Source organism: Streptomyces viridifaciens (assembly GCF_001888885.2).
Classification (GTDB): Bacteria; Actinomycetota; Actinomycetes; order Streptomycetales; family Streptomycetaceae; genus Kitasatospora; species Kitasatospora aureofaciens.
Genome location: NZ_CP090841.1, coordinates 4,919,271 through 4,976,941 on the forward strand (window position 1 = coordinate 4,919,271; position 57,671 = coordinate 4,976,941).

The following is a 57,671-nucleotide window of genomic DNA, read 5'->3' on the forward strand; positions in this document are numbered from 1 at the left end:
GGGAGACGGTGCGGCGGGGGTTCTCCAGCTCCTCGGACAGGTAGACGGCGGTGGAGAAGCCCTGGGTGGCGAACAGGGCGATGCCGAGCGCGCCGATGATGGCGCCGATGCCGACCGGGCCGGCGGCGCCGCCGTCGGTGGAGACCAGGCCGTGCAGCAGGCTCGGGTGGTGGGCGTTGGTGTGGGCGAAGCCGAGCACCGACACCACGCCGGCCGCGATGACCTCCAGGACCAGGAAGATGCCGGTGATCCAGGCGTTGGCGCGCAGGTCGAGCAGGCCGGCCAGGGTGGCGGCCAGCATCACGGCGGCGCCGGCGATCGGCTTGTCGACGTGCAGGACGGGCGCCAGGTAGTCGGCGGTGCCGAGGGCGATGACCGAGGGGACGATCATCACCACGATGAGCGACTGGATGAAGACCAGCCAGCCCGCGAGCCGCCCGGCCAGGGTGCCGACCATGGCGTACTCGCCGCCGGCGCTGGGGATCAGGGTGCCGAGCTCCGAGTAGCAGAACGCGACCGCGACGCAGAGCACCGAGCCGATGCCGATGGCCAGGGCGGTGGCGCTGCCGATGCTGGAGAACAGCTGCGGCACGATCACGAAGAGCGTCGAGGCCGGGGTGACGCAGGACAGCGTGAGCAGGGTGCCGCCCACGACGCCGATCGAGCGCTTGAGCTGCTGGGGCGCGACCCCGTCCGCCGTGGCGGTGACGTTCTGTGGCGGGCGAAGCGTGTCGGTCATCTGGATTCCGATCGGCTCTGTGCGGTCCTGGGACGGGAGCGGTATCGCCTCCGCTGGCTGTTTGCTCGGGTCTGTTCCGGTCGCTCCCGGGCCGCCATGGAACCGTGGGCGTATTGATTGCGTCAACGCCGGAACTGCTTCGGAATCCGTTGCGTCGAAGGGCATAATCATGCGATCCGATGATCACTTAAAGTCATGGCGCCGTTTGTCCGACTTGTTACTTTGGCTGCATCGGGCATGAATCAAAGGTGAACTCCGCGCTGCATTCCATCTTTCGAAGGCAACAGCCTGGGCTGGAGACGACACGAGAGGTGTCAGCCGGTCGTGCGGCAACTGCCCAGGGGGGTACGAGAACCGCAGCCCTCGCCCGGAAAGAACTAAGTAACGTTTCAGCACCTGGGACGACGAAGGGGTCGGACTCCGACGAGTCCGACCCCTTTGATCACCGTACGTAGCCAAGGCCCGCTCGCGCGGCCGGTCACTGCACCGGCAGCCAGCCCGTCTGGACCATCTGCCCGTTGGTCGCACGGCGTGACACGTAGATCCCGCGGCCCGGTGGCAGCGCCTGCGGCTTGACCGTCCCCAGCAGCGCGCCCTCGTCCCGGTTGCCGGACAGGATGACGCCCTGCCCGCCCAGCTCGCGCATCCGCTGCATCACCGGCTCGTACATCGAGCGCCCGGCGCCGCCCGCGCTGCGGGCCACGATCACCCGCAGGCCGATGTCCCGGGCGAACGGCAGGAACTCGGCCAGCGGCGCCAGCGGGTTGCCCGAACTGGTCGCGACCAGCTCGTAGTCGTCGACGATCACGAACATGTCCTTGCCGCTGTACCAGCTGCGGTTGCGCAGCTGCTCGGCGGTCACGTCCGGGCCGGGCAGGCGGCGGGCGCAGGCCCCGCGCAGCATGTCCACGACGGCGGCCATGGACGGCTGGGCGGCCGCGTACTCCACCAGGTACTCCTGCGGCACGGTGCCCAGCAGCGCGCGCCGGTAGTCGCCGACCACGATGCCCGCCTGGTCCGGGGTGTAGCGCTCGGTGATCTGCTTGATCAGCATGCGCAGCAGCGCCGACTTCCCGGACTCGGTGTCACCGAACACGATGAACAGCGGGTCGGTCTCGAAGTTGACGAACACCGGCGCCAGCTCGGCCTCGTCCACGCCGAAGGACAGGCCGCGCTCCGGGTGCTCGAAGCCCTTCGGCAGCGAGTTCCCGTCCAGGACGGCCGGCAGCATCCGCACCTGCGGGGCGCGGGGGCCGGTCCAGGCTCCGTCGACCGCGGTGACCAGCCCGGCCACGCCGTCCTGGAGGTCCTCCACCGAGGAGGAGCCGTCCAGCCGGGGGAGGCCGCCCAGGAAGTGCAGCCGCTCCGCGGTGATGCCGCGCCCGGCCAGCGGCGGGACGTTCTGCGCCACCCGGCGGTCCACCTCGGACTCCATCGCGTCACCGAGCTTCAGCTCGACCCGGTTCTGCAGCAGGTCCTTCAGCGCCGGGCGCACCTCGGCGTACCGGGCCGCGGTGATCACCAGGTGGACGCCGTAGCCGAGGCCGCGCTGGGCGATGTCGCCGATGACCGGCTCCAGCCCCTCGAACTCCTGCTTGAAGGTGTTCCAGCCGTCGATCATCAGGAAGACGTCCCCGAAGGCCTCGTCCGGCAGCTGGCCGGCCGCCCGGCGGGCCCGGTAGGTCGCGATGGTGTCGATGCCGGTCGCCCGGAACAGCTCCTCGCGCCGGTTCATCACCCCGTGCACCTCGGAGACCATCCGGCGCACCTTGTCCACGTCCAGGCGCCCGGCGACCCCGCCGACGTGCGGCAGGCCGGTCAGCGACTGGAAGCTGCCCGCGCCGAAGTCCAGCAGGTAGAACTGCACCTCGCGCGGGGTGTGGGTGAGGCCGAAGGCGGCCGTCATGGTGCGCAGCACGGTCGACTTGCCCGAGCGGGGGCCGCCCACGATCAGGCCGTGGCCGGCCGCCCCGGAGAAGTCGACCTCCAGGATGTCGGTCTTCTGTTCGCGCGGCTTGTCCACGATGCCGATCGGCGCCCGCAGCCGGCCGCCCGGGTAGCCCGGCGCGGTCAGCCCGCGTTCCGGGACGACCTGCAGCGGCGGCAGCAGGTGGTCGATGCTGGGCGCCTCGTCCAGCGGCGGCAGCCACACCTGGTGCGCGGCCGGGCCCTGGCCGGCCATCCGCTGGACGAAGACGTCCAGCACGGTGTCCACCAGCGCGTCGTCCTGCTCCGGTGCCTGCGGGGCCTCCTCCTCCACCGGCTCCGGGGGCAGGTCGACGAACGCGGAGGTGAACGCGACCGGCTGGGCGTTCACCCGCCGTCCGCCGGTCGACCGCTGCTGGCCCGGCGCCCGGTACGGCCCCGAGACGTAGGCGGCCTTGAACCGGTCCATCACGTCCTCGCCGAACTTCAGGTAGCCGACGCCCGGCACCGGCGGCAGGTGGTAGGCGTCCGGCACGCCGATCGCGGCCCGCGACTCGGCCGCCGAGAAGGTGCGCAGACCGATCCGGTACGAGAGGTAGGTGTCCAGGCCGCGCAGCTTGCCCTCCTCCAGGCGCTGCGAGGCCAGCAGGAGGTGCACGCCCAGGGAGCGGCCGATCCGGCCGATCTGGATGAACATCTCGATGAAGTCGGGCTTGGCGGAGAGGAGTTCGGAGAACTCGTCGATGATCAGCACCAGCGAGGGCAGCGGGTCCAGCGCCGCGCCGGCCGCCCGGGCCCGCTCGTACTCGTGGATGTTGGCGTAGTTGCCGGAGCGGTGCAGCAGCTCCTGGCGCCGGTGCAGCTCGCCCTCGATCGCGTCGCGCATGCGGTCGACCAGGGTGAGCTCGCCCTCCAGGTTGGTGATCACCGCGGAGGTGTGCGGCATGTCCGCCATGCCGAGGAAGGTCGCGCCGCCCTTGAAGTCGGCGAGCACGAAGTTCAGCGTCTCCGAGGAGTGGGTCATCGCCAGCGCGAGCACCAGCGTGCGCAGCAGCTCCGACTTGCCGGAACCGGTCGCGCCCACGCACAGGCCGTGCGGGCCCATGCCCTCCAGCGCGGCCTCCTTGATGTCCAGGTAGACGTGCTCGCCGTTGGCACCGACACCGATCGGCACCCGCATCCGCTCGTGCTGGGCGCGCGGGCGCCAGCTGCGGGCCACGTCGAAGGAGCCCGGGTCGCCCGAGTTCATCATGTCGGTGAAGTCCAGGTTGGACAGCAGCGGCTCGTCGTCCCCGCCGGCCGAGGCCCGGTACGGCGCCAACTGCCGCGCCAGCGCCTCGGACTGCCACAGCGAGAGCAGGTCCGGCTTGCCGGCGTACGTCGCCCCCGAGGCCGAACGCAGCACCAGCTCCTGCGGGCTGACCGTCACCATCAGGTGCCCGCTCGGCTCGTCCACCTCACCCGGGACGACCTCGATGACGGTCACCCCCTGCACGCCCTCGGGGCCGGCCAGCACCGAGTCGTGCGGCACCCCGGCGCCGTCCATGATGACCACCAGGTGCGGCTGGTCCGCCGCGGGCGCCGCGTCCCGGACGAAGCGCTGGCGGCCGGACAGCTCGTCCTGCAGCAGGTACTCCAGCTCGCCCAGGTCGTGGGCGCTCAGCCGGCGCGAGCCCGCGCCGTCCGCCTCCTTGCGGTGCTGGTTGTGCGGCAGCCACTTGGTCCAGTCCCACTCCTCGGCCGCGCCGGGCGCCGCGGCGACCGCGACCAGCAGGTCGTCCGGCGAGTGCAGGGTGGTCAGTTGGGCGATCATCGCGCGCACGTTGCCGTACACCGAGTCCGGGTCCCCGCACACCGTGATGTGGTAGAACGCCCGCAGCGAGACCGCCAACGGCAGGTCCTGGAGGGTGCCGTGGGCCTTCAGGAAGGAGTGCATCGCGGCCGCCGACAGCGGCTCCAGCTCGTCCATCGGCGCCGTTTGCGGCGCCACCAGCGGGGTGGACAGCTGCACCGGCCCGAGGCCCACCCGGATCTGCGCGAAGTCGCCGTCCCCCGTCCGCCGCTCCCACAGCCGCCGGCCGTCCTCGACGATCGACCACAACTGGTCCGGCGCCGGGTTCAGGAACAGCAGCGCGCCGCGCTGGCTCTCCGCCGTGCGGCGCACCTGGCGCCGGGTCTGCTGAAGGTACTTGAGGTAGTCGCGCCGCTCGTCCGCCATCGCGGTCGAACCGCCCTTACGGGCCCGCACGATCTGGGCCAGGACCATGCCGACCGTGGAGACGATCATCAGACCGCCCATGATCTTCATCGGGGCGGCCGCGCCCGGCGAGAAGAAGAACACCGCCGAACCGCCCATGCCGAGCATCGGCAGGATGCTCATCAGCCAGTCCTCGCCGCCCTGCCGGGGCAGTTCGGGCGGGCTGACCAGCTCCACCGGCTCGTCCGGCACCGTCGGCGGGTACGCCCTGGCCGGTCGCTTGACCATGATCACACCCATGCGTCATCCACCCCGCGGCGTCGATCGATCACTTCGGCATCAGCCCTCACGCGACTGCGCCCGCTCCGGTACGGGTTCGCGAGACTGAGGACGCCCCACACAGCGCAGCCCCCGTACCACCGTGCGCAGGCGCCGATACTAACGGTCGGTCCTCGTACCGCCCGCCGGGCCCCGCCCCGCAGCGGAGCCGGGCACGGACCGAGCGGGTAGGGTAACGCCGCGCCAACTCGCGGCCCGGCCGGGCCGGTTCCACAGCCAGACCGCGCGCCGCGTGCCGCGGCACCGTCAACCACAGGGGGAGCGCCAAAGTGCGTCGAAGGATCGAGGTGCGGCCGTGACTTCTGCCGCCGCCACGGGCTACTGCCGGGTGACCGTCGTCGCCCCGGACCGCCGGATCGACGTCGCCCTGCCCGAGGACGTCGCACTCGCCGACGTCTATCCCGAGGTGCTGCGCCTGGCCAACCAGAGCCAGCCCGACGGCACCCCCACCGGCTTCCACCTGGTCCGCCGCGACGGCACCGTGCTCGACAGCAGCCTCTCGCTGGCCGCCCAGCAGGTCCGCGACGGTGACCTGCTGGCGCTGCGCCCCTTCGCCGAGTCCCTGCCGCCCGCCGTCTACGACGACGTCGCCGACGCCATCGCCAGCGCCGTCGAGGCCGACCGCCGGTTCTGGACCGTCGATCTCATGCGCGGCTTCGGCCTGATCGGCACCGGGGTGCTGCTCACCCTGCTCGGCTTCGCGCTCTGGTTCTCCGACCTGCGCCACGACATGCACAGCCTGCCCGGCGTGCTGGCCGGCGTCACCGCCGTCGTGCTCACCGCGCTCGCCGGGGTCCGCGCCCGGGTCTACGGGGACGCCCCCGCCGCCGTCGCGCTCGGCCTCGGCGCCCTGCCGCACGCCCTGATCGCCGGCAGCGGCATCATCGCCGTCGCCCACAAGTGGGACGGCCCAGGCCGGCTGCAGTTCCTGACCGGCTGCGTCACCGTCCTGGTGATCGCCGTGCTGCTCGCCGGACTGCTGCCCACGATGGACGCGGTGTTCGTCGCCGCCGCCTTCGTCGCCACCGCCGGCGCCCTCGCCACCTTCGCGGCCGTGCTGATGCCGGACACCCCGGCCGGGAACATCGCCGCCGTCACCGGCGTCGCCGCCGTCGCCGCGGTCGGCTTCCTGCCCAGCCTCTCCGCCCGCTTCGCCCGGCTGCCGGTCGGCTTCAGCGCCCCCGGCCAGACCCGCACCCGCAGTCGCGACTACGACGAGGAGGCCGAGCGCGCCGAGGCCGTCCAGTACGAGCGCATCGCCCACCAGGCCCGCCGCGGCCACGAGGTGCTGGTGGGGCTGGTCGGCGGCTGCGCCGCGGTCGTGGTCGGCGCCTGCGCCGTCCTCTCCTTCACCGACCGCACCTTCCCCGAGCTGCTGGCGCTCGCCCTGGGCATCGCCACCATGCTGCGTGCCCGGCTGTTCCGCTACACCGCGCAGGTCCTCAGCCTCACCGCGGCCGGGCTGCTCGGCCTGTGCCTGCTGATCGTCGGGCTGTCCCTGCACACCCCGCAGTTCATCCTGCGCACCGCCGGCGCCGGCACCGACCTGGACCTGCGCACCATCTGGCTGGCCGCCTCCATCGCCTTCGGCGCCGCGCTGCTCACCGCCATCGCCCTGGTGGTGCCCCGGCTCGGTGTCTCCCCGTTCTGGGGGCGCATCCTGGACCTGGTCGACAGCCTCACCCTGATCTCGCTGGTCCCGCTGGCGCTCGCCGTCCTGAACATCTACCGGCTGGTCCGCGGCGCCACCGGCTGACCCCCGGGACGCCCGCCGCCCACCCGCCGCCCACCCGCCGACCGGCGTGGTGGGCGGCACTGGTACGCTTGGCCTCCGAGCGCAGCCGTGTGTCCGCCCCCAGGGGCAGCCGACCACCGGCCGCGCTCACCGACACCGAGTTCTCGCAGAGTCCTGTGCTGTCGACCAGGACCGCTCGGTAGACCCCGAAGGAGTTGCAGTGGCTCTCGCCTCTGACGTCAAGAAGCAGATCATCGCCGAGTTCGGCCAGAAGGAGGGCGACACCGGCTCCCCCGAGGTCCAGGTCGCCATGCTCTCCCGCCGCATCTCGGACCTGACCGAGCACCTCAAGTTCCACAAGCACGACCACCACTCGCGTCGTGGCCTGCTGATCCTGGTCGGCCAGCGCCGCCGCCTCCTGCAGTACCTGGCCAAGAAGGACATCGAGCGCTTCCGTACGCTCGTCGACCGCCTGGGCATCCGCCGCGGTGCCGCCGGCGGCGCCCGCTAAGACCGCCGCTCGGGGCGGCTCCCCACACCGGGGAGCCGCCCCTCGCGCGTATGCCGCGGCGGTTCGGCCGCGGCACCCGGACATAACAACTCGCGCGCACCTCCCCAGGTGGCCGAGGATTGCACCGTAGGGTTGTGGGCATGCCGGGTGATGGCGCAGCAGCGCGCCACCCGGGCAGCAAGCCCGGACCCCCGCGGGACGAAGGCTTCAAACGGAAGCCGCCCGCATCCGAGAGAGCGTCCAGACGCGGACCGCCCGTCCCGGCCCGGCAGCCGTGAGGCGCCGGTCCTCGGTAGTGGCCCCCGGAACCCCCGCCGCAGAGCGGGGCGCCCCGGAGGCTTCGATCGAAGACCGGCCCGACTGCCGCCCTCCCTGGTTGGAGGGCTCCAGGGCCACCACGAGGCAGCGCGCGGGGACGCTCTCCCGGAGACGTACGAAAGAGGAGATCTTCCAGGTGGAAGAGAACGTGTTCTACGCCGAGGCCGTTATCGACAACGGTTCCTTCGGCACCCGTACCATCCGCTTCGAGACCGGCCGTCTGGCCCGTCAGGCCGCCGGCTCCGCCGTGGCCTACCTGGACGACGACACCATGGTGCTGTCGGCCACCAGCGCGTCCAAGCAGCCGAAGGAGCACTTCGACTTCTTCCCGCTGACCGTGGACGTCGAGGAGCGGATGTACGCCGCCGGCCGCATCCCCGGCTCGTTCTTCCGTCGTGAGGGCCGGCCCTCCGAGGACGCGATCCTCACCTGCCGCCTGATCGACCGCCCGCTGCGCCCGTCCTTCGTCAAGGGCCTGCGCAACGAGGTCCAGGTCGTCTGCACCGTGATGGCGCTCAACCCCGACCACCTGTACGACGTGGTCGCCATCAACGCCGCCTCCGCCTCCACCCAGCTGGCGGGCCTGCCGTTCTCCGGCCCGATCGGCGGCGTGCGCGTCGCGCTGATCAAGGGCCAGTGGGTCGCCTTCCCGACCCACAGCGAGCTGGAGTCGGCCGTCTTCGACATGGTCGTCGCCGGTCGTGTCCTGCCGGACGGCGACGTCGCGATCATGATGGTCGAGGCCGAGGCCACCGACAAGACCATCAAGCTGGTCGAGGGCGGCGCCGAGGCGCCGACCGAAGAGGTCGTCGCCTCCGGCCTGGAGGCCGCCAAGCCGTTCATCAAGGTGCTGTGCGCCGCGCAGTCGCAGCTGGCCGCCCAGGCCGCCAAGCCGACCGCCGAGTTCCCGGTCTTCCTGGACTACCAGGACGACGTCCTCGCCGCGCTGACCGCCGCCGTCAAGGACGAGCTGGCCCAGGCCCTGACCATCCCGGGCAAGCAGGAGCGCAACAACGAGCTGGACCGCGTCAAGGCCGTCGCGGCCGAGAAGCTGCTCCCCGAGTTCGAGGGCCGCGAGAAGGAGATCAGCGCCGCCTACAACGCGCTGACCAAGAAGATCGTCCGCGAGCGCGTCATCAAGGACAAGGTCCGCATCGACGGCCGCGGCGTCACCGACATCCGCACCCTGGCCGCCGAGGTCGAGGCCATCCCGCGCGTCCACGGCTCGGCGCTGTTCGAGCGCGGCGAGACCCAGATCCTGGGCGTCACCACGCTGAACATGCTCCGGATGGAGCAGCAGCTCGACACGCTCTCCCCGGAGACGCGTCGCCGCTACATGCACAACTACAACTTCCCGCCGTACTCGGTCGGCGAGACCGGCCGCGTGGGCTCGCCCAAGCGCCGCGAGATCGGCCACGGCGCCCTGGCCGAGCGCGCCATCCTGCCGGTCCTGCCGACCCGCGAGGAGTTCCCGTACGCCATCCGCCAGGTCTCCGAGGCGCTCGGCTCCAACGGCTCCACCTCGATGGGCTCGGTCTGCGCCTCGACCATGTCGCTGCTGAACGCCGGTGTGCCGCTGAAGGCCGCCGTCGCCGGCATCGCCATGGGCCTGATCTCCCAGGAGATCGACGGTGAGACCCACTACGTCGCGCTGACCGACATCCTGGGCGCCGAGGACGCGTACGGCGACATGGACTTCAAGGTCGCCGGTACCCGCAACTTCATCACCGCGCTGCAGCTGGACACCAAGCTGAACGGCATCCCGGCCTCCGTGCTGGCCGCCGCGCTGAAGCAGGCCCGCGACGCCCGCCTGCACATCCTCGACGTGATGAACGAGGCCATCGACTCTCCCGACGAGATGTCCCCGAACGCGCCGCGCATCATCACCATCAAGATCCCGGTGGACAAGATCGGCGAGGTCATCGGCCCCAAGGGCAAGATGATCAACCAGATCCAGGAGGACACCGGCGCCGAGATCACGATCGAGGACGACGGCACCATCTACATCGGTGCCGCCGACGGCCCGGCCGCCGAGGCCGCCCGCACCACGATCAACCAGATCGCCAACCCGACCATGCCGGAGGTCGGCGAGCGCTACCTGGGCACCGTGGTCAAGACCACGACGTTCGGCGCGTTCGTCTCGCTCATGCCGGGCAAGGACGGCCTGCTGCACATCTCGCAGATCCGCAAGCTGGCCGGCGGCAAGCGCGTGGAGAACGTCGAGGACGTCCTCGGCGTCGGCGCCAAGGTGCAGGTCGAGATCGCCGAGATCGACCCGCGCGGCAAGCTCTCCCTGATCCCGGTCATCGAGGGCGAGGAAGCCGGCGAGGCCGCTTCCGAGTGAAGCGCCGCTAGCTGACCCTTGCGGCCCGTACGCCTCCCGGCGTGCGGGCCGCACCCCGTTGTCCACGCGTTCGTCCGCACGTGCCATCCACGTGCGTTTCCTCTGGAGGTACCCACCGTGGCCCAGGCCCCGGCGGTAAAGCAGCGTCCCGGCAGCACCCGGACCCTGCTCAAGGGCGTCGACGGCGCCGGCACGGTGCGCCGCTCCGTCCTGCCCGGCGGCCTGCGGGTCGTCACCGAGACCCTGCCGACGGTGCGCTCCGCGACCTTCGGCATCTGGGTCGGCGTCGGCTCGCGGGACGAGACCCCGCAGCTCAACGGCGCGACCCACTACCTGGAGCACCTGCTCTTCAAGGGCACCGAGCGGCGCAGCGCGCTGGACATCTCGGCGGCCCTGGACGCGGTCGGCGGCGAGATGAACGCCTTCACCGCGAAGGAGAACACCTGTTACTACGCCCGGGTCCTGGACACCGACCTGCCGCTGGCCATCGACGTGGTCTGCGACATGCTCACCGGCTCGCTGATCCGCCCCGAGGACGTCGACGCCGAACGCGGCGTCATCCTCGAGGAGATGGCGATGGCCGAGGACGACCCGGGCGACGTGGTCCACGACCTGTTCGCCAAGGTGATCTACGGCAGCGGCCCGCTCGGCCGCCCGATCCTCGGCACCCAGGAGACCATCAAGGCCCTCACCCGGGACCAGATCGCCGGCTTCTACCACCGCCGCTACCGCCCAGAGAACCTGGTCGTCGCCGCGGCCGGCAACCTCGACCACCGCAAGGTGGTCAAGCAGGTCGAACGGGCCTTCGCCCCGGTGCTGGCCCGCTCCACCGCGGCGCCCGCCGAGGCCCGCCGCGGAATCAAGGCGCTGCGTACGGCCGGCAAGGTGGAGGTGCTCAACCGCTCCACCGAGCAGGCCCATCTGGTGCTGGGCGTGCCCGGGGTGCCCCGGCACGACGAGCGCCGCTGGGCGATGGGCGTGCTCAACGCGGCCCTGGGCGGCGGGATGAGCTCCCGGCTGTTCCAGGAGGTCCGGGAGAAGCGCGGCCTGGCGTACTCGGTCTACTCGTACTCCTCCTCCTACGCGGACAGCGGCCTGTTCGGCATATACGCCGGCTGCCAGCCCAAGCGGGTCGAGGAGGTGCTGCGGATCTGCCGCGAGGAGCTGGCCAAGGTGGTCGCCGACGGCATCACCGAGGAGGAGCTGCAACGCGCGATCGGGCAGATCTCCGGATCCACCGTGCTCGGCATGGAGGACACCGGCTCGCTGATGAACCGGATCGGCAAGGCCGAACTCAGCTACGGGCACCACCTGTCGGTGGACGACATGCTGGAGCGGATCGCGGCGGTGACCCTGGAGGACGTCCACGCGGTGGCCCGTGATGTGCTGGGCGCGTACCGGCCGTCGCTGGCGCTGATCGGTCCGGTCAACGACAAGCGGGCCGCCAAGCTCGCCGATCTGCTGGTCTGAGACCGGCCGGTGTTGAGAGGAACTTCGCTATGACGCTGCGTGTCGCCGTGATCGGCGCCAAGGGACGGATCGGCTCCGAGGCCGTCAAGGCCGTCGAGGCCGCGCCGGACCTGGAGCTGGCGGCCGCCCTCGGCCGCGGGTCGAAGCTGGAGGAGCTGACCGAGTCCGGGGCCCAGGTCGCCGTCGAACTGACCCACCCGGACTCGGTGATGGGCAACCTCGACTACTGCGTCCACAACGGCATCCACGTGGTCACCGGCACCACCGGCTGGACGGACGAGCGGCTCGCCACCGTCCGCGGCTGGCTGGCGGACGCCCCGGACCTCGGGCTGCTGATCGCCCCGAACTTCTCCATCGGCGCGATCCTCGGCATGAAGTTCTCCCAGATCGCCGCCCGGTACTTCGAGTCGGTCGAGGTGGTCGAACTGCACCACGACCGCAAGGCCGACGCCCCCAGCGGCACCGCCACCCGCACCGCCCAGCTGATCGCCGCCGCCCGCGCCGAGGCCGGGCGCCCGAAGCAGCAGGACCCGACCACCCACAGCCTGCCCGGCGCGCGCGGCGCCGACGTGGACGGGGTGCCCGTGCACGCCGTACGGCTGCGCGGCCTGCTCGCCCACCAGCAGGTGATGTTCGGCGACACCGGCGAGACGCTCACCATCCGGCACGACTCGCTGCACCACAGCAGCTTCATGCCGGGCATCCTGCTGGGCGTGCGCAAGGTCGTCGAGACCCCGGGGCTGACCTTCGGCCTCGAACACTTCCTGGACCTGTGAGTCACTCATGACCTCCCGTACCGGTTTCTTCGTCCTGTCCGGCGTGCTGTTGCTGGTCGCCCTGCTCTGCGTGGGGGAGGGCGTCCAGCTGATCGCCACTGGCAAGCCGCTCGGCATCGGCATCGGCCTGTGCGCCTTCGTGATCCCGCTGATCGGCGTCTGGTTCCTGCGCCAGACCGTCCGCTTCGGCCGGGCCAGCGAGCAGCTCGCCCGGGAGCTGGAGGCCGAGGGCGGCCTGCCGGTGGACGAGCTGAAGCGCACCACCGGCGGGCGGATCGACCGGGCCTCGGCCGACGCGGTGTTCGCCCGCCGCCGGACCGAGGCGGAGGCCGCGCCCGGCGACTGGCGGGTCTGGTTCCGCCTCGCCGTGGCCTACGCCGACGCCGGCGACACCCCGCGCGCCCGCAAGACCATGCAGCACGCCATCAAGCTGCACAGCACCGAACCCGCAAGGAGTAACGCGTGAGCGACGAACCGACGGCCCCCAGCTTCCGCAGCGACGTGACGGTGGAGCTGGTCCGCAGCGCCGCCGCGGACTCGGACGTCATCTGGTCGGCCCGGGTGTCGACCGCGGGGGAGCAGTCCCTGGAGGCGCTCCAGCAGGACCCGGAGAAGTCCAGGGGCCTGATCAACTTCCTGATGCGCGACCGTCACGGCACGCCCTTCGAGCACAACTCGATGACCTTCTTCATCAGCGCGCCGATCTTCGTGTTCCGCGAGTTCCACCGGCACCGCAGCGGCTGGTCGTACAACGAGGAGTCCGGCCGCTACCGCGAGCTCGAGCCGGTCTTCTACGTGCCGTCCGAGGACCGCAAGCTGGTCCAGCAGGGCCGCCCGGGCAAGTACGAGTTCCACGAGGGCACCCCCGAGCAGCACAGGACCACCACGGGGGCGATGGAGGCCGCCTACCGCGAGTCCTACGCCCGCTACCAGGAGATGCTGGCGGCCGGCGTGGCCCGAGAGGTGGCCCGCGCGGTGCTGCCCGTCGGCCTGTTCTCCTCGATGTACGCGACCTGCAACGCCCGCTCGCTGATGCACTTCCTCTCGCTGCGCACCCGGAGGGAGAACTCGGCGGTTCCGTCCTTCCCGCAGCGCGAGATCGAGATGGTCGCCGAGCAGATGGAGGAGCAGTGGGCTCAGCTCATGCCGCTCACCCATGCGGCCTTCGAGAAGCACGGCCGAGTCGCCCCCTGACCTGGGGCGACAGGCATATGGGCAGGGTGTCGGGCATGTCTGGATTGCGGCTTTTCTAGCCGCTCCCTACATTCGTGACCACGGATCCCGGTGCTGCCTGAACCCCCGAGCGGGCAGCACCGGGGTCCCACCTCCCCGCCCTCGGCCTGCTCCACCTGTCCGAACCATGGACCGGCATGGGTACCGTCCCACCGCCTACGAGTAGCTTTGGACGCATGGCTCCGACCTCCACCCCCCAGACGCCGTTCGGCCGGGTGCTGACCGCGATGGTCACTCCGTTCACCGCCGACGGCGCACTCGACCTCGACGGCGCCCAGCGCCTCGCCACGCACCTCGTCGACTCCGGGAACGACGGCCTCGTCGTCAACGGCACCACCGGTGAGTCCCCGACCACCAGCGACGCCGAGAAGGCCCAGCTCGTCCGCGCCGTGGTGGAGGCGGTCGGGGATCGCGCCCACGTGGTGGCCGGGGCCGGCACCAACGACACCCACCACAGCGTCGAGCTGGCCCGGCAGGCGGAGGCCGCCGGGGCGCACGGGCTGCTGGTCGTCACGCCGTACTACAACAAGCCCCCGCAGGAGGGCCTGTACCGGCACTTCACGCAGGTCGCCGACGCGACCGGCCTGCCGGTCATGGCGTACGACATCCCGGGCCGCAGCGGGGTCGCGCTGAGCCACGAGACCCTGGTCCGGCTGGGCGAGCACCCGCGGATCGTCGCCAACAAGGACGCCAAGGGCGACCTGGGCGCCGCGGCCTGGGCGATCGCCCGCTCCGACCTCGCCTGGTACTCCGGCGACGACATCCTCAACCTGCCGCTGCTGTCCGTCGGAGCCGTCGGCGTGGTCAGCGTCGTCGGGCACGTGGTGGCCGGTGAGCTGAAGTCGATGATCGAGGCCTACCTGGGCGGCGATGTGGCCAAGGCCACCGCGATCCACCAGGGCCTGCTGCCGGTGTTCACCGGTATGTTCCGCACCCAGGGCGTGATCCTCAGCAAGGCCGCGCTGGACCTCCAGGGCCTGCCGGCCGGGCCGCTGCGGCTGCCGCTGGTCGGCGCGACGCCCGAGGAGATCGACCGATTGAAGCAGGATCTCGCCGCCGGCGGGGTACACCTGTAGCAGACACAGACGTGCGCGCCCCGGCTCGCCGGACCCGCCCGGGTCCGCCGCTGGACCGGACCGAAGGCGCGAGAGCACCGACCCAGTAGGAAAACGACACTGAGTACGCACGCCATATGTCTCCAGGGGGAGGACCCCGGGCATATGGCGTGCGTCGTGAGGAGAGTCTTTTGAGCCACCCGCATCCCGAACTCGGCGCGCCCCCGGCCCTGAAGGAGGGCGCCCTCCGCATCACTCCGCTCGGCGGCCTCGGCGAGATCGGCCGCAACATGACGGTCTTCGAGTACGGCGGCCGCATCCTGATCGTCGACTGCGGCGTCCTCTTCCCCGAGGACGAGCAGCCCGGCGTGGACCTGATCCTCCCGGACTTCACCTACATCCGGGACCGCCTCGACAAGATCGACGGCATCGTCCTCACCCACGGGCACGAGGACCACATCGGGGCCGTCCCGTTCCTCCTCCGGGAGAACCCGGACATCCCGCTGATCGGTTCGAAGCTGACCCTCGCCCTGATCGAGGCCAAGCTCGCCGAGCACCGCATCCGGCCGTACGTGCTGGAGGTGAAGGAGGGCGAGCGCGAGCGCATCGGCCCCTTCGACTGCGAGTTCATCGCGGTCAACCACTCCATCCCGGACGCCCTCGCCGTGGCCGTCCGCACCCCCGCCGGCATGGTCGTGGCCACCGGCGACTTCAAGATGGACCAGCTGCCGCTGGACGGCCGCCTCACCGACCTGCCGACCTTCGCCAAGCTGGCCGAGGAGGGCATGGACCTGCTGCTGGTGGACTCCACCAACGCCGAGGTCCCCGGCTTCATCCCGCACGAGCGGGACATCTCGGCGGCGCTGCGGAACGTCTTCGCCAACGCCGACAAGCGCATCATCGTCGCCTCCTTCGCCAGCCACGTGCACCGCATCCAGCAGGTGCTGGACGCCGCCCACGAGTACAAGCGCAAGGTCGCCTTCGTCGGCCGCTCCATGGTCCGCAACATGGGCATCGCCCGTGACCTCGGCTATCTGAAGGTCCCCGGCAACATGGTCGTGGACGTCAAGCAGCTGGACGACCTCCCGGACAAGGAGGTCGTGCTCATCTGCACCGGCTCGCAGGGCGAGCCGATGGCGGCACTGTCCCGGATGGCCAACCGCGACCACCAGATCCGCATCGTCGAGGGCGACACCGTCGTCCTGGCGTCCTCGCTCATCCCGGGCAACGAGAACGCCGTCTACCGCGTGATCAACGGCCTGACCCGCTGGGGCGCCAAGGTCGTGCACAAGGGCAACGCCAAGGTGCACGTCTCCGGCCACGCCTCGGCCGGTGAGCTGCTGTACTTCTTCAACATCTGCAAGCCGCGCAACCTGATGCCGGTCCACGGCGAATGGCGCCACCTGCGGGCCGCCGCCGACCTGGGCATCGCGACCGGCGTGCCGCGCAACCGCGTGGTCATCGCCGAGGACGGCGTCTGCGTCGACCTGGAGAAGGGCGTCGCCCGGATCGTCGGCAAGGTGCAGGCCGGCTACGTCTACGTGGACGGCTCCTCGGTCGGCGACATCACCGAGGCCTCGCTCAAGGACCGCAGGATCCTCGGCGAGGAGGGCTTCATCTCGGTCTTCGTCGCGGTCGACTCGACCAACGGCAAGATCGTCGGCGGCCCGACCATCCAGGCCCGCGGTTCCGGCATCGACGACAACGCCTTCGCGCCGGTCGTCGCCAAGCTCCAGGAGGCCCTGGACCGCTCGGCGAGCGACGGCGTGCTGGAGCCCCGCCAGGTGCAGCAGCTCGTCCGCCGGACCATCGGCAAGTGGGTCGCGGACAACTACCGCCGCCGGCCGATGATCCTGCCGGTCGTCGTCGAGGTCTGACCGGCGCCGCTGGTTTGACGTGGGGCGACCCGGTGCGTAATGTTCTCCGGGTTGCCCCACGGGACGAGCCCCAAGGAAGTCCTCGAATGCGAATTCGAGAACGGCCGGGAAAACGGACCGAGAAACTCTGATAGAGTTCGGGAGCGCCGAAAGGCGAGAGCCAAATCGGATGAATGAAACTCCGGAAAACGGAGCGGAAAACATCTGATAAGCTGGAAACACGAAAGAACGAAGCGCCCGGAGGGCCCGCTGGAAGGCGGTCCGAAGGAAGCGTCCGTTCCTTGAGAACTCAACAGCGTGCCAAAAGTCAACGCCAGATATGTTGACATCCCCGGCCTCGGTCATTGCGATCGGGGTTGGAGATTCCTTTTGAAACAAACACTAGCGAGGACGCAGTGCGCGGGATCACCCTATTCCGGTGGTTGCCGTGCCGCTCAACGCGGGTGTGGACCCGATTACGGGTAAACATTCACGGAGAGTTTGATCCTGGCTCAGGACGAACGCTGGCGGCGTGCTTAACACATGCAAGTCGAACGGTGAAGCCCTTCGGGGTGGATCAGTGGCGAACGGGTGAGTAACACGTGGGCAATCTGCCCTGCACTCTGGGACAAGCCCTGGAAACGGGGTCTAATACCGGATACGACCTTCCTCCGCATGGGGGTTGGTGGAAAGCTCCGGCGGTGCAGGATGAGCCCGCGGCCTATCAGCTTGTTGGTGGGGTAATGGCCTACCAAGGCGACGACGGGTAGCCGGCCTGAGAGGGCGACCGGCCACACTGGGACTGAGACACGGCCCAGACTCCTACGGGAGGCAGCAGTGGGGAATATTGCACAATGGGCGAAAGCCTGATGCAGCGACGCCGCGTGAGGGATGACGGCCTTCGGGTTGTAAACCTCTTTCAGCAGGGAAGAAGCGCAAGTGACGGTACCTGCAGAAGAAGCACCGGCTAACTACGTGCCAGCAGCCGCGGTAATACGTAGGGTGCGAGCGTTGTCCGGAATTATTGGGCGTAAAGAGCTCGTAGGCGGCCTGTCGCGTCGGATGTGAAAGCCCGGGGCTTAACCCCGGGTCTGCATTCGATACGGGCAGGCTAGAGTGTGGTAGGGGAGATCGGAATTCCTGGTGTAGCGGTGAAATGCGCAGATATCAGGAGGAACACCGGTGGCGAAGGCGGATCTCTGGGCCATTACTGACGCTGAGGAGCGAAAGCGTGGGGAGCGAACAGGATTAGATACCCTGGTAGTCCACGCCGTAAACGTTGGGAACTAGGTGTTGGCGACATTCCACGTCGTCGGTGCCGCAGCTAACGCATTAAGTTCCCCGCCTGGGGAGTACGGCCGCAAGGCTAAAACTCAAAGGAATTGACGGGGGCCCGCACAAGCAGCGGAGCATGTGGCTTAATTCGACGCAACGCGAAGAACCTTACCAAGGCTTGACATATGCCGGAAACACCTGGAGACAGGTGCCCCCTTGTGGTCGGTATACAGGTGGTGCATGGTTGTCGTCAGCTCGTGTCGTGAGATGTTGGGTTAAGTCCCGCAACGAGCGCAACCCTTGTTCTGTGTTGCCAGCGAGTAATGTCGGGGACTCACAGGAGACTGCCGGGGTCAACTCGGAGGAAGGTGGGGACGACGTCAAATCATCATGCCCCTTATGTCTTGGGCTGCACACGTGCTACAATGGTCGGTACAAAGGGCTGCGATGCCGTGAGGCGGAGCGAATCCCAAAAAGCCGGCCTCAGTTCGGATTGGGGTCTGCAACTCGACCCCATGAAGTTGGAGTTGCTAGTAATCGCAGATCAGCATGCTGCGGTGAATACGTTCCCGGGCCTTGTACACACCGCCCGTCACGTCACGAAAGTCGGTAACACCCGAAGCCGGTGGCCTAACCCGTAAGGGATGGAGCCGTCGAAGGTGGGACCAGCGATTGGGACGAAGTCGTAACAAGGTAGCCGTACCGGAAGGTGCGGCTGGATCACCTCCTTTCTAAGGAGCACATGGCCGCTTGCAGGCGAATGTTCTGCACGGTTGCTCATGGGTGGAACGTTGACTATTCGGCACAGCGAGGGCTTGGTCTCCTAGTACTGCTTCGGCGTGGAAGAGAGAGTCTGGTTCTGGTTGTGTCGGGCACGTTGTTGGGTCCTGAGGGAACGGAAGTTGCCTCAAGGATGCCGGCCTCACTTGAGATGGTCCTTCGGGATCGTTGAGGGTGTGTGACTGGTCGTTGTTTGAGAACTGCACAGTGGACGCGAGCATCTGTGGCCAAGTTTTTAAGGGCGCACGGTGGATGCCTTGGCACCAGGAACCGATGAAGGACGTGGGAGGCCGCGATAGGCCCCGGGGAGCTGTCAACCGAGCTTTGATCCGGGGGTGTCCGAATGGGGAAACCCGGCAGTCGTCATGGGCTGTCACCCGCTGCTGAACACATAGGCAGTGTGGAGGGAACGCGGGGAAGTGAAACATCTCAGTACCCGCAGGAAGAGAAAACAACCGTGATTCCGGGAGTAGTGGCGAGCGAAACTGGATGAGGCTAAACCGTATTGGTGTGAGACCCGGCAGGGGTTGCCAATACGGGGTTGTGGGAATGAGCTTCAGTCGTCTGCCGGCGGCTGGGCGAGTCAGAAACCGTATGGGTAGTCGAAGGACATGCGAAAGGTCCGGCGTAGAGGGTAAGACCCCCGTAGACGAAATCTGTACGGCTTGCTTGCTCATCTCCCAAGTAGCACGGGGCCCGAGAAATCCCGTGTGAATCTGGCGGGACCACCCGCTAAGCCTAAATATTCCCTGGTGACCGATAGCGGATAGTACCGTGAGGGAATGGTGAAAAGTACCGCGGGAGCGGAGTGAAATAGTACCTGAAACCGTGTGCCTACAAGCCGTGGGAGCGTCGTTCGCCAGCTTGCTGGTGGGCCGTGACTGCGTGCCTTTTGAAGAATGAGCCTGCGAGTTTGCGGTGTGTAGCGAGGTTAACCCGTGTGGGGTAGCCGTAGCGAAAGCGAGTCCGAATAGGGCGTTTGAGTTGCATGCCCAAGACCCGAAGCGGAGTGATCTAGCCATGGGCAGGTTGAAGCGCGGGTAAGACCGTGTGGAGGACCGAACCCACCAGGGTTGAAAACCTGGGGGATGACCTGTGGTTAGGGGTGAAAGGCCAATCAAACTCCGTGATAGCTGGTTCTCCCCGAAATGCATTTAGGTGCAGCGTCACGTGTTTCTTGCCGGAGGTAGAGCACTGGATAGGCGATGGGCCTTACCGGGTTACTGACCTTAGCCAAACTCCGAATGCCGGTAAGTGAGAGCGTGGCAGTGAGACTGTGGGGGATAAGCTCCATGGTCGAGAGGGAAACAGCCCAGAACACCGACTAAGGTCCCTAAGCGTGTGCTAAGTGGGAAAGGATGTGGAGTCGCAGAGACAACCAGGAGGTTGGCTTAGAAGCAGCCACCCTTGAAAGAGTGCGTAATAGCTCACTGGTCAAGTGATTCCGCGCCGACAATGTAGCGGGGCTCAAGCACACCACCGAAGTCGTGTCATTGCAGCGAATAGGGCCAACGCCTGCTGTGATGGGTAGGGGAGCGTCGTGTGCCGGGTGAAGCGGCCGAGGAATCGAGTCGTGGACGGTATACGAGTGAGAATGCAGGCATGAGTAGCGATACAAGAGTGGGAAACTCTTGCGCCGATTGACCAAGGGTTCCTGGGTCAAGCTGATCTGCCCAGGGTAAGTCGGGACCTAAGGCGAGGCCGACAGGCGTAGTCGATGGACAACGGGTTGATATTCCCGTACCCGCTTTGAAGCGCCAACGCTGAACCTTCTGATGCTAAGCCCGTGAAGCCGTCCCGGAGCCTTCGGGCAAAGGGAAGTGGTGGAGCCGGTGGCCCAACGGGGTAGTAGGTGAGCGATGGGGTGACGCAGGAAGGTAGTCCAGCCCGGGCGGTGGTTGTCCCGGGGTAAGGGTGTAGGACGTGGGGTAGGCAAATCCGCCTCACATATAGTCTGAGACCTGATGCCGAGCCGATTGTGGTGAAGTGGATGATCCTATGCTGTCGAGAAAAGCCTCTAGCGAGTTTCATGGCGGCCCGTACCCCAAACCGACTCAGGTGGTCAGGTAGAGAATACCGAGGCGTTCGGGTGAACTATGGTTAAGGAACTCGGCAAAATGCCCCCGTAACTTCGGGAGAAGGGGGGCCATTCCTGGTGACGGGCCTTGCGCCTTGAGCTGGGGGTGGCCGCAGAGACCAGCGAGAAGCGACTGTTTACTAAAAACACAGGTCCGTGCGAAGCCGTAAGGCGATGTATACGGACTGACGCCTGCCCGGTGCTGGAACGTTAAGGGGACCGGTTAGCTCAGATTCGTCTGGGCGAAGCTGAGAACTTAAGCGCCAGTAAACGGCGGTGGTAACTATAACCATCCTAAGGTAGCGAAATTCCTTGTCGGGTAAGTTCCGACCTGCACGAATGGCGTAACGACTTCTCGACTGTCTCAACCATAGGCCCGGTGAAATTGCATTACGAGTAAAGATGCTCGTTTCGCGCAGCAGGACGGAAAGACCCCGGGACCTTTACTATAGCTTGATATTGGTGTTCGGTTCGGCTTGTGTAGGATAGGTGGGAGACTGTGAAGCAGCAACGCCAGTTGTTGTGGAGTCGCCGTTGAAATACCACTCTGGTCGTGCTGGATGTCTAACCTGGGTCCGTGATCCGGATCAGGGACAGTGTCTGGTGGGTAGTTTAACTGGGGCGGTTGCCTCCTAAAGGGTAACGGAGGCGCCCAAAGGTTCCCTCAGCCTGGTTGGCAATCAGGTGTTGAGTGTAAGTGCACAAGGGAGCTTGACTGTGAGACTGACGGGTCGAGCAGGTACGAAAGTAGGGACTAGTGATCCGGCGGTGGCTTGTGGAAGCGCCGTCGCTCAACGGATAAAAGGTACCCCGGGGATAACAGGCTGATCTTCCCCAAGAGTCCATATCGACGGGATGGTTTGGCACCTCGATGTCGGCTCGTCGCATCCTGGGGCTGGAGTAGGTCCCAAGGGTTGGGCTGTTCGCCCATTAAAGCGGTACGCGAGCTGGGTTTAGAACGTCGTGAGACAGTTCGGTCCCTATCCGCTGTGCGCGTAGGAGTGTTGAGAAGGGCTGTCCCTAGTACGAGAGGACCGGGACGGACGAACCTCTGGTGTGCCAGTTGTTCTGCCAAGGGCATGGCTGGTTGGCTACGTTCGGGAGGGATAACCGCTGAAAGCATCTAAGCGGGAAGCCTGCTTCGAGATGAGCACTCCCACCTCCTTGAGAGGGTAAGGCTCCCAGTAGACGACTGGGTTGATAGGCCGGATATGGAAGCCCTGTGAGGGGTGGAGTTGACCGGTACTAATAGGCCGAGGGCTTGTCCTCAGTTGCTCGCGTCCACTGTGTTGTTCTGAAACAACGACCCCGACCCCGTAAGACGTGGGTTGGTGCGGTTGACAGTTTCATAGTGTTTCGGTGGTCATAGCGTGAGGGAAACGCCCGGTTACATTCCGAACCCGGAAGCTAAGCCTCACAGCGCCGATGGTACTGCAGGGGGGACCCTGTGGGAGAGTAGGACGCCGCCGAACAATCATTCAGAAGAACCCCCATCCGGATTCCGGATGGGGGTTCTTCGCGTTCACCCGCAATTCGGAGAGAAGCCGGCCGGTCGCTTGCGGTGACCCCCGCCGAGTGGCTGCTCCTCCGTCAATATGCCGCTAAAACCGCGTGATCACCGCACTGATCAGCGGAATTTCGCTGGTCACGCCGTAGTCTCGAGGTCGGGGGGAACAGGTGTCCGGGATGGCTCCCGGGCGGGGCCGGATCAAGAATGGTGCTCATGGGACGAGGCAGGCTGCGCATCTACCTCGGGGCGGCCCCCGGGGTCGGCAAGACGTACGCCATGCTCGCCGAGGCGCACCGGCGGCAGGAGCGTGGGACGGACGTCGTGGTGGCGTTCGTCGAGGACCACGGCCGGCGGCGGACCGCGGACCTGGTGGCCGGGCTGGAGGTCGTGCTCCGGCAGCAGGTGGTGCACCGGGGCGCGCGGTTCTCCGAGATGGATCTGGACGCCGTCCTGGCCCGCCGCCCCGAGGTGGCGCTGGTGGACGAGCTGGCCCACACCAATGTGCCCGGCTGCCGCAACGAGAAGCGCTGGCAGGACGTCGAGGAACTGCTCGCGGCCGGGATCGACGTGATCTCCACCGTGAACGTCCAGCACCTGGAGTCACTCGGCGACGCCGTCGAGGGCATCACCGGGGTGCGCCAGCGGGAGACCGTCCCGGACGAGGTGGTCCGCCGGGCGGACCAGATCGAGCTGGTGGACATGTCCCCGCAGGCGCTGCGGCGGCGGCTGGCGCACGGCAACGTGTACACGCCGGAGAAGATCGACGCCGCGCTCGCCAACTACTTCCGCCCGGGCAACCTGACCGCGCTGCGCGAGCTGGCGCTGCTGTGGACCGCGGACCGGGTGGACGAGTACCTGCAGAAGTACCGTGCGGAGCAGGGGATCGAGGGCACCTGGCAGGCCCGGGAGCGGATCGTGGTCGGCCTTACCGGCGGCCCCGAGGGGGCGACGCTGATCCGCCGGGCGGCCCGGATCGCGGCCCGGGTGTCCGGCGGGGAGCTGTTGGCCGTGCACATTTCCCGCTCGGACGGGCTCGCGGGCTCCGGCTCGCCGCAGACGCTGATCGAGCAGCGCGCGCTGGTGGAGAGCCTCGGCGGCTCCTTCCACAACGTCCTGGGCGACGACCCGGCCGGCGGGCTGCTGGACTTCGCCCGGGGGGTGAACGCCACCCAGATCGTGCTGGGCACCAGCCGCCGGCCCCGCTGGCAGTACCTGTACGGGCCGGGCGTGGGCACCGTGGTCACGCAGAAGGCCGGCGACATCGACGTCCACATGGTCACCCACGAGCACGCCGGGCACGGGCGCCGCGGCAAGATACCCGTGCGCCGGATCACCGACCTGGGCCGGACGCGGACCGTCGCGGGCTGGCTGATCGGGCTGGCCGGCCCGCCGCTGCTGGCGATCGTGCTGACCGCGATCGGCGGGCTGGGCCTGTCCACCGACATGCTGCTGTTCCTGTCGCTGACGGTGCTCGCGGCGCTGGTCGGCGGGCTGCTGCCGTCCATCGGCTCGGCGCTGGTCGGCTCCTCGGTGCTGAACTTCTACTTCACCCCGCCGCTGCACACGTTCTCCATCAACGAGCCGGAGAACATCATGGCGGTGGCGATATTCACCGTCGTCGGCTGCTCGGTCGCCTCCGTGGTGGACCTGGCGGCCCGGCGCACCCACCAGGCGGCCCGGGCCCAGACCGAGGCACAGACGCTCAGCGCGCTGGCCGGCACGGTGCTGCGCGGTGCGCCGAACGGGGACGGGGTGCTGACCGCGCTGATGGAGCAGGTCCGGGAGACCTTCGGACAGGAGAGCGCGGCCCTGCTGGAGCGCCCCGAGCCGACCGGCGGCTGGTCGCCGGTGGCCACCGCAGGGCCGCGCCCGCCGGAGCGGCCCGAGGAAGCCGATGTGGACGTGCCGGTCGGCGAGAGCCTGGCACTGGTGCTGCGCGGCCGCGTGCTGCCCGGCGCGGACCGGCGGCTGCTGGGGGCGTTCGCGGCCCAGGCCGCCGTAGTGCTGGAGCGCCGCCGGCTGGCCCGGGAGGCCGTCGTGGCCCGCCGGGAGGCCGAGGGCAACCGGATCCGGACTGCCCTGCTGGCCGCCGTCTCGCACGACCTGCGCACTCCGCTGGCGGGGATCAAGGCCTCGGTGAGTTCGCTGCGCTCGGCCGACGTCGAGTGGGACCCGGAGGACGAGGCCGAACTCCTGGCCGGGATCGAGGCCGGCGCCGACCGGCTCGACCACCTGATCAACAACCTGCTCGACATGAGCCGGCTGCAGACCGGCACCGTCACCCCGCTGATCCAGGAGACCGACCTGGACGAGGTGGTGCCCTACGCGCTCGGCGGCGTGCCGCCGGAGGCCGTCCGGCTGGAGGTCCCGGAGACTCTGCCGATGATCCGGGCCGACGCCGGGCTGCTGGAGCGCTCGCTGGCCAACCTGGTCGAGAACGCCGTCAAGTACAGCCCGGACGGTGTCAGGGTGCTGGTCAAGGCCGACGCCCTGGAGCAGCCGGGCCGGCCCGGCCGGGTCGAACTGCGGATCGTGGACCGCGGCCCGGGCGTGCCCGAGGACGCCAAGGAGCGGATCTTCGCGCCGTTCCAGCGCTACGGGGACGCGCCGCGCGGCGCCGGGGTGGGCCTCGGGCTCGCGGTGGCGCGCGGGTTCGTCGAGGCGATGGACGGCACCGTCACCGCAGAGGACACCCCCGGCGGCGGCCTCACCATGGTCGTCAGCCTGCCCGCGGTCGAGCGGCCGCCCGCGCTCGAGCCGCCCGAGCCGCCCGAGCCGGACGAACGGCCCGGGCGGACCGGTGAGGGCCACGACCCGCTCTCACAGCTGATCACGTGAGACCGGCTGATCACGCGGGACCGGCCGACCACCCGGGACCCGACCGGTCCCGGGGAGCCGGCGGCACCCGTCGCACCGAGAGCCGACGCACAGTCCGTAAGAACCGACAGCCCGAAAGGCGGAGCCCGTAAATGACCCGGGTCCTCGTGGTGGACGACGAACCGCAGATCGTCCGCGCACTGGTGATCAACCTCAAGGCCCGCAAGTACGAGGTCGACGCGGCCCATGACGGCGCGAGCGCCCTGGAACTCGCCGCCGCCCGTCATCCGGACGTCGTCGTGCTCGACCTGGGCCTGCCCGACATGGACGGCGTCGAGGTGATCCGCGGCCTGCGCGGCTGGACCCGGGTGCCGATCATCGTGCTGTCCGCCCGGCACGCGTCCGACGAGAAGGTCGATGCACTGGACGCCGGCGCCGACGACTACGTCACCAAGCCCTTCGGGATGGACGAGCTGCTCGCCCGGATGCGGGCCGCCGTGCGCCGGGCCGAGCCGGTGGCCGGGGAGGACGACTCGCTGGTCGTCACCGAGAGCTTCACCGTCGACCTCGCCGCCAAGAAGGTCAACCGGGACGGCACCGACGTACGCCTCACGCCCACCGAATGGCACCTGCTGGAGGTGCTCGTCCGCAACGCCGGACGACTGGTCAGCCAGACCCAGCTGCTCCAGGAGGTGTGGGGCCCGGCGTACCGCACCGAGACCAACTACCTGCGGGTCTACCTCGCCCAGCTGCGCCGAAAGCTGGAACGCGACCCCTCGCACCCGCGTCACTTCATCACCGAACCGGGCATGGGCTACCGCTTCGAGAGCTGACCGGGGCCGCCCCCGGCGGCTGCGACGCCTGCCGCCGGGGGCCCGGAAACCGGTACCCTGCCGACATGAGTGGTGACAACAGCAGCGGCCAGCCGCAGGGGCGGTTCCGCCGCATGCTCAGCCGCCTGACCTCCTCGGCCGAGGAGTTGGACGCTGAGGACCTGCGCCAGGAGAGCGCCGCCGAGTCGGGCTGCACGCCGATCGCCGGCTGCTCCGACCGTCAGCTGGTCACCGTCGCGGGCACGCTGCGCACGGTGACGCTCCGCCCGCGGGCCGGAGTGCCGGCCCTGGAGGCCGAGCTCTTCGACGGCACCGAGGCGCTGGAGGTCGTCTGGCTGGGCCGCCGCTCGATCGCCGGCATAGAGCCGGGCCGCCGGCTCGTCGCCAGCGGCCGGATCAGTCACGCACGCGGGCGCCGCGTGCTGTTCAACCCCCGCTACGAACTGCGTCCGGTCGGACACGGGAGCGAATGAGCGTGAGCAACCACCCCGGCGGCGACGCCGCCGCCCGGACCGACCTGGACGCCACCGACGTGGCCGCCTGGCAGACAGCCGCCGCCGAGGAGGCCGCGGACGGTCTGGCGCGGACGATCCAGGGCACCGCCCCGGCCGTGGACGGCCGACCCACGGACCCTCCCCTGGACCCGGCCGCCGCCGAGGCCGCCCGCCGGGCAGCCTCCAAGGAGGCTGCCGACACCGTTCTGCAGGCCTTCGGCGGCGTGCGCGGCATGATCGACATGACGCTGCCGGGCCTGGTCTTCATCGTCACCTACAACGTGACCCACCAGGTCAGCGCCGCCGCCTGGGCCGCGCTCGGCCTGAGCGCCCTGTTCGTGGTGGCCCGGCTGGCCCGGCGGGAGACCATCCAGCACGCCTTCAGCGGCGTGTTCGGCGTCGCCCTCGGCGCCTGGATCGCGATGAAGAGCGGCAAGGCCGAGGACTTCTACCTGCCCGGCCTGCTCTGGAACGTCGGCTACTGCATCGCCCTGGCGGCCTCCGCCCTGGCCCGCTGGCCGATGATCGGGGTGATGCTCGGCCCGATCACCGGTGAGATGTTCACCTGGCGCAAGGAGAACCCGGGCCGCCTCGCCGCCTACACCAAGGCGACCTGGGCCTGGGTGGTGATCATGGGCCTCAAGCCTGTGATCCTCTTCCCGCTGTACCTCACCCACAACGTCAACCTGCTCGGCTGGCTGAAGGTCGCCCTCGGCATCCCGCCGCTGCTGCTGGCGATGTACGTCACCTGGCAGATCCTGCTGAAGGCGCCGCCGCCGATCAAGGCGCCGGTGGACGACGAGGAGGAGCCGGCCAAGTAGCCGCTCCCGCCGCTCCCGTCGGTACGGCCGGTACGGGGCCGATGGCGCCGGTACGGCCGAGGGCCCGCACCCCCCGAGACGGGGGGACGCGGGCCCTCGGCCGTTGCAGCGGGCGACGGGCGCCTACCGGGCGCCGGAGGTGGCCGACAGCAGCTGCTCCAGCTCCTCCTCGCGCTCCTGCGCGGCGACGAAGAGCAGCTCGTCGCCGCCCTCCAGGGTGTCGTCCTTGCCCGGCACCAGCACCCGGCCCTCGCGGATGATGGTCACCAGCGCGGTGTCCTGCGGCCAGGTGACCCCGCCGACCCGGGTGCCGACCAGCTCGGCCTCGGCGGCCAGGGTCAGCTCGACCAGGTTGGCGTTGCCCTGGCTGAAGCGCATCAGGCGGACCAGGTCGCCGACGCTGACCGCCTCCTCCACCAGCGCGGACATCAGGCGCGGGGTGGACACGGCCACGTCCACGCCCCAGGACTCGTTGAAGAGCCACTCGTTCTTCGGGTTGTTCACCCGGGCGACCACCCGCGGCACCGCGTACTCGGTCTTGGCGAGCAGCGAGACGACCAGGTTGACCTTGTCGTCACCGGTCGCGGCGATCACCACGTGGCAGCGCTGCAGCGCCGCCTCGTCCAGCGAGGTGATCTCGCAGGCGTCGGCCAGCAGCCATTCCGCCATGGGCACCCGCTCCACCGAGATGGAGTTGGGGTTCTTGTCTATCAGCAGGACCTCGTGACCGTTCTCCAGCAGCTCGCCCGCGATCGAGCGGCCCACGGCACCGGCCCCGGCAATGGCGACCCGCATCAGTGACCCTCCTCCTTCGGCCCCTGCGCGAACGCGGCCTCGACCGCCGTCAGGTCGGCCCGGCGCAGCATCACGTGCACCAGGTCGCCTTCCTGCACCACCATCTGCGGCGAGGGCAGCACGCCCTCACCGAGCCGGGTGACGAACGACACCCGGGCGCCGGAGGCCTCCTCCAGGCGGCTGATCCGCTGACCCACCCAGCCCGGGTGGTAGGCGACCTCGGCCAGCTGCACGCTGCCGCTCGGGTCCTGCCACAGCGGCTCGGCGCCGCTGGGCAGCAGCCGGCGCAGCATCTGGTCGGCGGTCCAGCGGACCGTCGCCACGGTCGGGATGCCCAGGCGCTGGTAGACCTCGGCGCGCCGAGGGTCGTAGATGCGGGCCGCGACGTTCTCCACGCCGAAGTTCTCCCGGGCGACCCGGGCGGCGATGATGTTGGAGTTGTCACCGCTGGAGACGGCGGCGAAGGCGCCGGCCTCCTCGATGCCCGCCTCGCGCAGGGTGTCCTGGTCGAAACCGACGCCGGTCACCCGGCGCCCGTTGAACCCGGCACCCAGCCGACGGAACGCGGTCGGGTCCTGGTCGACCACGGCCACCGAGTGGCCCTGTTTCTCCAGCGTTCTCGCGAGGGCCGAGCCCACGCGGCCGCAGCCCATGATGACGATGTGCACCGGCGCTACCTCACCCGTCCCGTAGGGCTATTGACCTGCGCAAACACCGTTCATCTCCCTTTCCCGCCCGGCTTTCCGGGACGAGGGTTCTCGTGGGGGTGTCGGCTGGACACCGCTCGACAACCACAGTGTTGCCCGCCGACTCGTATCCGACACGCTAGCCGGTCCACCGAACGCAGTCGCGACGAAGGGGGGGACAAACGGCGGAGCAATGTCCGGCGAGCGCCTACGATTCCTTAACGTGCCTATGCCGACTGACCTTCCGAAACGCATCCTGATCGGGCGCGCCCTCCGCAGCGACAAGCTCGGGGAGACCCTCCTCCCCAAGCGGATCGCGCTGCCCGTCTTCGCCTCGGACGCGCTCTCCTCGGTCGCGTACGCCCCCGAGGAGATCCTGCTCACGCTCTCCGTCGCGGGAGCCTCGGCGATCCACTTCTCCTGGCAGATCGGCGTCGTCGTGGCGATCGTGATGCTCGCCGTCGTCGCCTCCTACCGCCAGAACGTGCACGCCTACCCCAGCGGGGGCGGCGACTACGAGGTGGCGACCGTCAACCACGGTCCCGCCGCCGGCCTGGTGGTCGCCGCGGCCCTGATGGTCGACTACGTGCTGACCGTCGCCGTGTCCACCACCTCGGGCGTCGCCAACGTGGTCTCCGCCGTCCCCGCGTTGCGCGGACACGAGACGATCGTGTCCGTCGTCGTGGTCGTGCTGCTGATGGGCATGAACCTGCGCGGGGTGCGCGAATCCGGCAGTGCCTTCGCCGTGCCCACCTACGCCTTCATGATCGGCGTGATCGGGATGGTCGGTTACGGCTTCCTCCGGCACTTCGTGCTCGGCCAGGACATGCCCGCCGAGAGCTCCGGCTTCCACCTGGAGGCCACCCCGGGCAACGGATCGCTGGCCGGGTTCGCGATGGTGTTCCTGCTGCTGAAGTCCTTCTCCTCCGGCTGCGCCGCGCTCACCGGCGTGGAGGCGATCTCCAACGGCGTGCCCGCCTTCCGCAAGCCCAAGAGCAAGAACGCGGCGACCACGCTGCTGATGATGGCGAGCGTCGCCGTGGTGATGTTCATGGGCATCATCTGGCTGGCCCGGCTGACCGGCGTGCAGATGGCCGAGAACCCGGCCGAGCAGCTCGTCGGCGCCGGCTCCGGCTACCACCAGAAGACCGCGCTGGCGCAGATCAGCGAGGCCGTCTTCAGCAACTTCACGCCCGGCTTCTACTTCGTCGCCGCCGTCACCGGCCTGATCCTGGTGCTGGCCGCCAACACCGCCTTCAACGGCTTCCCGGTGCTCGGCTCGATCCTCGCCCAGGACCGCTACCTGCCGCGCCAGCTGCACACCCGCGGCGACCGGCTGGCCTTCTCCAACGGCATCATCCTGCTGGCGATCGCCGCGATCCTGCTGATCATCTCGTTCGACGCGGACCCGAACCGGCTGATCCAGCTCTACATCGTCGGCGTCTTCGTGTCCTTCAACATGAGCCAGTCCGGCATGATCCGGCACTGGACCAGGCTGCTGCGCACCGAGACCGACCCGGCCGAGCGGCGCCGCATGCAGCGCAGCCGGGCGATCAACGGCTTCGGCCTGGTGATGACCATGGCGGTGCTGATCGTCGTCCTGGTCACCAAGATCGGCCACGCCTGGATCGCGATCGCCGCGATGGTCGTGCTGTTCGTGATGATGAAGGGCATCCGCCGCCACTACGACCGGATCTCCGACGAGCTCACCGCCGCCGAGGAGCCGGACGACGTGGCGCTGCCGACCCGGGTGCACGCCATCGTGCTGGTCTCCAAGCTGCACAAGCCGGCGCTGCGCGCCCTCGCGTACGCCAGGCTGGCCCGCGCCCACACCCTGGAGGCGGTCACCGTCAACGTCGACCCGGACGACACGGCGGCGCTGCGGCGGGAGTGGGACGAGCGCGGCATCGAGGTGCCGCTCAAGGTGCTGGACTCGCCGTACCGCGAGATCACCGGGCCGGTGCTGGACTACGTGAAGAACCTGCGGCGCAGCAGCCCGCGCGACGTGGTCTCGGTGTACATCCCCGAGTACGTGGTCGGCCACTGGTACGAGCACCTGCTGCACAACCAGAGCGCGCTGCGGCTCAAGGGGCGGCTGCTGTTCAAGCCGGGGGTGATGGTCACCTCGGTGCCCTGGCAGCTGGAGTCCTCGGAGCGGCGCAAGGCGCAGAAGGCCTGGTCGGCGCCGGGATCCGTCCGCCGTGGCGAGCCCCGGGCGCCGAAGGCCGTAAAGTCGAAGGATTCCGTCCGTACCGCTGGGACCGACACCGGTGCCACCGACCGCAGCAAGGACTTCTCCCAGTGACGCGCAACACTCCGCCCCGCTCCTCGGGCTCGTCCGGCGCCTCCGGCAAGGGCAAGGGCGCCCGTCGGGGCGGCTCCCAGCCCGGGCAGGTGGCCCGGCCGCGCTGGGGCCGGCCGAACCGGCCGGAGGCCACGGACCGTGAGGGACTGACGGCGCGCACGGCGCCGGTCGTGCCGGGGGAGGCCCCGGAGGAGAAGTCCGTGCGGGGCGACAAGCCGGGGCGGGGCGACAAGGCGGCTCGGGCTGAGAAGCCGGCTCGGGACTCCAGGGACGCTCGGGACGGGAAGGGCGCTGCGGGCGCCGCGCGGAAGGCGCCGCGCAAGCAGGCGGTGCGGCCGCCGAAGGCGCTGCGCGGCGCGGCCGCGCGGACGTCCCGGCCGGAGGCGCCCTCGGGGGAGCCGCTCGTCGGCGAGCGCTACGAGGTCGAGATCGGCCCGGTCGCGCACGGCGGCGGGCACTGCGTGGCCCGGCACGAGGGGCGGGTGCTGTTCGTCCGGCACGCGCTGCCCGGCGAGAAGGTGATCGCGCTGGTGACCGAGGGCACCACCACCTCGCGGTTCCTGCGTGCGGACGCGGTGGAGGTGCTGGAGCCCGCCAAGGACCGCATCGAGGCGCCGTGCCCGTTCTCCGGGCCCGGCAGGTGCGGCGGCTGCGACTGGCAGCACGTGACACCGGGCGGGCAGCGCAAGCTCAAGGCGGCGGTGCTGACCGAGCAGCTGGCGAAGCTGGCCGGGCTGACCCCGGCCGAGGCGGGCTGGGACGGCAGCGTCGAGCCGGTCGGCGGCAAGCTGCCGGCCGGGCAGGTGCCGGCCTGGCGGACCCGGGTGCAGTACGCGGTGGACGCGCAGACCGGGAAGGTCGGCCTGCGCAAGCACCGCTCGCACGACGTGCAGCCGATCGACCGCTGCCTGATCGCCGCCGAGGGCGTCACCGAACTGGGCATCGAGTCCCGGGACTGGCCGGGCGTGGCCAGCGTCGAGGCGATCGCCGCGACCGGCTCCTCGGACCGCCAGGTGGTGCTGACCCCGCGCGACGGCGCCCAGCTGCCGCTGGTCGAGCTGGACAAGCCGGTGTCGATCGCCCGGATCGACGACCAGGGCGACGTGCACAAGGTGCACGGGCGCAGTTTCGTGCGCGAGCGGGCGGCCGGCCGGACCTGGAGGGTCAGCAACGGCGGCTTCTGGCAGATCCACCCGGAGGCGCCGGACACCCTGGTGGACGCGGTGCTGGACGGCCTGGACCCGCAGTGGGGCGAGAACGCGCTCGACCTGTACTGCGGGGTCGGCCTGTTCGCCGGCGCGCTGGCGGACCGGGTCGGCGAGGACGGCGCGGTGCTCGGCATCGAGTCCGCCAAGCAGGCCGTGGTCGACGCCCGGCACAACCTGGCCGCGCTGGACAACGTGCGGATCGAGTGCGACCGGGTCGAGACGCTGCTGCCGCGCACCGGCATCACCGCCACCGACCTGATCGTGCTGGATCCGCCGCGCTCGGGCGCCGGGCGGGAGACCGTCGCGCACCTGGTCGGCCTGGAGGCACGCCGGATCGCGTACGTGGCCTGCGACCCGGCGGCGCTCGCCCGGGACCTGAAGTTCTTCCGCGAGGGCGGCTACCGGCCGGTCTCGCTGCGGGCCTTCGACCTGTTCCCGATGACCCACCACTTCGAGTGCGTGGCGATCCTGGAGCCCGTCGGGGAGTGACCCGGGCCGTCCGGTGGCGGACGGCCGAGGAGGCGGCACCCCGTGGCGTACGGGGGCCGCCTCCTCGGCGTTGCGCGGGGCGCGGTCGGGCGGTCGCGGCCGGGCGGTCGGGCGGGCGTGATCAGGCGGTCGCGGTCGGGCGGGCGCGGGTCAGATGTTGCGCTCCTCTTCGTCGGCGCTGTGCGGAAGGTCGATGCCGTGCTGGGCGGCGAGCCTGAGGAGCGAGGCGATCCGGCCCTCGTACGCCTGGACGCCGTCGGCGTCCCCTTCGGCCCGGGCCGCCGCGAGGTCCCGCCGGGCCTGGGCGAGCTGCTCACGCAGCTCCTGGTCGAACATGGCTGTCATTGCCGGCCTCCAGAAAAACCGGTCGGTGCCGCTCGGGGAACGCTCGGGAGAGCTCAGAGTCCCGGATGGGGAAGGACTCTTCAAGTCAGATTCGGTCAGGTTAAGGGTAGGTCCGGTCACGGCCGGAGGACGGGGCAGCCGGCCCGGGGGTAGGGACCCGTCGGGCAGGTGAGCTCGAGGTTGCGCGGGGGCGTGCGGGAGGTGTTCGGGCGGTGTACGCGCGCCCTTGTTGTGCTAGCGCTTCGGCGCTAGCTTGAACGGCATGGGCAAGAAGCAGCTGAACGTCCGAGTGGACGCCACGACCGCGGAGATGGCCCGGGAACGGGCGGAGCAGCAGGGGATCAGCATGAACCAGTACATCGAGCGCCTGGTCCAGCAGGACATGGGTGAGTCGGGACGGGCCTTCATCGACGCCGCCGCGCAGTTCATGAAGGAGTACGAGACGGCCTTCCTCGCCGAGTTCGGGGACTCGGGCGAGCTCCAGGACGTGCGCCGTTGAAACTGGAGGTCGACCTCTCGTGGCTGCTCATGACCGCCGAGCAGTACACGCCCGGTGACCCGCAGGTCACCGACTACGGCTCGCTGCTCGCAGCCGTCACCCGCCACCAGGCCGAGATATTCGACATCTCCGTCTACCCCGAACCGCAGGACCGTGCGGCCGCGCTGATGCACCAGCTGATCCGGGTGCCGGCCCTGGAGAAGACCAACGAACTCTTCGCGACCGCCGTCGCCTACGCCTACCTCGTCGCCAGTGGCTGCACCGTCGCCACCACCGCGCGCGAGGTGCGCAGCCTCTCCCGGGCCATCCGGGAAGGGCGGCTGGGGGTCTCCGGGGTCGCCGAGCGGCTGGCGGCCTGGGTGGTCGACGAGGCGGAGGGGGAGGGCGTCAGCGGGGCGGACGACGAGGAGGACGACGACTGAGCGCCGTCCCCGTAACGCCGCGGTGGCCCGTTCAGGAGGAGGCGGGCTCCGCGATGAGGGCGGTCGCGAACGGGCGGAAGCCGGCCCGGCGGTAGATTCGGGCGACGTCCTCGTCCGAGGCGGAAAGGAACACCGTCCGCACGCCGTTGGCGCGGGCGTGCGCCACCAGGGCCGCGGTCACCGCCAGACCCAGCCCGCGCCGCCGGGCGGAGGGGAGGGTGCCGACCCCCACCACCTCGGTGACCTGGCCCACCGGGTTGTGCTGGCCTGCGCAGAGCACGTCGCTGCCCTCCAGCGCGGCGGCCAGCACGGTGACTCCGTCGGTGATCCGCTGCGCGACCCGCGCCACCCCGCCGTCGGCCGTCAGCGTCGCCGCACTCGCGGCCAGCTCGGCCGCCCCGGCGTCGCCGGTGGCGGTGCCCGGGTTGCCGAAGGCCACGTGCGGGACGGCGACCGCGTCGGCCAACTCGGGGGCGTCCGCGGCCAGCACCCGCACCTCCGTCCGCTCCGGTAGGGCCGGAGCCGCGGCCGCCTCGTCCTGCGGGCCGAGCACCAGCAGCGGGTGCTCGTGCACCGTCAGGCCGGCCGCCTCCACCGCCGCGCGCAACTCGGGGTTCTGCTCGGCGACCCACTCGAAGGCCTCCGGCAGGCCCAGCTCCCGCTGCCGCTCCAGCACCCGGCGGACGTCCCCGGCGGTGGCGGCCGGGCCGTGGTGGCCGGGCGTCGGGCGGGCGTAGTAGTGCCAGCCGGTGCTGCCCCTGCGGACGAACAGGGTCAGCGGGCCGAAGTCCTCGGCGGTGGCGGCGCTGCGTGGTACGGCGTCGTAGTAGCGCTCGATGCCGTCGAGGAGCACGGTGTCGGGAACATGATCGGCTGAAGTCACGGTGTGCATCCAAGCAGGGCCGCCGGTGCGGCGCCACCGGTTTGCGCGGCGGCGCCGTTCTGCGTGGTGCCACCGTTTCGTGCGGCGGCTTGTACGGGGCGCGTGACCGTCTGGGCTCGATTGTTGCCGAACGCTTACCAGCTCGCTGTGATCTTGTGCGTGTACGCCGGGCATGCTGAGGCCTTCACAGCTCTGCCGAGGGGGACGGCGGACGTCCGACTCGGCGAGGCAAGGGGGAAGTCAGGCCCATGAGGCTCTGCTTTCTGGTGGAGGAGCACTACCGGCGGGACGGCATGCCACTGGACGTGGCACGTCAACTCACCACGTGGGGGCACCGGGTGGACGTGCTGCGCCCCGGGGACTCGCTGATGGCGATATCCGAGGCGGTCCGGGCCGGCAGCCACGACGCCTGGGTCCTCAAGACGGTCTCCGGCGGCCCCGGGCTCACCCTGCTGGAGGCGGCCGCCGCCGTGGGCCTCACCACGGTCAACGACGTCCGCTCGATCCGCGGCGTCCGGGACAAGGCGCTCGCCTCCGTGATCGCCCGCACCCGCGGCCTGCCCGTCCCGGTCACCTACGCCGCCGCCCGCTGGGAACGGCTCGCCGAGATCCCCGCCGCCGAGTACCCGCTGGTCGTCAAACCGGCGGACGGCAGCTCCGGGCGCGGCGTGCGGCTGGTGGCCGGGCCCGACGACCTGATCGGCCTCGGGCCCGAACTCGCCGGGGAGGGACTGCTGATCGCGCAGCCGTACGTGCCCAACGGCGGCACGGACCTCAAGGTGTACTGCGTCGACGGCGAGCTCTTCGCGACGGAACGTTCCTCCCCGCTGCACCCCGGGGAGGGCGTGCGCGAGCGGCAGGTGCCGCTGCCGGCGAGCGTCGCGCGGATCGCGACGCAGGTGGGCGAGGTCTTCGGGCTCGACCTGTACGGGGTCGACGTGCTGCTCGGGCCGGACGGGCCGGTCGTGGTGGACGTCAACGACTTCCCGAGCTTCCGACAGGTGCCGGACGCGGTGGCGCGCGTAGCCCGGGCGGTGCTGCGCCTCGCGCGCAGCGGCACGGCGGTGTCGGTGCCCGCGCTGGTGCCGGCGGGCGGCGAGGACTACGGCCGACTCGGCCTGGTGGAGGATGAGTTGCGGTGAGGGTCGGACTGATCACGGGCAACCCGGGGCACCCGGTGCTCGCCGCCGCCGCCGAGCTGCTGGTGCGGCGCGGGTGCCGGGTCGAGGTCGTGGCATCCGGCGGCTCCGGGGCTTCGTTGGCCGATGTCTACCTGCTCAAGGCGCGCACACCGCAAGCACTGGCACTGGCAAGGGAGTTGGAGCAGCGTGGCGCCGCCGTCGTCAACTCGGCGGCGGCAACGGAGCTCTGTCAGGACCGGGTGCGGATGGCGGAGCTCGCCCGCGGTGCCGGGCTGCCGTTCGCAACCACCGTCGCGGCCGGGCGGCCGGCCGAAATCGCCGACCCGGCCTATCCGTTCGTGGTGAAGAGCCGGCACAGCCGGCGCCACGACCTGGTCGCGCTGGTCGACGGCGCGGCCCGGCTGCGCGAACTCGCGCAGCGCTGGCCCGAGGAGGAGGTCGTCACCCAGCCGTACGTGCCGGGCAGCGGCTGGGACCAGAAGCTGTGGGTGGTCGACGGGCAGGTGTTCGCCGCGCGGCGGCGCTCCGAACTCTCCTCCGGGGACGGCGGGTCGGCGGACGCGGGGGAGTGGGAGCCGCCCGCGGGCCTGGCCGCGCTCGCGCTGCGGGTGGGGGAGGTGTTCGGGCTGGAGGTGTACGGAGTCGACCTGCTGGACGGGGTCGCCGAGCCGGTGATCGTGGACGTCAACGCCTTCCCCGGGGTGCGTGGGCGGCCGGGCGCGCCCGAGGCGCTCGCCGGGCTCGCGCTGCGGGTGGCAGGGGCGCGGGGGCGGGCGGGGGCGCCCCCGGGGTGATCGCCGGTGCCGGCGGGCCTGCTCGCCGGTGCGGGGGCGGCCGTCGGCGGGCGGGGGTGGTTAGGCTGGCTGGCGCCCCCGACCGGCCGGGGCCGAACGGCGAGAGAAGACGGAACGTTGCTGCAGGACATCGAGCCCTACCTGGCCTGCCCCCACTGCGCGCAGGCCCTCATCCGGCACGAGCGCAGCCTGCGCTGCCCCGCCGGGCACAGCTTCGACCTCGCCAAGCAGGGCTACGTCAGCCTCCTCGCCGGTGACGCCCACACCGGCACCGGCGACACCGCCGAGATGGTCGCCGCCCGCGCCGACTTCCTCACCGCCGGGCACTACCGGCCGATCGCCGACGCCCTCGCCGAAGCCGCCACCGCTCTGCTCGGAGCCGCCCCGTCGGCGGGCGCTGCCGGACCGGAGACCACGGGGAGCCCGGAGGACCCGGACGGCCCGGACGGCCTGGTCGTCGACCTCGGCGCCGGTACCGGCCACTACCTGGCGCACGTCCTGGACGCCCTGCCCGGCCGGGTCGGCGCCGCCCTCGACATCTCCAAGTTCGCACTGCGCCGCGCCGCCAAGGCCCACCCCCGGATCGGCGCCGTGGTCTGCGACGCCTGGCGCCCGCTGCCGCTGCGCGACGCCTCCGCCGAGCTGATGCTCAACGTCTTCGCCCCGCGCAACGGCCCCGAGATCCGCCGCGTGCTGCGCCCCGGCGGCACCCTGCTGCTGGTCTCGCCCACCGCGAACCACCTGCGCGAACTCGTCGACGCCCTCGGCCTGTTGTCGGTGGACGAGGAGAAGCAGCGTCGGATCGACGAGAAGCTCGGCCCGTACCTGACACCGGTCGACCAGCGGTCGGTCGAGTTCACCCTGCGGCTCAGCGCCCAGGACGTCCGGACCGTCGTCGGCATGGGCCCGAGCGCCTGGCACACCGACGCCGACCGGCTCGCGGCCGCCCTCGCGGCCCTGCCGGAACCGGTAGAGGTGAGCGCCTCGGTGACGGTGGCCGCCTACCGGCGTCCGCGGTAGTCAGCGGTGTGCGGCAGGTCCCCCACGTTGGGATGAATCTGCCGAGCAGGCACGTTTCGCCCGGTCGGGCTGCGGCTAACGTCCGACGGGTGAACCGCGACGCCGCCGCGCCCGCCGGGCCGGCCCCACTGCGCACCCGCGGCGCACCGGGGCCCGACCGGCCACCCGTGCCCCGCCCCACCGTCGAGGAGCTGCGGCTCACCGCCTTCAAGTCCTACCGGCGGGCCGTCCTGCCGCTGGCGCCGCTCACCGTGCTCCACGGGCCGGCCGGTGTGGGCAAGTCCAACGCCCTCGACGCCCTGGCCGTACTGTCCCGGCTCGCCCTCGGCGAGGAGATCACCGGTTCCCTCAACGGGCTGCCCGGACGCACCGGTCCGCTCGCCACGCCCGTGCGCGGCGGCCTGGACGGGTGCGTGCCGCACGGGCGGGACGCCGTCATCCTGGGCTGCACCGTCCGCTCCCCGCGCGGCCGGATCCGGCTCGACCTGGTGATCCGCACCGACGGGACGGTCCGGATCGCCCGGGAGTCGCTCAGCCTCGACGGCCGGATCCTGGTGGACACCGGTGAGCAGGACGTCCGCAACGGGCGCGTCAACGTGTGCTGGCACAACGACACCCGGCAGGGGGACATCCGGGCGCCGTTGCCCAGCGACACCATGATCAGCGCGCAGCTGCCGCTGCGGGTCGCCGGCTCGTCCACCGGCGAGCGGCTGGTGCTGGCCGCGGTCGAGGACCTGCTCACAGCGCTGCGCGAGGTCTTCCCGCTGCACCCCGTCCCGGCGCTGATGCGCGGCTGGGCCAAGGCCGACCCGCAGGCCCGGCTGCGCAGCAACGCCGGCAACATCTCGGCCGTGATCAACCGGCTCGCCCACGAGTGCCCGCGCCGCTACGGGCAATTGCTGCGGGCCGTCCAGGCCGCCGCGCCGCACCCGCTGCTCGGACTCACCCTCGCCGAGCGCGAGGGCGGGCGGCGGGTGCTGGCCGTCTTCGACGAGGGCGTGCTCGGGCGCACCGGGGCCGACCAGGCCTCCGACGGCATGCTGCGCCACCTCGCCTTCGCGGCGGTGCTGCTGACCGGGGCCGGGGTGCTCGACCTCGACGTGGCCGCCGAGGTGCCCTGGGCGCACCGGCAGCTCACCGTGCTCGCCGAGGACCTCGGGGCCGGGCTCGCCACCGAACAGGCGGCCTCGCTGCTGCGGCTGGCGCGGGACATGGCGGGGCGCAACCAGCTGCGGGTGGTGGCCGCGCTGCAGGAGCCGGGGGCGGCGCGGGAGGCGTTCGGGGCGGCCGGGGAGTCGGCGGGGGAGGTGGTGCTGGTGGAGTGCCGGCGGGACCCGGCGACGGGGGTGACGGTGCTGCGGCCGGAGGCGGCCAGGGTGCCGGTCCAGGGCGGGCGCGGGGAGGAGGGCTCGGCGGCGCGCGGGGAGGAGGGCTCGGCGGCGCGCGGGGGTGCGTCGGGGGTCGGTGGCTCGGCGGCGGCCGGTGGCTCGGCGGGCGTCGGGCGCTCGGCGGCGGCCGGTGGCTCGGCGGGCGTCGGGCGCTCGGGGGCGGCCGGGGGCGGAGGTGGCCCTGTGGTCGGGGACGGGGATGCGGTAGACCTGGGGGCGTGAACGAACGAGTGACGAGGGCGGGGGAGCCTGCGGTGAACGGGGTGTCCGGGGGCGCGGCGGAGCCCGGGGAGCTGACCTTGGAGGGGCTGCGGCAGCGGCTGGTGGAGTTCGCGGCGGCCCGGAGGTGGGAGCCCTACCACACGCCGAAGAACCTGGCGGCGGCGCTGAGCGTGGAGGCGGGGGAGCTGCTGGAGATCTTCCAGTGGCTCACGCCCGAGCAGGCGGCCGCGGTGATGTCCGACCCGGAGCGGGCCCACCGGGTGCGCGACGAGGTCGCGGACGTGCTGGCGTACCTGGTGCAGTTCTGCACGGCGGTCGGGGTGGATCCGCTGGAGGCGCTCGCCGCCAAGATCGAACGCAACGAACACCGCTTCCCGGTGCCGGACGAAGGGGCCGACGTCAATCCTGACGTGGGCTGATCACCCTTGGGAGGGAAGGAAGTTATCCACAGCCCCCGGGTTTTCCACAGCTTCCGGCAAGCCCGATGCGGTCCACCCCGCCCGTTCTGCACGCTCTCCCCGTGGCCACTCCACCGCCCCGGCGGCGGTGCTGGTCGACGGCGACGACGAGTGGAAGGAGCGGGGGCCATGGAGGCGCTGCGACTGATCAAGACGGCCCGGCACGCTCTGGCGGAGGCCAGACAGGTGCCGGACGTGCTGGGCGAGGCGCGGCAGGTCGCGCTGCTCACCGAGGCGGTCGGCGCCCGGCTGGCGGAGTCCGAGGACGAGGAGCTGACGGGGCTCGGCCAGCAGCTGTCCGAGGCGGGCGCGCACGCGGCGGTCTGCCTGGACAGGTCCGTCGCCGACGGTACGCCGGTGAGCGGTGGGCGTGCCGGTCGGCTCACCGAACTCGGTGAGCTGCAGCCGACGTTGGAGGCGCTGGACGGGCTGTTGCGGGATGTCGGGGAGACGCTGGTCGTGCTGGCCTGTGGAGCCGACACCGAGAGTCTGTACTGGACGTGCATCGACGGCGTCGACGCGATGTCGGAGTGCAAGGACGTGACCGCGCGGTTGCGGGAGGCGGTCGACCGGGGCGGAGGGGTGGAGCGTACGGCGCTCGGCGGTGCGGAGCCGGAACGGGCCGGTGGGGGTTCGCCGTTACTCGTGGTCCGGCTCGGCCCGCCGGGTGAGGGCGGGCCGACGGAGGAGGAGCGGGCGCCGGACTACCGGGTGCCCGCAGTGGTCGGGGCGTCGGAGGTGTCGGTGCCGGCCGGGTAGGCGGCGGCCGGGGCGGTCCGGGCGCCGGACTGCAGCGCGGCGAGGTCCGCGGTCACCGAGGCGAGCAGTTCCTGCATCTGCTCAAGCAGGGTCTTGGGGGTCGCGGGCCCGGCCGAGTCGCCGACGGCCGAGCCTGTCGGGTGGCTCGGGGCCTGCGGCGTGTCAGAGGGTTCGGACATGACGGGACCTCTTCGGATCGCGGTGGTGCGGTGTGCCGCATCGACCAACGAACCGTTCCGGCGGCCGGTCACCACGCACCACCCGATGCGGTCCAACTCCGGTGCGCCGTAAGCCGCTCGGGTGATCCGGGGTTGCCGCTGCAGCAAGGGCTGGGCTAGGAGCGCGCTACACCGGGGTGGGCCGGAGCCCTGAACAAGCACTATCGGTACCGATGCCTGCCAGGCACCGAAGGTCCGATGCGGAGGCCCGGGCCCGGAGAAGTGGAGGGGGAGAACCCACCCCTTGCCACTCTCAACCTATAGCGCATGGGGGGTCTTGCGGCAAGGCCCCCGTGGTGGCTCACAATCACAGGCCTCAGATCGGAGCTGATGCCATGAACCACCTGACCACCAGCGCTTTCGACCTCCCCGAGCGGCTGTCCGCCAAGGCCTCCCCCGCGCTCATCGCGGCCGACGAGCGGCACTTCGCGGCCGTCGCGGAGAGCCTGGAGCAGGCGATCGCCGAACTGTCCGGGCAACTCGACGCGGCGCACCGGGCTCCGGGCGGCGCCGGGCAGGCGGCGATGGACCGGGACATCGAGGTCCACCGGCTGAGCGCCCGGCTGCGCGCCCTGCGCCGCTACGGCCTGGACCTGTGCCTCGGGCGCATCGTGACCGCGGAGGACGCGGAGCCGCTGTACGTCGGCCGGCTGGGGCTCACCGACAGCGAGGGCCGTCGCCTGCTGGTCGACTGGCGTTCGCCCGCGGCCGAGCCGTTCTTCGCGGCGACCCATGCCGACCCGATGGGCCTGGTCAGCCGCCGACGGTACCGCTGGACCCTCGGCCGGATCGCCGACTACTGGGACGAGGTGTTCACCGCCGAGGGCCTGGAGGGCCACGCGGCGCTGGACGACCAGTCCGCCTTCATCGCCAGCCTGGGCGGCAACCGGTCGGCCCGGATGCGGGACGTGCTCGCCACCATCCAGGCCGACCAGGACGCGATCATCCGGGCCGGCTCGCGCGGCGCCCTGGTGGTCGACGGCGGCCCCGGCACCGGCAAGACCGTGGTCGCCCTGCACCGCTCCGCCTACCTGCTGTACTCCGACCCCCGCCTCGGCCACCGGCGCGGCGGAGTGCTGTTCGTCGGCCCGCACCAGCCGTACCTGAACTACGTCGCCGACGTCCTGCCAAGCCTCGGCGAGGAGGGCGTGCGCACCTGCGCCCTGCGGGACCTGCTGCCCGAGGGCGCGGATGCGCCGGAGGAGGCCGATCCGGAAGTCGCGCGGCTGAAGTCCTCGGCCGAGCTGGTGCGGGCGATCGAGAAGGCCGTCCGCTTCTACGAGGAGCCGCCGACCGAGGGCATGGTGGTCTCCACCCCCTGGGCGGACCTCTGGCTGAGCGCCGAGGACTGGTCCGAGGCCTTCGACGCCCCGGACCCGGGCACCCCGCACAACGAGGCCCGCGAGCAGATCTGGGACGAGCTGGCCGCGATCCTGCTGGACAAGCTGGAGCAGGACGAGGAGGAGGTCTCGCCCGAGCTGTTCCGGCGCTCGCTGCGGCAGGACCGCGAGCTGGTGGAGACGCTCCACCGTGCCTGGCCGCTGCTCGAAGCGGCCGACCTGGTCGGCGACCTCTGGTCGGTGCCCGCCTATCTGCGGATGTGCGCGCCCCACCTGACTCCCGAGGAGGTCCGCGCGCTGCAGCGCAAGCACGCCCCGCAGGCCTGGACGGTCTCCGACCTGCCGCTGCTGGACGCGGCCCGCCAGCGACTCGGCGACCGCGAGGCCACGCTGCGCCGCAACCGCCACCGGGCCTCGGTGGCCGCCGAGCGCGAGCGGATGGCGGACGTGATCGGTGACCTCATCCAGGCCGACGACGACGGCGAGGGCGTGGTGACGATGCTGCGCGGCCGGGACCTCCAGGACACCCTGGTCGACGAGGACGCGCTGCCCGGCGCCGACGGGGACCCGCTGGCCGGCCCGTTCGCCCACATCGTGGTGGACGAGGCCCAGGAGCTGACCGACGCGCAGTGGCAGATGCTGCTCCTGCGCTGCCCGTCCCGGAGCTTCACCATCGTCGGGGACCGCGCCCAGGCCCGGCACGGCTTCACCGAGTCGTGGCAGGAACGCCTCGAACGGGTCGGGCTCGACCGCACCACCATGGCCTCGCTGAGCATCAACTACCGCACGCCGGAAGAGGTGATGGCGCAGGCCGAGCCGGCCATCCGGGCGGCGCTCCCGGACGCCAACGTGCCCACCTCGGTACGCAGCAGCGGCATTCCGGTCCGGCACGGGTCGGTGGCGGAGCTGGCGGAGGTCCTGGACGGCTGGCTCGCCGAGCACGACGAGGGCGTCGCCTGCGTCATCGGCGCCCCGGGCTTCGAGGAGCGGCCCCGGGTCCGCTCGCTCACCCCGGAGCTGGCCAAGGGGCTGGAGTTCGACCTGGTGGTCCTGGTCGACCCGGAGGCGTTCGGCGAGGGCGTGGAGGGGGCGGTCGACCGCTACGTCGCGATGACCAGGGCGACCCGCCGGCTCGTCGTCCTGCGGACCCCCTGAAAGCCGGTCGAACGGTCCGGCCGGCGCGTCCCCCGGTCGGGTGACGGGGCTGTCGGTCGCAGCCGTCCGCAGTCCAGACCGGCGCGATGGACGAGGACGAACCGATGGCGACGTGGGCCGAACGGCGGGAGCAACGACTGCGGCCGGTAGGTCAGTTGAGGTCGGTACGGCTCACGGGCGGCCGACAGTGCGGCGCCCATGTGGCGCCCGAGGGGCCGCGGCTGATCGTGCGGTGGGACGGCTGCCAGTGGCTGCCGGAGGCGGTGGCCGAGGACTACGCCGCTGCCCAGCGGATCCTGCACGGGATCGAGGGCGACGGCGTACGGCGGCCGCCCTACGCGGCGTCGCGCCCGCGGAAGTCCACGGGGCGCCACCGCCGGCCCTGAGGCGTGTACCAGCCCGCGCCGCCACGGAGAAGCCCCCGAGAACGCGGAAGGGTCCGGCGCACCCGGCGCCGGACCCCGAAGGTCCCGAGGGTCCCGAAGGTCCCGAAGGCTTGAGAGCCATCAACTACCGCATCGCACAGCTCAGTTGTGGGCGTGCAGGTCCGCGTTCAGTCCGCCCCAGGAGCCGGAGCGGGCGATGACCTCGACCGCGCCGGTCTGCGAGTTGCGGCGGAACAGCAGGTTGTCCTGGCCGGACAGCTCGACGGCCTTGGCGACCGTGCCGTCCGGGGTGGTGACCCGGGTGCCGGCGGTGACGTACAGGCCGGCCTCGACCACGCAGTCGTTGCCCAGCGAGATGCCGATGCCCGCGTTGGCGCCGAGCAGGCAGCGCTCGCCGACCGAGACGACCTGCTTGCCGCCGCCGGACAGGGTGCCCATGATCGAGGCGCCGCCGCCGATGTCGCTGTGGTCGCCGACCACGACGCCCGCGCTGATCCGGCCCTCGACCATCGAGGTGCCGAGGGTGCCGGCGTTGAAGTTGACGAAGCCCTCGTGCATCACGGTGGTGCCGGCCGCCAGGTGGGCGCCGAGCCGGACGCGGTCGGCGTGGGCGATGCGCACGCCGCTCGGGGCGACGTAGTCGGTCATCCGCGGGAACTTGTCGATCCCGTAGACGGCCAGCTGGCCGCCCTGGGCGCGGACGGCGAGGCGGGCCTGCTCGACCTTGTCCACCGGGACGGGGCCGATGCTGGTCCACGCGACGTTGGCGAGCAGGCCGAAGATGCCGTCCAGGTTCTGGCCGTGCGGCTGGACCAGGCGGTGGCTGAGCAGGTGCAGGCGCAGGTACAGGTCGTGGGTGTCCAGCGGCTTCTCGTCCAGCGAGGAGATGGTGGTGCGCACGGCGACCACCTCGACGCCACGGCGGGCGTCGGCGCGCAGGGCGTCGGCGGCACCGGCGCCGAGGTCGGCCTCGGCCTGCTCGGCGGTCAGGCGCACGGTGCCGGCCGGGCCGGGCTCGGCGGCCAGGGCGGGGGCGGGGTACCAGGTGTCGAGGACGGTGCCGTCGGCGGCGATGGTGGCCAGACCGGTGGCCACGGCGCCGGTCGCCGGGGAGGTGGATTCGAGCGAGGTGGATTCAGCAGTCACACCGTGCACGTTAACCAATGCGGGGCCCCGCTGCCGAACACGCCCATCGTCCGGACGCGCCGGTCGGACCCGCAGGCCGGCGGCGTGCCGGGCCGGAAAACCCGGTGCTGGCGCGCCGTCCGCTGGGCAATACTCGGCCGGGTGTTCATGTCGATCTCCACCACCGGCAGCGCCGAGAGCCCGGCGACGGATCTCGGGTTCCTGCTGCACAAGCATCCCGGCAAGGTCCAGCGCTTCACGACGTCGCACGGCGAGGCCCACGTCTTCTACCCCGAGGCGGGGGACGAGGTCTGCACGGCGGCGCTGCTGCTGGACATCGACCCGATCGCCCTGGTCCGCAAGGGCCGGGGCAACGGCAGGGGCCGGGGCGGCTCGCCCGACTTCGCCCTCTCCCAGTACGTCAACGACCGCCCGTACGCCGCGTCCTCGCTGCTCGCGGTGGCGCTGCGGACGGTGTTCCGCTCCGCGATGAAGGGTGACTGCCAGCGGCGCCCGGAGCTGCCGGGGCAGGTCCGCCCGCTGCGGATCGAGCTGCCCGCGGTGCCCGCGAACGGTGCGGGCGAGGGCGGCGGCCCGGCGATGGTGGCCCGGTTGTTCGAGCCGCTGGGCTGGCGGGTCGAGGCGACGGCGATACCGCTGGACGAGGACTTCCCGGAGTGGGGCGAGTCCCGTTACCTGCGGGTCGTGCTGGCCTCGGAGGCGGTCCGGCTCGCCGACGCGCTCCAGCAGCTGTACGTGCTGCTGCCGGTGCTGGACGGCGCCAAGCACTACTGGGTCGCCCCGGACGAGGTGGACAAGCTGCTCGCCGCCGGTGAGGGCTGGCTGGCCGCCCACCCCGAGCGCGCCCTGATCGCCCGGCGCTATCTGTCCCGGCGCTGGTCGCTGACCCGGGCCGCCATGGAGCGCCTGGAGCTGGCCCGACTGGCCGAGGCGGACGACCGCGAGGTCGAGGAGATCGACAACGCGGTCGACGACCGGCCGGACGACGAGAACTCCGGCTACGAGACCACCGAGACCGACAGGACCCCCGGGACCACCGGGACCACCGAGGCCACGGACGCCCACGCACCCCGGCAGCCCTCCCTCGCCGAGCAGCGCCGCACCGCGATCCTCGCCGCCCTGCGCGACAGCGGCGCGGCCCGGGTCGCCGACCTCGGCTGCGGCCAGGGCGAGCTGATCGGCGAGCTGTTGAAGGACGCCCGGTTCACCGAGATCCTCGGTGTGGACGTGTCCGCCCGGGCGCTGCAGGCGGCGAACCGCAAGCTGCGCCTGGCGCGCCTGCCCGAGCGACAGGCCGCGCGGGTGACGCTGGCGCAGGGCGCGCTGACGTACACCGACGCCCGGTTGAAGGGCTACGACGCGGCGGTGTTGTGCGAGGTGATCGAGCACCTGGACCTGCCGCGGCTGCCCGCCCTGGAGTACGCGGTGTTCGGCGCGGCCCGTCCGAGGGCCGTCGTCGTCACCACGCCCAACGTCGAGTACAACGTCCGCTGGGAGAGCCTCCCGGCGGGCCGTGCCCGACACGCCGACCACCGCTTCGAGTGGTCCCGCGCCGAGTTCGAGGCCTGGGCCGGGAAGGTCGCGGCGGCGTACGGGTACGCGGTGGAGCTGCGCCCGGTCGGCCCCGAGGACCCGGAGGTCGGTCCGCCGACCCAGCTGGCCCTGTTCCGCACCGACACCGGCACGCCAGTGACCGACACCCGCACACCCGTATCCGACACCACCGCGACACCCGAAGGAGGCGAGACCCGATGACCGACGACGCGACCGAGAACAGCGCCACCGACAACAGCGCCACCGAGAACAGCCCCACCGAGAACAGCCCCACCGAGAACGACGCGCCCGAGAGCCCCACCGCCCCTCGCCGCCTCCCCGTCACCGACGTCTCCCTCGTCGTCCTGATCGGCACCAGCGGCGCGGGCAAGTCCACCTTCGCCCGCCGCCACTTCCTGCCCACCCAGGTGATCTCCTCCGACTTCTGCCGCGGCCTGGTCGCCGACGACGAGAACGACCAGTCCGCCTCCGCCGAGGCCTTCGACGTCCTGCACTACGTCGTCGGCAAGCGCCTCGCCGCCGGTCGCCTGACCGTCGTGGACGCCACCAACGTCCAGCCCGAGGCCCGCCGCCAGCTGGTGGCGCTCGCTCGCGAGCACGACGTGCTGCCGATCGCGATCGTGCTGGACGTCCCGCCCGGCGTGTGCGCCGAGCGCAACCGTTCCCGCCCGGACCGCCAGCTGCCCGCCCACGTGGTCCCGCGTCAGCACCGCGAACTGCGCAGGTCGCTCAGGGGCCTGGAGCGCGAGGGCTTCCGCAAGGTGCACGTCCTGCGCGGCGAGGCCGAGGTCGCGGCCGCCGAGATCGAGCTGGAGCGGCGCTACAACGACCTGCGCCACCTCACCGGCCCGTTCGACGTCGTCGGCGACGTCCACGGCTGCCGGTCCGAGCTGGAGACCCTGCTGGTCCGCCTCGGCTACACCCTCACCCGGGACGCCGAGGGCCGTCCGGTGGACGCCGTGCACCCGGCGGGCCGCACCGCCGTGTTCGTCGGGGACCTGGTCGACCGCGGCCCGGACACCCCGGGCGTGCTGCGCCTGGTGATGGGCATGGTGGCGGCCGGCCACGCGCTCTGCGTGCCCGGCAACCACGAGAACAAGCTGGGTCGCGCGATGGACGGCAAGAAGGTCACCGTCGCGTACGGCCTCCAGGAGTCGCTGGACCAGCTGGCCGGGGAGTCCGAGGAGTTCAGGGCCGAGGTGCGCGCCTTCATGCGCGGCCTGGTGAGCCACTACCTGCTGGACGGCGGCGCCCTGGTGGTCTGCCACGCCGGTCTGCCGGAGAGGTTCCACGGCCGCGCCTCCGGCCGGGTGCGCTCGCACGCGCTGTACGGGGAGACCACCGGCGAGACCGACGAGTACGGCCTGCCGGTGCGCTACCCGTGGGCGGAGGAGTACCGGGGCCGCGCGCTGGTGGTCTACGGCCACACCCCGGTGCCGAGCGCGAGCTTCCTCAACAACACCATCTGCCTGGACACCGGCTGCGTCTTCGGCGGCAGCCTGACCGCGCTGCGCTACCCGGAGCGCGAGCTGGTGAGTGTCGAGGCCGAGCAGGAGTGGTACGCCCCGGTGCGCCCGCTGCACACCGACGCCCCGGGTGCCCGCGAGGGCCGTCCGCTGGACCTCGCCGACGTGGCCGGGCGCCGGATCGTGGAGACCGGCCTGCACGGGCGGGTGGCCGTCCGGGAGGAGAACGCGACGGCCGCGCTGGAGGTGATGAGCCGCTTCGCGCTGGACCCGCGGCTGCTCGCCTACCTGCCGCCGACCATGGCGCCGAGCCCGACCTCCCGCCGCGAGGGCTATCTGGAGCACCCGGAGGAGGCCTTCGCCGCCTACCGCGAGGACGGTGTCCGGCACCTGGTCTGCGAGGAGAAGCACATGGGCTCGCGCGCGGTGCTGCTGGTCGCCCGGGACGGCGCCGCGCTGGAGCGGCGCTTCGGGGTGGCCGGTCCGGGCGCGATCTGGACCCGGACCGGCCGGGCCTTCCTCGACGACGAGGAGCTGACCGCCGCCGTGCTGGGCCGGGTCCGGTCGGCGGCCGAAAGGGCCGGGCTGTTCGAGGAGTTGGGCACCGACTGGCTGCTGCTGGACGCCGAGCTGATGCCCTGGTCGCTGAAGGCGGTGGAGCTGTTGCGCCGCCAGTACGCCGCGGTCGGTGCGGCGGCCGGCGCCGCGCTGCCCGCGGTGCTGTCGGCGCTGGAGCAGGCGGCCGCACGCGGCCTGGAGCTGGGGGAGCTGACCTCCCGCCAGCGCCGCCGCGCCGCCGACGCCCGGGCCTTCACCGAGGCGTACCGGCGCTACTGCTGGCCGACCGAGGGTCTGTCGGGCATCCGGCTCGCGCCGTTCCAGCTGCTGGCGGCCGAGGGGGTGAACCTCGCGGCGCGTCCGCACGACGAGCACCTGGCCCGGATCGACCGCCTGGTGGAGGCCGACGAAGCGCTCGCGGCGGAAGGCGGTGACGCGGAGCAGCCCGTGCTGCACCGCACCGGCCGGGTAGTGGTGGACACCGGGGACGAGGCCTCGGTGTCCGCGGCCACCGCCTGGTGGGAGGAGCTGACGGCGGCGGGTGGCGAGGGCATGGTGGTCAAGCCACTGGCCTCGGTGGTGCGGACGGCGCGCGGCGAGGGCCGGCCGGGCGGTCTGGTGCAGCCGGGGGTGAAGGTGCGCGGCCGGGAGTACCTGCGGATCGTCTACGGCCCGGACTACACCGAGCACCTGGACCGGCTGCGGATGCGCTCGCTGGGCCACAAGCGGTCGCTGGCGCTGCGCGAGTACGCGCTGGGCCTGGAGGCCCTGGACCGGCTGGCGGCGGGGGAGCCGCTGTGGCGGGTGCACGAGCCGGTGTTCGCGGTGCTCGCGCTGGAGTCCGAGCCGGTGGACCCCCGCCTCTAGGGGCCGGATGACCGGGTGACGGGATGACCGGGTGGCCAGGTGACCGGGTGGCCGGATGACTGAGGAGGGGGAGCCCCGACCGGGGCTCCCCCTCCCTCGGCCCCACCCTGTATAGAAATTCGAACCGTCGTATACACTTGCCACCTTCACCGTAGTCCCGTCACCCCAGGAGCCCGGTATGGCCTTCAACCTCCGGAACAGGCACTTCCTCAAGGAGACCGACTTCACGCCCCAGGAGTTCCGCTTCCTGGTGGACCTCGCGGCCGGGCTCAAGGCGGCCAAGTATGCGGGCACCGAGCAGCCCCGGCTGCGTGGGAAGAACATCGCGCTGATCTTCGAGAAGACCTCCACCCGCACCCGCTGCGCCTTCGAGGTCGCCGCACACGACCAGGGCGCCACCACCACCTACCTGGAACCGTCCGGCTCGCAGATGGGCCACAAGGAGTCGGTCAAGGACACCGCCCGGGTGCTCGGCCGGATGTTCGACGGCATCGAGTACCGCGGCCACGGCCAGGAGATCGTCGAGGAGCTGGCGCAGCACGCCGGCGTCCCGGTCTGGAACGGCCTGACCGATGAGTGGCACCCCACCCAGATGCTGGCCGACGTGCTCACCGTCACCGAGCACACCACCAAGCCGCTCACCGACGTGGCCCTCGCCTACCTCGGCGACGCCCGCTCCAACATGGGCAACTCACTGCTGGTCACCGGCGCCCTGCTCGGCATGGACGTCCGGATCGTCGCCCCGCGGGCCCTCTGGCCTGCCGAGGAGGTGCGGAAGGCGGCGCAGGCGCTGGCCGAGCAGACCGGTGCGATGATCACCCTGACCGAGGACGTCGCGGAGGGCGTGGCCGGCGTCGACTTCCTCTACACCGACGTCTGGGTCTCGATGGGCGAGCCCAAGGAGGTCTGGGCCGAGCGGATCGAACTGCTCAAGCCGTACCAGGTGTCCATGGACACCGTCCGGGCCACCGGCAACCCGAACGTGAAGTTCCTGCACTGCCTGCCCGCGTTCCACGACCTCGGCACCGTGATCGGGCGGCAGATGTACGAGGCGACCGGCATGACCGAGCTGGAGTGCACCGACGAGCTGTTCGAGTCGGCGCACTCCATCGTCTTCGACCAGGCCGAGAACCGCCTGCACACCATCAAGGCGGTCCTGGTCGCCACCCTGGGCTCGTGAGGACCCCGTGCGGGGAGGTCAGCGGGCCAGCCTGATGCAGGCGACCCGGTCGCCCGCCGCGTGCGGGCCGGCCGGGGTGCCCGCGTGCAGCACCAGCGAGCGCGCCTCGCCGGGCCGCGGCTGCCAGTCCACCGCGGCCCTCGCGGTGCCCCCGCCCCGCCCGCCGGTGCGCAGCACCAGCCGCAGTTCGTTGCGGTCGTTGGCGTACGCCGGGTCGGTGGACGGCTGCACCGGGTCGACCACGTCCTGGTAGTGCGGTCCGGAGGCGGCCGGGTCCGCCCCGCAGTCGCCGGTGTGCAGGTGCACCGGGAACTCGTGGTCGGGGGCGAGCCCGGACACGGTCAGGGTGAGCACCGTGCGCCCGGGCACCGAGCGGTCGGTGACGACCCGCGCGTGCGAGCCGTACGGCACCAGGTCCTGGGCGTAGCTGATCGCGGTCGGCCGGACGAAGGCGGTCGCCGGGTCGAAGGCCGTCTCCGTCACGGAGACCGGCGACGCGGCGGGGGCGAGCAGGGCCAGCGGCAGCAGGGCGGCGGCGAACGGAGCGGGCATCGGGTCGGGCCTTCCACGGGCAGGGCGACGGTCACCCTGCTAACGGGCACCGGGCCCCGGGGACACTCTCAGCCCACCTCGCGCGCGATTCCCCGGATCTCGCAGCGGGGTCCGCTGGCCCGCATCAGCCGCAGGTCGGCGGTGACCAGCGGCGCGCCGTACCGTTCGGCGACGGCGACGTACGCGGCGTCGTCCGGGGTGAGGTTGTCCTTGAGCTCCCAGATCCGGCCGAGCAGCGGCGCCACCTCGACCTTGCGGACGGTCACCGCGGCAAGTTCGCCGGTGAGTTCGGCGACCCGCTCGGCGGTCAGCTGCTTGGCGAGGTAGAGGCCGCGCAGGGACTGCATCACCTCGATCACGATGTGCTCGGGTGCCAACCAGTCGCCGTCGGCGGCGAGTTCGGCCCGGGCGCGGTCCCCGCGCGGGCCCTGGTCGGCGAGCGCCAGCACCAGCGCGGACGCGTCCACCACGATCATCGTCGGCCCCCTCTGCCCTTCACCACAGCGGTCACCGTACCGGGCCGGGCCTCACCCGGTGGAGCCGGGCTTCGGGGGCGCGGCGCCGGTCGGCTGGTTGTGTTCCGGGCTGCCGTCGTGGAACGGCCGGATCGTCTGTTCGGCCTGCTGCGCCTGCTCGGGGGTGATCCACTCCTGCAGGTCGGCGGACAGCGCGGCGGCCTTCAGCTGGTCGAGAGTGAGCGGCAGTCCGTCCCGGACGACCTTGACCTTGGCCTGTCCGGCGACCTCGGCCGTGTTGATCGAGATGAGCGACACCGAGGACTGGTCGGGCCGCAGCACGTCGACCTCGCGTTCGAGGGCGTCGCCGATCACCTTCTCGGTGAGCAGCAGGCGGGTGCCGTCCGGGAGCACGCTGTCGGAGCAGGAGCGGAAGTGGCCACCGCCGCTCCCGTTCATCCAGGCGCAGCTGAACAGATCGGCGGTGTCGGGGTGTGAGCCGGACCCGGACCGGAAGTGGGTGCCGAAGCCACCCTGCAACGACAGCCGGACGTTCGCCGGGCCGGAGCCGTCGGAGTTCGCCGAGGGCGGGCCGTTCGCCGCTGCGGCGCAGCCGCCGGTGGGAGAGGTAGCTGCGCACCAGGGTGCCGCGCGCGTAGGCGTCCTGGTTGTCGGCCCGGCGGACCTTGGGCCAGGCGGCGAAGAGCTTGGCCAGGGTGACCTGGGTGAGGTCCTCGGCGAGGTGCCAGTCGCCGCAGAGCAGCAGCGCGGTGCGGAAGAGCCGCTGTCCACGGCTGTACGTGAAGTCCTCGAACTCCGCGCTCTCCTCGGCCCGTCGCGTCTTCCCGATCACGCTGTTCCCCTCGTGCCCCGTGGACGGGTGTTGCCCCGCCGTGCCGGCGTTCCCGCCCCGTGTGCCGGCGTTCCCGCCCCTGTGCCCGACTGGACGCGCGAGCCGAACGTCCGCGTTACGGGCAGCCCGGGATCCGGTGTCAGCCGCCGAGCAGCAGCCCGGCCACCGTCCCGGCCAGCAGTGAGACGGCGTTGGCGGTGCCGGAGGCGATCCAGGGCAGCGGGTCGCGCGGGCGCAGTCCGGCGACCGGGCACAGCAGCAGCGCCTCGACCGCGCAGACCGCTGTCTCGCTGAGCGCGAAGCCGGTCCAGTACGCTGCGGCGGGCCCGTCGGTCCAGTGCCGGAGGGTCCACCAGAGCAGTGGGTGGGTCACCAGGTTGACGAGCACGCCGGCGGCGGCCGCCCGCCCGGGGTGCACCCGCCCGATCCGGGTGAGGGCGGCGGCGTAGACGGGTGTCTCGGTCAGCAGGGTGAGGGCGAGGGCCACCGGGTAGCGCACGGCGGGGATCGTGCCACGGGGAGGGGGAGCATGGCGACCACGGGAATCCGGGCGGGCACTGGGGGAGGACCAGGAGCCGGGGGAGGGCCGGGGTCGTGGCCCGCGCCCGGTCCGGCGGCCCGGCTGGGCGCGGCGCCGTTCGCGGGCTTCGCGCTCTCGGCGGCGCTGGCGCTGGTGCTGGCCCTGCGGGCGCCGACCGGTCTGGCGGTGCTGGGCCTGGCGGTCTTCGGCCTGCTGCACAACGTGCTGGAGCTGCGCTACGTGGCGGGCCGCTTCGCCGCGGTGCTGGCCGGTCCGCTGCTGCGGCTGTTGCTGGTGCTGGTGACCGGGATCGTGCTGTGCCGGCTGCTGCCGCCGTCCCGGCTGTCCCAGTCGGCGGAGATCCTGCTCGCCTACGGTCTGCTGGCGGCGGCCTGCCGGTACGGGCTGCGCGGCCGGCCGTGGCTGCTGGCGGCGGCCGGGGTGGGGCTGGTGGGCGCGGGCGCGGCTTCGCTGGCCTTCCCGGCGTACCACTTCGTGGTGCTGGCGCACCTGCACAACGTGGTGCCGCTGCTGTTCCTCGCGGAGTGGTCGCGCAGGCTGGCGCGGGGGCGCGCGGCGTTCCTGGCGCTGCAGTCCGGCTGGGTGCTGCTGGTTCCGGTGCTGCTGCTGAGCGGGCTGCTGGACGGTCTGCTGTCGCAGCGCCCGGGCGGCTGGACGGACCGGCTGGCGGCCGTCTACACCCCGCCGGGCTGGTTGACACCTCAGGTGGGCCTGCGTTTCCTGGCGGTGTTCGCCTTCCTGCAGACGATGCACTACGTGGTGTGGGTGTGGTTCCTGCCGAGGTACGCGCCGGAGGCGGCGGAGCGCTTCGACGCCCGGGTGCCGGGTCTGCGGGGCGGCCGGGCCTGGGTGCTGGGGGTGGGGGCGGGAGCGCTGCTGGCCCTGTTGTTCGCCGTGGATTACGCCCGGGGCCGCTCGGTCTACGCGGCGCTGGCCAGTTACCACGCGTATCTGGAGTTCCCGGTGCTGCTGACGCTGGTCCTCGGCCCGGGCACGGGTCAGCGGTCGGGTGAGGGCGCCGACCGGGTGCGGACGGGACGAAAGGAGGTGAAGGTATGAGGACGACGACCCTGCTGGCCGACATCGCCCCCGAGCCGACCGGCGGCTCCGGTGGTGAGCTCGCGGTGGTGCTGTTGCTGGCCGCCGCGATCGTGGCGGGGGCGGTCTGGCTGATCCGGCTGGAGCGCAAGCGCCGCGGTCCGGACGGCCGCTGACCTGCACGGAAACGCACCGTGGCATGCCTGCGGTGGTGATGGGGGCAGCATGCACTATGGTTTATCTCGACATCGAGATAACTGCCCCTTACGATATATCTCGACATCAAGATACTTGCCGAGAGGCGCTCACCGGCGATGCGGGCGAGGCGAGCCTAAGTAAGGCTGACCTTACCACCCCGCGTGGCGGCCGGATATCGCACGAAGCACCCAGAAGGAGTCAGTCGTGTCCGCGAACAGCTTCGACGCCCGCAGCTCGCTGCAGGTGGGCGACGAGTCGTACGAGATCTTCAAGCTCTCCGCCGTCGAGGGTTCCGAGCGGCTGCCCTACAGCCTCAAGGTGCTGCTGGAGAACCTGCTCCGCACGGAGGACGGCGCGAACATCACCGCCGACCACATCCGCGCCCTCGGCAACTGGGACGAGAACGCCCAGCCGAGCCAGGAGATCCAGTTCACGCCCGCCCGCGTGATCATGCAGGACTTCACCGGCGTTCCGTGCGTGGTCGACCTCGCCACCATGCGCGAGGCCGTCAAGGAGCTGGGCGGCGACCCGGCCAAGATCAACCCGCTGGCCCCGGCCGAGCTGGTCATCGACCACTCGGTCATCGCCGACAAGTTCGGCACCAAGGACGCGTTCACCCAGAACGTCGAGATCGAGTACGGCCGCAACAAGGAGCGCTACCAGTTCCTGCGCTGGGGCCAGACCGCCTTCGACGAGTTCAAGGTGGTCCCGCCGGGCACCGGCATCGTCCACCAGGTGAACATCGAGCACCTGGCCCGCACCGTCATGGTCCGTAACGGCCAGGCGTACCCGGACACCTGCGTCGGCACCGACTCGCACACCACCATGGTCAACGGCCTGGGCGTGCTGGGCTGGGGCGTCGGCGGCATCGAGGCCGAGGCCGCCATGCTCGGCCAGCCGGTCTCCATGCTGATCCCGCGCGTGGTCGGCTTCAAGCTGACCGGCGAGCTGCCGGCCGGCACCACCGCCACCGACCTGGTGCTCACCATCACCGAGATGCTGCGCAAGCACGGTGTGGTCGGCAAGTTCGTCGAGTTCTACGGCGACGGCATCGGCGCCATCCCGCTGGCCAACCGCGCCACCATCGGCAACATGTCGCCGGAGTTCGGCTCGACCTGCGCGATCTTCCCGATCGACGCCGAGACCATCAACTACCTGCGCCTGACCGGCCGTGACGAGCAGCAGCTCGCCCTGGTCGAGGCGTACGCCAAGGAGCAGGGCCTCTGGCACGACCCGTCGGTCGAGCCGGTCTACTCCGAGTACCTGGAGCTGGACGTCTCCACCGTCGTCCCGTCGATCTCCGGCCCGAAGCGCCCGCAGGACCGCGTGGTCCTGGCCGAGGCTGCCCAGAAGTTCGCCGAGGCGCTGCCGGCCTACTCCGCCGAGGCCTCGAAGCCGACCACCGTCACCGCCCCCGACGGCTCGACCTACGAGATCGACAACGGCGCGGTCGTGATCGCCTCGATCACCTCCTGCACCAACACCTCCAACCCCTCCGTCATGCTGGGCGCCGCCCTGCTGGCGAAGAAGGCCGTGGAGAAGGGCCTGCACGTCAAGCCCTGGGTCAAGACCACCCTGGCGCCCGGCTCCAAGGTCGTCATGGACTACTACGAGAAGGCCGGGCTGCTCCCGTACATGGAGAAGCTGGGCTTCAACCTGGTCGGCTACGGCTGCGTCACCTGCATCGGCAACTCGGGCCCGCTGCCCGAGGAGGTCTCGGCCGCCGTCAACGAGTCCGACCTCGCGGTCGTCTCGGTGCTCTCCGGCAACCGCAACTTCGAGGGCCGGATCAACCCGGACGTCAAGATGAACTACCTGGCCTCCCCGCCGCTGGTGGTCGCCTACGCCCTCGCCGGCAACATGAACATCGACATCACCCGGGACGCCCTGGGCCAGGACGCCGACGGCAACGACGTCTTCCTCGCCGACATCTGGCCGTCCGAGCAGGAGGTCGCCGACACCGTCGCCGGCTCCATCGACGAGGCGATGTTCGACAAGGGCTACCAGGACGTCTTCGCCGGTGACCACCGCTGGCAGTCGCTCCCGGTCCCGACCGGCAACACCTTCGAGTGGGACGCCGAGTCCACCTACGTCCGCAAGCCCCCGTACTTCGAGGGCATGGCCAAGACCCCGAGCCCGGTGACCGACATCGCCGGCGCCCGCGTCCTGGCCAAGCTGGGCGACTCGGTCACCACCGACCACATCTCCCCGGCCGGCAACATCAAGCCGGGCACCCCGGCGGCGCAGTACCTGACCGCCAACGGCGTCGAGAAGCGTGACTTCAACTCCTACGGCTCGCGCCGTGGCAACCACGAGGTCATGATCCGCGGCACCTTCGCCAACATCCGCCTGCGCAACCAGATCGCGCCGGGCACCGAGGGCGGCTACACCCGCGACTTCACCCAGGCCGACGCCCCGGTGTCGTTCATCTACGATGCCTCGCAGAACTACCAGGCCGCCGGCATCCCGCTGGTCGTCCTGGCGGGCAAGGAGTACGGCTCCGGCTCGTCCCGCGACTGGGCGGCCAAGGGCACCGCGCTGCTGGGCGTCAAGGCCGTCATCGCCGAGTCCTACGAGCGCATCCACCGCTCGAACCTGATCGGCATGGGCGTCCTGCCGCTGCAGTTCCCGGAGGGCGAGAACGCCGAGTCCCTCGGCCTGACCGGCGAGGAGACCTTCTCCATCACCGGCGTGACCGAGCTCAACGAGGGTCGCACCCCGAAGACCGTCAAGGTCAAGGCCGGTGACAAGGAGTTCGACGCGGTCGTCCGCATCGACACCCCCGGTGAGGCGGACTACTACCGCAACGGCGGCATCCTGCAGTACGTGCTGCGCTCGCTCATCGGCTGAGCCTGCCCACAGCGCCTGAAGGGGCCGGACCGCACCACGCGGTCCGGCCCCTTCCGCGTTCCCGGACGCGCGGGACGGCCACGCGATGCGGACACGCCGGAGGGGCCCGCCGACACGCGGTCGGCGGGCCCCTCCGTCAGCCGGTCAGACCCGGTCGCAGGCCTGTGCCCGCAGGGCGCGGGCCAGGTCGTCCCGGCGCTCCAGCACCAGTCGGCGCAGCGCCGGGGCGGCTTGCGGGTGGCCGTCCAGCCAGGCGTCCGCCTCGGCGAGGGTCTGCTCGTTCGTCTGGGCGATCGGGAAGAAGCCGCTGACGATCCGCATCGCGATCTCGATCGTCCGCTCGGCCCAGACCCGTTCCAGCAGCTTGAAGTACGGCGCCGCGTAGAGGGCGGTCAGGTCGCGCTGGGCGGGGATCGCGAAGCCCGCGCTGTTGGCCTCGACCAGGGCGCTCGGCAGCTCGTCGGAGTCGGTCACGGCCGACCAGGCGGCGGCCTTGGCCTCCGGGGTGGGCCGGGCGGCCAGGCACTGGGTGTACTGGCGCTTGCCGCCCGCCGTGTTGTCGCCGGCCAGCTCGCCGGCCAGCTCCTCGTCGGTGGCCTGCCCGGCGGCGGCCAGCGCCAGCCACAGCGACCAGCGCAGCTCCTGGTCGACCTCCAGGCCGTCGATCCGGGCGCTGCCGGCCAGCAGGCCGCGGACCAGGCCGAGGTGCTCGGCACCGCCCGCGGTCTGGGCCAGGAAGCGGGCCCAGGCGAGCTGGTGGTCGCTGCCGGGGACAGCGGCGCGCAGCTCGTTC

General features: G+C 71.2%; 44 protein-coding genes, 3 rRNA genes and 1 pseudogene (2 of these 48 cut by a window edge). 34 read left to right on the forward strand and 14 right to left on the reverse strand.

All coding sequences use genetic code 11. The features are described 5' to 3' along the window. Both BOQ63_RS29150 and BOQ63_RS29155 read right to left on the reverse strand, forming a co-directional pair. Positions 1-739 carry the 5' portion of an APC family permease gene (locus BOQ63_RS29150; RefSeq protein ID WP_072655218.1) on the reverse strand. The gene continues 662 nt to the left of window position 1, outside the view, so the window shows 739 of its 1,401 coding nt (coding positions 1-739); it begins with the start codon at positions 737-739; its stop codon lies off the left edge, out of view. A 478-nt stretch (positions 740-1,217) separates the two neighbouring features. Next, a complete protein-coding gene (locus BOQ63_RS29155) occupies positions 1,218-5,162 on the reverse strand; it encodes a type VII secretion protein EccC (RefSeq protein ID WP_030289907.1) in 3,945 nt (1,314 codons plus the stop codon). A 334-nt stretch (positions 5,163-5,496) separates the two neighbouring features. On the opposite strand from BOQ63_RS29155, the gene eccD reads away from it, so the two are divergent. The 16 genes from eccD to BOQ63_RS29235 all read left to right on the forward strand — a co-directional run bounded on the left by eccD (position 5,497) and on the right by BOQ63_RS29235 (position 27,106). Beyond that, a complete protein-coding gene (gene eccD / locus BOQ63_RS29160; RefSeq protein ID WP_030557092.1) occupies positions 5,497-6,957 on the forward strand; it encodes a type VII secretion integral membrane protein EccD in 1,461 nt (486 codons plus the stop codon). Positions 6,958-7,156: 199 nt separating this feature from the next. After that, positions 7,157-7,447: a 30S ribosomal protein S15 gene (rpsO, locus tag BOQ63_RS29165; protein ID WP_030289909.1), complete on the forward strand. Its 291-nt coding sequence runs from the start codon at positions 7,157-7,159 to the stop codon at positions 7,445-7,447. A gap of 454 nt (positions 7,448-7,901) precedes the next feature. Beyond that, positions 7,902-10,109 carry a polyribonucleotide nucleotidyltransferase gene (locus tag BOQ63_RS29170; RefSeq protein ID WP_030289910.1) on the forward strand — a complete coding sequence of 736 codons (2,208 nt, stop codon included), beginning with the start codon at positions 7,902-7,904 and terminating at the stop codon, positions 10,107-10,109. A 117-nt stretch (positions 10,110-10,226) separates the two neighbouring features. Then, a complete protein-coding gene (locus tag BOQ63_RS29175; protein ID WP_223886066.1) occupies positions 10,227-11,579 on the forward strand; it encodes a M16 family metallopeptidase in 1,353 nt (450 codons plus the stop codon). 29 nt (positions 11,580-11,608) lie between these two features. Next, positions 11,609-12,355, forward strand: a complete 747-nt coding sequence (gene dapB, locus BOQ63_RS29180; RefSeq protein ID WP_030557089.1) for a 4-hydroxy-tetrahydrodipicolinate reductase — start codon at positions 11,609-11,611, stop codon at positions 12,353-12,355. Positions 12,356-12,362: 7 nt separating this feature from the next. Beyond that, positions 12,363-12,821, forward strand: a complete 459-nt coding sequence (locus tag BOQ63_RS29185) for a tetratricopeptide repeat protein (RefSeq protein ID WP_030289913.1) — start codon at positions 12,363-12,365, stop codon at positions 12,819-12,821. Then, the gene (thyX, locus tag BOQ63_RS29190; RefSeq protein ID WP_030289914.1) at positions 12,818-13,549 is read left to right on the forward strand and encodes an FAD-dependent thymidylate synthase; all 732 of its coding nucleotides are present in this window, start codon (positions 12,818-12,820) and stop codon (positions 13,547-13,549) included. Before BOQ63_RS29185 ends, thyX begins: the two co-directional genes overlap by 4 nt. A 215-nt stretch (positions 13,550-13,764) precedes the next feature. Continuing rightward, on the forward strand, positions 13,765-14,664 hold the full coding sequence (gene dapA / locus BOQ63_RS29195) for a 4-hydroxy-tetrahydrodipicolinate synthase (RefSeq protein ID WP_030289915.1): 900 nt from the start codon (positions 13,765-13,767) through the stop codon (positions 14,662-14,664). Between the two features lie 170 nt (positions 14,665-14,834). Further along, positions 14,835-16,520, forward strand: coding sequence for a ribonuclease J (locus BOQ63_RS29200; RefSeq protein WP_030289916.1), 1,686 nt, complete (start codon positions 14,835-14,837; stop codon positions 16,518-16,520). 468 nt (positions 16,521-16,988) lie between these two features. Then, a 16S ribosomal RNA gene (locus BOQ63_RS29205) occupies positions 16,989-18,505 on the forward strand. Between the two features lie 274 nt (positions 18,506-18,779). Beyond that, positions 18,780-21,900: ribosomal RNA gene (locus BOQ63_RS29210) — 23S ribosomal RNA — on the forward strand. Positions 21,901-21,986: 86 nt separating this feature from the next. Then, positions 21,987-22,103, forward strand: a 5S ribosomal RNA gene (gene rrf / locus BOQ63_RS29215). The 16S, 23S and 5S rRNA genes sit together here, the layout of an rRNA operon. A gap of 251 nt (positions 22,104-22,354) precedes the next feature. Then, a complete protein-coding gene (locus BOQ63_RS29220; protein ID WP_078656768.1) occupies positions 22,355-24,979 on the forward strand; it encodes an ATP-binding protein in 2,625 nt (874 codons plus the stop codon). A 131-nt stretch (positions 24,980-25,110) separates the two neighbouring features. After that, entirely contained in the window at positions 25,111-25,791 is a 681-nt protein-coding gene (locus tag BOQ63_RS29225) for a response regulator (protein WP_030291046.1), read from the forward strand. Positions 25,792-25,856: 65 nt separating this feature from the next. Then, complete coding sequence (locus tag BOQ63_RS29230) at positions 25,857-26,264, forward strand: OB-fold nucleic acid binding domain-containing protein (RefSeq protein ID WP_030291048.1); 408 nt, start codon at positions 25,857-25,859, stop codon at positions 26,262-26,264. Next, positions 26,261-27,106 carry a DUF3159 domain-containing protein gene (locus tag BOQ63_RS29235; RefSeq protein WP_318277988.1) on the forward strand — a complete coding sequence of 282 codons (846 nt, stop codon included), beginning with the start codon at positions 26,261-26,263 and terminating at the stop codon, positions 27,104-27,106. Before BOQ63_RS29230 ends, BOQ63_RS29235 begins: the two co-directional genes overlap by 4 nt. A gap of 123 nt (positions 27,107-27,229) precedes the next feature. Here the strand turns inward: BOQ63_RS29235 and BOQ63_RS29240 are convergent, their stop codons facing one another. Together BOQ63_RS29240 and BOQ63_RS29245 are read right to left on the reverse strand one after the other, a co-directional pair. After that, positions 27,230-27,901 carry a potassium channel family protein gene (locus tag BOQ63_RS29240; protein WP_030291051.1) on the reverse strand — a complete coding sequence of 224 codons (672 nt, stop codon included), beginning with the start codon at positions 27,899-27,901 and terminating at the stop codon, positions 27,230-27,232. Next, positions 27,901-28,569 carry a potassium channel family protein gene (locus BOQ63_RS29245; protein WP_030291052.1) on the reverse strand — a complete coding sequence of 223 codons (669 nt, stop codon included), beginning with the start codon at positions 28,567-28,569 and terminating at the stop codon, positions 27,901-27,903. The genes BOQ63_RS29240 and BOQ63_RS29245 overlap by 1 nt, the downstream gene beginning before the upstream one ends. A gap of 247 nt (positions 28,570-28,816) precedes the next feature. Here BOQ63_RS29245 and BOQ63_RS29250 point away from each other — a divergent pair, with 247 nt between their 5' ends. Continuing rightward, positions 28,817-30,892, forward strand: a complete 2,076-nt coding sequence (locus BOQ63_RS29250; protein ID WP_030291053.1) for an APC family permease — start codon at positions 28,817-28,819, stop codon at positions 30,890-30,892. A 347-nt stretch (positions 30,893-31,239) separates the two neighbouring features. Beyond that, positions 31,240-32,589: a class I SAM-dependent RNA methyltransferase gene (locus tag BOQ63_RS29255; protein ID WP_033351446.1), complete on the forward strand. Its 1,350-nt coding sequence runs from the start codon at positions 31,240-31,242 to the stop codon at positions 32,587-32,589. Positions 32,590-32,739: 150 nt separating this feature from the next. Here BOQ63_RS29255 and BOQ63_RS29260 read toward each other — a convergent pair whose 3' ends face one another. Further along, on the reverse strand, positions 32,740-32,934 hold the full coding sequence (locus BOQ63_RS29260; protein WP_030291057.1) for a hypothetical protein: 195 nt from the start codon (positions 32,932-32,934) through the stop codon (positions 32,740-32,742). 262 nt (positions 32,935-33,196) lie between these two features. Here BOQ63_RS29260 and BOQ63_RS29265 point away from each other — a divergent pair, with 262 nt between their 5' ends. Together BOQ63_RS29265 and BOQ63_RS29270 are read left to right on the forward strand one after the other, a co-directional pair. Further along, entirely contained in the window at positions 33,197-33,433 is a 237-nt protein-coding gene (locus BOQ63_RS29265) for a toxin-antitoxin system HicB family antitoxin (RefSeq protein ID WP_030291064.1), read from the forward strand. Further along, positions 33,430-33,855 carry a hypothetical protein gene (locus BOQ63_RS29270; protein WP_030291066.1) on the forward strand — a complete coding sequence of 142 codons (426 nt, stop codon included), beginning with the start codon at positions 33,430-33,432 and terminating at the stop codon, positions 33,853-33,855. The genes BOQ63_RS29265 and BOQ63_RS29270 overlap by 4 nt, the downstream gene beginning before the upstream one ends. Positions 33,856-33,886: 31 nt before the next feature. Here BOQ63_RS29270 and BOQ63_RS29275 read toward each other — a convergent pair whose 3' ends face one another. Beyond that, on the reverse strand, positions 33,887-34,738 hold the full coding sequence (locus BOQ63_RS29275; RefSeq protein WP_223886068.1) for a GNAT family N-acetyltransferase: 852 nt from the start codon (positions 34,736-34,738) through the stop codon (positions 33,887-33,889). Positions 34,739-34,986: 248 nt separating this feature from the next. Here BOQ63_RS29275 and BOQ63_RS29280 point away from each other — a divergent pair, with 248 nt between their 5' ends. The 6 genes from BOQ63_RS29280 to BOQ63_RS29305 all read left to right on the forward strand — a co-directional run bounded on the left by BOQ63_RS29280 (position 34,987) and on the right by BOQ63_RS29305 (position 40,521). Continuing rightward, entirely contained in the window at positions 34,987-35,880 is an 894-nt protein-coding gene (locus BOQ63_RS29280; protein WP_046386048.1) for an ATP-grasp domain-containing protein, read from the forward strand. Then, positions 35,877-36,674: an ATP-grasp domain-containing protein gene (locus tag BOQ63_RS29285; protein WP_030597885.1), complete on the forward strand. Its 798-nt coding sequence runs from the start codon at positions 35,877-35,879 to the stop codon at positions 36,672-36,674. The genes BOQ63_RS29280 and BOQ63_RS29285 overlap by 4 nt, the downstream gene beginning before the upstream one ends. Before the next feature lie 117 nt (positions 36,675-36,791). Next, positions 36,792-37,694 carry a putative RNA methyltransferase gene (locus BOQ63_RS29290; RefSeq protein WP_030283700.1) on the forward strand — a complete coding sequence of 301 codons (903 nt, stop codon included), beginning with the start codon at positions 36,792-36,794 and terminating at the stop codon, positions 37,692-37,694. Positions 37,695-37,783: 89 nt separating this feature from the next. Continuing rightward, positions 37,784-39,304, forward strand: a complete 1,521-nt coding sequence (locus BOQ63_RS29295; RefSeq protein ID WP_150476165.1) for an AAA family ATPase — start codon at positions 37,784-37,786, stop codon at positions 39,302-39,304. A 32-nt stretch (positions 39,305-39,336) separates the two neighbouring features. Continuing rightward, positions 39,337-39,723 (forward strand): nucleotide pyrophosphohydrolase, encoded by a 387-nt coding sequence (locus BOQ63_RS29300; RefSeq protein ID WP_223886069.1) that lies wholly within the window; start codon positions 39,337-39,339, stop codon positions 39,721-39,723. Between the two features lie 168 nt (positions 39,724-39,891). Continuing rightward, positions 39,892-40,521: a DUF6099 family protein gene (locus BOQ63_RS29305; RefSeq protein ID WP_072655221.1), complete on the forward strand. Its 630-nt coding sequence runs from the start codon at positions 39,892-39,894 to the stop codon at positions 40,519-40,521. Here BOQ63_RS29305 and BOQ63_RS29310 read toward each other — a convergent pair. Beyond that, a complete protein-coding gene (locus BOQ63_RS29310) occupies positions 40,467-40,700 on the reverse strand; it encodes a hypothetical protein (RefSeq protein WP_143174795.1) in 234 nt (77 codons plus the stop codon). The genes BOQ63_RS29305 and BOQ63_RS29310 overlap by 55 nt on opposite strands. A gap of 374 nt (positions 40,701-41,074) precedes the next feature. Between BOQ63_RS29310 and helR the strand changes: the two genes are divergently transcribed. Further along, positions 41,075-43,234: an RNA polymerase recycling motor ATPase HelR gene (gene helR / locus BOQ63_RS29315; protein WP_072655223.1), complete on the forward strand. Its 2,160-nt coding sequence runs from the start codon at positions 41,075-41,077 to the stop codon at positions 43,232-43,234. An 86-nt stretch (positions 43,235-43,320) separates the two neighbouring features. Continuing rightward, positions 43,321-43,620, forward strand: a complete 300-nt coding sequence (locus BOQ63_RS29320; RefSeq protein WP_072655224.1) for a DUF6087 family protein — start codon at positions 43,321-43,323, stop codon at positions 43,618-43,620. Between the two features lie 141 nt (positions 43,621-43,761). On the opposite strand, the gene dapD is transcribed toward BOQ63_RS29320, so the two are convergent. Continuing rightward, positions 43,762-44,766 carry a 2,3,4,5-tetrahydropyridine-2,6-dicarboxylate N-succinyltransferase gene (gene dapD / locus BOQ63_RS29325; protein WP_030283712.1) on the reverse strand — a complete coding sequence of 335 codons (1,005 nt, stop codon included), beginning with the start codon at positions 44,764-44,766 and terminating at the stop codon, positions 43,762-43,764. Positions 44,767-44,907: 141 nt separating this feature from the next. Here dapD and BOQ63_RS29330 point away from each other — a divergent pair, with 141 nt between their 5' ends. The 3 genes from BOQ63_RS29330 (at position 44,908) to argF (ending at position 50,391) form a co-directional block, all read left to right on the forward strand. Next, positions 44,908-46,521: a 3' terminal RNA ribose 2'-O-methyltransferase Hen1 gene (locus tag BOQ63_RS29330; protein WP_030283715.1), complete on the forward strand. Its 1,614-nt coding sequence runs from the start codon at positions 44,908-44,910 to the stop codon at positions 46,519-46,521. Further along, on the forward strand, positions 46,518-49,211 hold the full coding sequence (locus BOQ63_RS29335; RefSeq protein WP_078938812.1) for a polynucleotide kinase-phosphatase: 2,694 nt from the start codon (positions 46,518-46,520) through the stop codon (positions 49,209-49,211). The genes BOQ63_RS29330 and BOQ63_RS29335 overlap by 4 nt, the downstream gene beginning before the upstream one ends. Positions 49,212-49,389: 178 nt before the next feature. Beyond that, positions 49,390-50,391 carry an ornithine carbamoyltransferase gene (argF, locus tag BOQ63_RS29340; protein WP_030283719.1) on the forward strand — a complete coding sequence of 334 codons (1,002 nt, stop codon included), beginning with the start codon at positions 49,390-49,392 and terminating at the stop codon, positions 50,389-50,391. 18 nt (positions 50,392-50,409) lie between these two features. Here argF and BOQ63_RS29345 read toward each other — a convergent pair whose 3' ends face one another. The 5 genes and pseudogenes from BOQ63_RS29345 to BOQ63_RS29365 form a co-directional block, all read right to left on the reverse strand. Beyond that, positions 50,410-50,943: a hypothetical protein gene (locus BOQ63_RS29345; protein WP_046386375.1), complete on the reverse strand. Its 534-nt coding sequence runs from the start codon at positions 50,941-50,943 to the stop codon at positions 50,410-50,412. A 68-nt stretch (positions 50,944-51,011) separates the two neighbouring features. Next, complete coding sequence (locus BOQ63_RS29350) at positions 51,012-51,419, reverse strand: type II toxin-antitoxin system VapC family toxin (RefSeq protein WP_030283722.1); 408 nt, start codon at positions 51,417-51,419, stop codon at positions 51,012-51,014. Between the two features lie 51 nt (positions 51,420-51,470). Next, positions 51,471-51,857: a hypothetical protein gene (locus BOQ63_RS29355; RefSeq protein WP_223886070.1), complete on the reverse strand. Its 387-nt coding sequence runs from the start codon at positions 51,855-51,857 to the stop codon at positions 51,471-51,473. Positions 51,858-52,062: 205 nt separating this feature from the next. Continuing rightward, positions 52,063-52,251: pseudogene (locus BOQ63_RS29360) on the reverse strand (sigma factor); the annotation flags it as partial. 139 nt (positions 52,252-52,390) lie between these two features. Next, positions 52,391-52,750 (reverse strand): hypothetical protein, encoded by a 360-nt coding sequence (locus BOQ63_RS29365; protein ID WP_072655226.1) that lies wholly within the window; start codon positions 52,748-52,750, stop codon positions 52,391-52,393. A gap of 30 nt (positions 52,751-52,780) precedes the next feature. On the opposite strand from BOQ63_RS29365, the gene BOQ63_RS29370 reads away from it, so the two are divergent. The 3 genes from BOQ63_RS29370 (at position 52,781) to acnA (ending at position 56,878) form a co-directional block, all read left to right on the forward strand. Further along, the gene (locus tag BOQ63_RS29370) at positions 52,781-53,851 is read left to right on the forward strand and encodes a hypothetical protein (protein ID WP_143174796.1); all 1,071 of its coding nucleotides are present in this window, start codon (positions 52,781-52,783) and stop codon (positions 53,849-53,851) included. Beyond that, positions 53,848-54,006: a hypothetical protein gene (locus BOQ63_RS29375; protein ID WP_157846576.1), complete on the forward strand. Its 159-nt coding sequence runs from the start codon at positions 53,848-53,850 to the stop codon at positions 54,004-54,006. Before BOQ63_RS29370 ends, BOQ63_RS29375 begins: the two co-directional genes overlap by 4 nt. Before the next feature lie 226 nt (positions 54,007-54,232). Further along, positions 54,233-56,878, forward strand: coding sequence for an aconitate hydratase AcnA (gene acnA / locus BOQ63_RS29380; RefSeq protein WP_030283733.1), 2,646 nt, complete (start codon positions 54,233-54,235; stop codon positions 56,876-56,878). A 144-nt stretch (positions 56,879-57,022) separates the two neighbouring features. Here the strand turns inward: acnA and pepN are convergent, their stop codons facing one another. Beyond that, positions 57,023-57,671, reverse strand: partial view of an aminopeptidase N gene (gene pepN, locus BOQ63_RS29385; protein ID WP_030283735.1) — the 3' end only. The gene runs 1,916 nt beyond the window's last position; the window shows 649 of its 2,565 coding nt (coding positions 1,917-2,565); the start codon falls outside the window, past its right edge — the gene reads right to left on this strand; the stop codon is at positions 57,023-57,025.

Excerpts from the sequence above, each read along its gene's own strand:
- helR (WP_072655223.1), top strand. The coding sequence starts at position 41,075 with ATGAACCACCTGACCACCAGCGCTTTCGACCTCCCCGAGCGGCTGTCC.
- BOQ63_RS29335 (WP_078938812.1), top strand. The coding sequence starts at position 46,518 with ATGACCGACGACGCGACCGAGAACAGCGCCACCGACAACAGCGCCACC.
- dapB (WP_030557089.1), top strand. The coding sequence starts at position 11,609 with ATGACGCTGCGTGTCGCCGTGATCGGCGCCAAGGGACGGATCGGCTCC.
- BOQ63_RS29225 (WP_030291046.1), top strand. The coding sequence starts at position 25,111 with ATGACCCGGGTCCTCGTGGTGGACGACGAACCGCAGATCGTCCGCGCA.
- BOQ63_RS29310 (WP_143174795.1), bottom strand. The coding sequence starts at position 40,700 with ATGTCCGAACCCTCTGACACGCCGCAGGCCCCGAGCCACCCGACAGGC.
- BOQ63_RS29185 (WP_030289913.1), top strand. The coding sequence starts at position 12,363 with ATGACCTCCCGTACCGGTTTCTTCGTCCTGTCCGGCGTGCTGTTGCTG.
- BOQ63_RS29265 (WP_030291064.1), top strand. The coding sequence starts at position 33,197 with ATGGGCAAGAAGCAGCTGAACGTCCGAGTGGACGCCACGACCGCGGAG.
- argF (WP_030283719.1), top strand. The coding sequence starts at position 49,390 with ATGGCCTTCAACCTCCGGAACAGGCACTTCCTCAAGGAGACCGACTTC.
- BOQ63_RS29370 (WP_143174796.1), top strand. The coding sequence starts at position 52,781 with ATGGCGACCACGGGAATCCGGGCGGGCACTGGGGGAGGACCAGGAGCC.
- BOQ63_RS29305 (WP_072655221.1), top strand. The coding sequence starts at position 39,892 with ATGGAGGCGCTGCGACTGATCAAGACGGCCCGGCACGCTCTGGCGGAG.
- BOQ63_RS29240 (WP_030291051.1), bottom strand. The coding sequence starts at position 27,901 with ATGCGGGTCGCCATTGCCGGGGCCGGTGCCGTGGGCCGCTCGATCGCG.
- dapA (WP_030289915.1), top strand. The coding sequence starts at position 13,765 with ATGGCTCCGACCTCCACCCCCCAGACGCCGTTCGGCCGGGTGCTGACC.
- BOQ63_RS29350 (WP_030283722.1), bottom strand. The coding sequence starts at position 51,419 with ATGATCGTGGTGGACGCGTCCGCGCTGGTGCTGGCGCTCGCCGACCAG.
- BOQ63_RS29250 (WP_030291053.1), top strand. The coding sequence starts at position 28,817 with ATGCCGACTGACCTTCCGAAACGCATCCTGATCGGGCGCGCCCTCCGC.
- BOQ63_RS29375 (WP_157846576.1), top strand. The coding sequence starts at position 53,848 with ATGAGGACGACGACCCTGCTGGCCGACATCGCCCCCGAGCCGACCGGC.
- BOQ63_RS29355 (WP_223886070.1), bottom strand. The coding sequence starts at position 51,857 with ATGAACGGGAGCGGCGGTGGCCACTTCCGCTCCTGCTCCGACAGCGTG.
- BOQ63_RS29280 (WP_046386048.1), top strand. The coding sequence starts at position 34,987 with ATGAGGCTCTGCTTTCTGGTGGAGGAGCACTACCGGCGGGACGGCATG.
- BOQ63_RS29345 (WP_046386375.1), bottom strand. The coding sequence starts at position 50,943 with ATGCCCGCTCCGTTCGCCGCCGCCCTGCTGCCGCTGGCCCTGCTCGCC.
- BOQ63_RS29230 (WP_030291048.1), top strand. The coding sequence starts at position 25,857 with ATGAGTGGTGACAACAGCAGCGGCCAGCCGCAGGGGCGGTTCCGCCGC.
- BOQ63_RS29220 (WP_078656768.1), top strand. The coding sequence starts at position 22,355 with ATGGGACGAGGCAGGCTGCGCATCTACCTCGGGGCGGCCCCCGGGGTC.
- BOQ63_RS29260 (WP_030291057.1), bottom strand. The coding sequence starts at position 32,934 with ATGACAGCCATGTTCGACCAGGAGCTGCGTGAGCAGCTCGCCCAGGCC.
- BOQ63_RS29235 (WP_318277988.1), top strand. The coding sequence starts at position 26,261 with ATGAGCGTGAGCAACCACCCCGGCGGCGACGCCGCCGCCCGGACCGAC.
- BOQ63_RS29155 (WP_030289907.1), bottom strand. The coding sequence starts at position 5,162 with ATGGGTGTGATCATGGTCAAGCGACCGGCCAGGGCGTACCCGCCGACG.
- BOQ63_RS29320 (WP_072655224.1), top strand. The coding sequence starts at position 43,321 with ATGGACGAGGACGAACCGATGGCGACGTGGGCCGAACGGCGGGAGCAA.